Source organism: Arthrobacter sp. Helios (assembly GCF_023167125.1).
Lineage (GTDB): Bacteria > Actinomycetota > Actinomycetes > Actinomycetales > Micrococcaceae > Arthrobacter_B > Arthrobacter_B luteolus.
On sequence record NZ_CP095402.1, the window covers coordinates 3301491 to 3357654 of the forward strand.

The 56164-nt window shown below is 66.5% G+C and carries 54 protein-coding genes (2 of these 54 only partly in view); 32 read left to right on the top strand and 22 right to left on the bottom strand.

Annotated elements, in window-relative coordinates; translation table 11 throughout:
• The 4 genes in view from ArtHe_RS15075 to ArtHe_RS15090 are tightly spaced (at most 55 nt apart) and all read left to right on the top strand, a layout consistent with a single transcriptional unit that may run on beyond the window.
• On the top strand, positions 1–1014 hold the 3' portion of the coding sequence (locus ArtHe_RS15075; RefSeq protein WP_248317678.1) for an acyl-CoA dehydrogenase. It extends 63 nt beyond the left edge of the window; 1014 of the gene's 1077 nt are visible here — the last part of the coding sequence; its start codon lies beyond the left edge, outside the window; the stop codon is at positions 1012–1014.
• Positions 1008–2366, top strand: coding sequence for a bifunctional PIG-L family deacetylase/class I SAM-dependent methyltransferase (locus tag ArtHe_RS15080; RefSeq protein ID WP_248317679.1), 1359 nt, complete (start codon positions 1008–1010; stop codon positions 2364–2366). The genes ArtHe_RS15075 and ArtHe_RS15080 overlap by 7 nt, the downstream gene beginning before the upstream one ends.
• On the top strand, positions 2363–3052 hold the full coding sequence (locus ArtHe_RS15085) for a glycosyltransferase family A protein (protein ID WP_248317680.1): 690 nt from the start codon (positions 2363–2365) through the stop codon (positions 3050–3052). Before ArtHe_RS15080 ends, ArtHe_RS15085 begins: the two co-directional genes overlap by 4 nt.
• Before the next feature lie 55 nt (positions 3053–3107).
• Complete coding sequence (locus tag ArtHe_RS15090) at positions 3108–3347, top strand: DUF2630 family protein (RefSeq protein ID WP_248317681.1); 240 nt, start codon at positions 3108–3110, stop codon at positions 3345–3347.
• A gap of 10 nt (positions 3348–3357) precedes the next feature.
• On the opposite strand, the gene ArtHe_RS15095 is transcribed toward ArtHe_RS15090, so the two are convergent.
• Positions 3358–3612 carry a hypothetical protein gene (locus ArtHe_RS15095; protein WP_248317683.1) on the bottom strand — a complete coding sequence of 85 codons (255 nt, stop codon included), beginning with the start codon at positions 3610–3612 and terminating at the stop codon, positions 3358–3360.
• Positions 3613–3614: 2 nt separating this feature from the next.
• Positions 3615–4487, bottom strand: a complete 873-nt coding sequence (locus ArtHe_RS15100) for a Ku protein (protein WP_066300556.1) — start codon at positions 4485–4487, stop codon at positions 3615–3617.
• A 196-nt stretch (positions 4488–4683) separates the two neighbouring features.
• Between ArtHe_RS15100 and ArtHe_RS15105 the strand changes: the two genes are divergently transcribed.
• From ArtHe_RS15105 to ArtHe_RS15115, 3 genes are read left to right on the top strand one after another with little or no spacing between them, the layout of a single operon-like run.
• A complete protein-coding gene (locus ArtHe_RS15105) occupies positions 4684–6075 on the top strand; it encodes an FAD-binding oxidoreductase (protein ID WP_248317684.1) in 1392 nt (463 codons plus the stop codon).
• 41 nt (positions 6076–6116) lie between these two features.
• Positions 6117–6575, top strand: coding sequence for a redox-sensitive transcriptional activator SoxR (soxR, locus tag ArtHe_RS15110; protein WP_248317686.1), 459 nt, complete (start codon positions 6117–6119; stop codon positions 6573–6575).
• 33 nt (positions 6576–6608) lie between these two features.
• Entirely contained in the window at positions 6609–7121 is a 513-nt protein-coding gene (locus ArtHe_RS15115) for a flavin reductase family protein (RefSeq protein ID WP_248317687.1), read from the top strand.
• Positions 7122–7128: 7 nt separating this feature from the next.
• Here ArtHe_RS15115 and ArtHe_RS15120 read toward each other — a convergent pair whose 3' ends face one another.
• Positions 7129–8007, bottom strand: coding sequence for a LysR family transcriptional regulator ArgP (locus ArtHe_RS15120; RefSeq protein ID WP_248317688.1), 879 nt, complete (start codon positions 8005–8007; stop codon positions 7129–7131).
• Positions 8008–8078: 71 nt separating this feature from the next.
• On the opposite strand from ArtHe_RS15120, the gene ArtHe_RS15125 reads away from it, so the two are divergent.
• The 6 genes from ArtHe_RS15125 (at position 8079) to ArtHe_RS15150 (ending at position 11701) form a co-directional block, all read left to right on the top strand.
• Positions 8079–8699, top strand: a complete 621-nt coding sequence (locus tag ArtHe_RS15125; RefSeq protein WP_248317689.1) for a LysE/ArgO family amino acid transporter — start codon at positions 8079–8081, stop codon at positions 8697–8699.
• 85 nt (positions 8700–8784) lie between these two features.
• Positions 8785–9267, top strand: a complete 483-nt coding sequence (locus tag ArtHe_RS15130; protein ID WP_248317691.1) for a hypothetical protein — start codon at positions 8785–8787, stop codon at positions 9265–9267.
• Positions 9268–9340: 73 nt separating this feature from the next.
• A complete protein-coding gene (locus tag ArtHe_RS15135; RefSeq protein WP_248317692.1) occupies positions 9341–9931 on the top strand; it encodes a sugar O-acetyltransferase in 591 nt (196 codons plus the stop codon).
• 74 nt (positions 9932–10005) lie between these two features.
• Positions 10006–10842, top strand: coding sequence for an alpha/beta hydrolase (locus ArtHe_RS15140; RefSeq protein ID WP_248317693.1), 837 nt, complete (start codon positions 10006–10008; stop codon positions 10840–10842).
• A 154-nt stretch (positions 10843–10996) separates the two neighbouring features.
• Positions 10997–11431 (top strand): hypothetical protein, encoded by a 435-nt coding sequence (locus ArtHe_RS15145; protein ID WP_248317695.1) that lies wholly within the window; start codon positions 10997–10999, stop codon positions 11429–11431.
• Between the two features lie 48 nt (positions 11432–11479).
• Positions 11480–11701: a PLD nuclease N-terminal domain-containing protein gene (locus ArtHe_RS15150; RefSeq protein WP_066300590.1), complete on the top strand. Its 222-nt coding sequence runs from the start codon at positions 11480–11482 to the stop codon at positions 11699–11701.
• Here ArtHe_RS15150 and ArtHe_RS15155 read toward each other — a convergent pair.
• Both ArtHe_RS15155 and ArtHe_RS15160 read right to left on the bottom strand, forming a co-directional pair.
• Positions 11698–12936 (bottom strand): Ig-like domain-containing protein, encoded by a 1239-nt coding sequence (locus ArtHe_RS15155; protein ID WP_248317696.1) that lies wholly within the window; start codon positions 12934–12936, stop codon positions 11698–11700. The two genes, ArtHe_RS15150 and ArtHe_RS15155, sit on opposite strands and share 4 nt — an antisense overlap.
• A gap of 89 nt (positions 12937–13025) precedes the next feature.
• A complete protein-coding gene (locus tag ArtHe_RS15160) occupies positions 13026–14507 on the bottom strand; it encodes an SDR family oxidoreductase (RefSeq protein ID WP_248317697.1) in 1482 nt (493 codons plus the stop codon).
• Positions 14508–14639: 132 nt separating this feature from the next.
• On the opposite strand from ArtHe_RS15160, the gene ArtHe_RS15165 reads away from it, so the two are divergent.
• The 3 genes from ArtHe_RS15165 to ArtHe_RS15175 all read left to right on the top strand — a co-directional run bounded on the left by ArtHe_RS15165 (position 14640) and on the right by ArtHe_RS15175 (position 20328).
• Positions 14640–17258, top strand: a complete 2619-nt coding sequence (locus ArtHe_RS15165; RefSeq protein ID WP_248317698.1) for an ATP-dependent DNA ligase — start codon at positions 14640–14642, stop codon at positions 17256–17258.
• Positions 17259–17310: 52 nt separating this feature from the next.
• Positions 17311–19800, top strand: a complete 2490-nt coding sequence (locus tag ArtHe_RS15170; RefSeq protein WP_248317699.1) for a phosphoketolase family protein — start codon at positions 17311–17313, stop codon at positions 19798–19800.
• A 63-nt stretch (positions 19801–19863) separates the two neighbouring features.
• Positions 19864–20328: an SRPBCC family protein gene (locus tag ArtHe_RS15175; RefSeq protein ID WP_248317700.1), complete on the top strand. Its 465-nt coding sequence runs from the start codon at positions 19864–19866 to the stop codon at positions 20326–20328.
• An 80-nt stretch (positions 20329–20408) separates the two neighbouring features.
• Here ArtHe_RS15175 and ArtHe_RS15180 read toward each other — a convergent pair whose 3' ends face one another.
• Positions 20409–21407, bottom strand: a complete 999-nt coding sequence (locus tag ArtHe_RS15180; protein ID WP_248317701.1) for an SDR family NAD(P)-dependent oxidoreductase — start codon at positions 21405–21407, stop codon at positions 20409–20411.
• Positions 21408–21568: 161 nt separating this feature from the next.
• Between ArtHe_RS15180 and ArtHe_RS15185 the strand changes: the two genes are divergently transcribed.
• Positions 21569–22588: a LacI family DNA-binding transcriptional regulator gene (locus ArtHe_RS15185; protein ID WP_248317702.1), complete on the top strand. Its 1020-nt coding sequence runs from the start codon at positions 21569–21571 to the stop codon at positions 22586–22588.
• Between the two features lie 51 nt (positions 22589–22639).
• On the opposite strand, the gene ArtHe_RS15190 is transcribed toward ArtHe_RS15185, so the two are convergent.
• Positions 22640–23740: a RelA/SpoT domain-containing protein gene (locus ArtHe_RS15190; RefSeq protein WP_248319821.1), complete on the bottom strand. Its 1101-nt coding sequence runs from the start codon at positions 23738–23740 to the stop codon at positions 22640–22642.
• A 222-nt stretch (positions 23741–23962) separates the two neighbouring features.
• Between ArtHe_RS15190 and ArtHe_RS15195 the strand changes: the two genes are divergently transcribed.
• From ArtHe_RS15195 to ArtHe_RS15205, 3 genes are all read left to right on the top strand, one after another.
• Positions 23963–24754, top strand: a complete 792-nt coding sequence (locus ArtHe_RS15195) for an alpha/beta hydrolase (protein ID WP_248317703.1) — start codon at positions 23963–23965, stop codon at positions 24752–24754.
• Between the two features lie 32 nt (positions 24755–24786).
• On the top strand, positions 24787–25701 hold the full coding sequence (locus tag ArtHe_RS15200; protein ID WP_248317704.1) for a carbohydrate kinase: 915 nt from the start codon (positions 24787–24789) through the stop codon (positions 25699–25701).
• A gap of 87 nt (positions 25702–25788) precedes the next feature.
• Positions 25789–26592 (top strand): HAD family hydrolase, encoded by an 804-nt coding sequence (locus tag ArtHe_RS15205; protein WP_248317705.1) that lies wholly within the window; start codon positions 25789–25791, stop codon positions 26590–26592.
• Here the strand turns inward: ArtHe_RS15205 and ArtHe_RS15210 are convergent.
• The 4 genes from ArtHe_RS15210 to ArtHe_RS15225 are packed head-to-tail and all read right to left on the bottom strand — an operon-like array spanning position 26589 to position 31198.
• Positions 26589–27356: a phosphatase PAP2 family protein gene (locus ArtHe_RS15210; RefSeq protein ID WP_248317706.1), complete on the bottom strand. Its 768-nt coding sequence runs from the start codon at positions 27354–27356 to the stop codon at positions 26589–26591. The two genes, ArtHe_RS15205 and ArtHe_RS15210, sit on opposite strands and share 4 nt — an antisense overlap.
• The gene (locus ArtHe_RS15215; protein ID WP_248317707.1) at positions 27353–28162 is read right to left on the bottom strand and encodes an alpha/beta hydrolase-fold protein; all 810 of its coding nucleotides are present in this window, start codon (positions 28160–28162) and stop codon (positions 27353–27355) included. Before ArtHe_RS15215 ends, ArtHe_RS15210 begins: the two co-directional genes overlap by 4 nt.
• Positions 28087–28644, bottom strand: a complete 558-nt coding sequence (locus tag ArtHe_RS15220) for a hypothetical protein (protein WP_248317708.1) — start codon at positions 28642–28644, stop codon at positions 28087–28089. The genes ArtHe_RS15215 and ArtHe_RS15220 overlap by 76 nt, the downstream gene beginning before the upstream one ends.
• 13 nt (positions 28645–28657) lie before the next feature.
• Positions 28658–31198 (bottom strand): phosphatidylglycerol lysyltransferase domain-containing protein, encoded by a 2541-nt coding sequence (locus tag ArtHe_RS15225; protein WP_248317709.1) that lies wholly within the window; start codon positions 31196–31198, stop codon positions 28658–28660.
• Between the two features lie 130 nt (positions 31199–31328).
• On the opposite strand from ArtHe_RS15225, the gene ArtHe_RS15230 reads away from it, so the two are divergent.
• Together ArtHe_RS15230 and ArtHe_RS15235 are read left to right on the top strand one after the other, a co-directional pair.
• Positions 31329–32144, top strand: coding sequence for a glycerophosphodiester phosphodiesterase family protein (locus tag ArtHe_RS15230; protein ID WP_248317710.1), 816 nt, complete (start codon positions 31329–31331; stop codon positions 32142–32144).
• Positions 32145–32213: 69 nt separating this feature from the next.
• Positions 32214–33323: a glycerate kinase gene (locus tag ArtHe_RS15235; protein ID WP_248317711.1), complete on the top strand. Its 1110-nt coding sequence runs from the start codon at positions 32214–32216 to the stop codon at positions 33321–33323.
• Positions 33324–33360: 37 nt separating this feature from the next.
• Here ArtHe_RS15235 and ArtHe_RS15240 read toward each other — a convergent pair whose 3' ends face one another.
• Both ArtHe_RS15240 and ArtHe_RS15245 read right to left on the bottom strand, forming a co-directional pair.
• Complete coding sequence (locus tag ArtHe_RS15240) at positions 33361–34461, bottom strand: hypothetical protein (RefSeq protein WP_248317712.1); 1101 nt, start codon at positions 34459–34461, stop codon at positions 33361–33363.
• 433 nt (positions 34462–34894) lie between these two features.
• Positions 34895–36208, bottom strand: coding sequence for a solute carrier family 23 protein (locus tag ArtHe_RS15245; protein ID WP_066300621.1), 1314 nt, complete (start codon positions 36206–36208; stop codon positions 34895–34897).
• Between the two features lie 145 nt (positions 36209–36353).
• Between ArtHe_RS15245 and ArtHe_RS15250 the strand changes: the two genes are divergently transcribed.
• Together ArtHe_RS15250 and ArtHe_RS15255 are read left to right on the top strand one after the other, a co-directional pair.
• Entirely contained in the window at positions 36354–37256 is a 903-nt protein-coding gene (locus tag ArtHe_RS15250; protein ID WP_248317713.1) for an SDR family NAD(P)-dependent oxidoreductase, read from the top strand.
• Positions 37253–38659 (top strand): aldehyde dehydrogenase family protein, encoded by a 1407-nt coding sequence (locus tag ArtHe_RS15255; RefSeq protein ID WP_248317714.1) that lies wholly within the window; start codon positions 37253–37255, stop codon positions 38657–38659. The genes ArtHe_RS15250 and ArtHe_RS15255 overlap by 4 nt, the downstream gene beginning before the upstream one ends.
• A 76-nt stretch (positions 38660–38735) precedes the next feature.
• Here ArtHe_RS15255 and pgm read toward each other — a convergent pair whose 3' ends face one another.
• From pgm to ArtHe_RS15285, 6 genes are all read right to left on the bottom strand, one after another.
• Complete coding sequence (gene pgm / locus ArtHe_RS15260; protein ID WP_248317715.1) at positions 38736–40367, bottom strand: phosphoglucomutase (alpha-D-glucose-1,6-bisphosphate-dependent); 1632 nt, start codon at positions 40365–40367, stop codon at positions 38736–38738.
• Between the two features lie 108 nt (positions 40368–40475).
• The gene (locus ArtHe_RS15265) at positions 40476–41264 is read right to left on the bottom strand and encodes an ABC transporter ATP-binding protein (RefSeq protein WP_248317716.1); all 789 of its coding nucleotides are present in this window, start codon (positions 41262–41264) and stop codon (positions 40476–40478) included.
• Positions 41265–41277: 13 nt separating this feature from the next.
• Positions 41278–42177, bottom strand: a complete 900-nt coding sequence (locus ArtHe_RS15270; protein WP_066300632.1) for an ABC transporter permease — start codon at positions 42175–42177, stop codon at positions 41278–41280.
• A gap of 43 nt (positions 42178–42220) precedes the next feature.
• Positions 42221–43207, bottom strand: a complete 987-nt coding sequence (locus ArtHe_RS15275; RefSeq protein ID WP_248317717.1) for an ABC transporter substrate-binding protein — start codon at positions 43205–43207, stop codon at positions 42221–42223.
• A gap of 379 nt (positions 43208–43586) precedes the next feature.
• Positions 43587–45065 carry a peptide MFS transporter gene (locus ArtHe_RS15280; RefSeq protein WP_248317718.1) on the bottom strand — a complete coding sequence of 493 codons (1479 nt, stop codon included), beginning with the start codon at positions 45063–45065 and terminating at the stop codon, positions 43587–43589.
• Between the two features lie 156 nt (positions 45066–45221).
• Entirely contained in the window at positions 45222–46640 is a 1419-nt protein-coding gene (locus ArtHe_RS15285; protein WP_248317719.1) for an amidase, read from the bottom strand.
• A gap of 154 nt (positions 46641–46794) precedes the next feature.
• On the opposite strand from ArtHe_RS15285, the gene ArtHe_RS15290 reads away from it, so the two are divergent.
• The 4 genes from ArtHe_RS15290 to ArtHe_RS15305 all read left to right on the top strand — a co-directional run bounded on the left by ArtHe_RS15290 (position 46795) and on the right by ArtHe_RS15305 (position 49481).
• Positions 46795–47121, top strand: coding sequence for a rhodanese-like domain-containing protein (locus tag ArtHe_RS15290; RefSeq protein WP_066300639.1), 327 nt, complete (start codon positions 46795–46797; stop codon positions 47119–47121).
• Positions 47118–48086, top strand: coding sequence for a prephenate dehydratase (gene pheA, locus ArtHe_RS15295; RefSeq protein ID WP_248317720.1), 969 nt, complete (start codon positions 47118–47120; stop codon positions 48084–48086). The genes ArtHe_RS15290 and pheA overlap by 4 nt, the downstream gene beginning before the upstream one ends.
• A gap of 4 nt (positions 48087–48090) precedes the next feature.
• The gene (locus tag ArtHe_RS15300; RefSeq protein ID WP_248317721.1) at positions 48091–49065 is read left to right on the top strand and encodes a DNA topoisomerase IB; all 975 of its coding nucleotides are present in this window, start codon (positions 48091–48093) and stop codon (positions 49063–49065) included.
• Positions 49066–49154: 89 nt separating this feature from the next.
• On the top strand, positions 49155–49481 hold the full coding sequence (locus tag ArtHe_RS15305) for a hypothetical protein (protein ID WP_248317722.1): 327 nt from the start codon (positions 49155–49157) through the stop codon (positions 49479–49481).
• 84 nt (positions 49482–49565) lie between these two features.
• Here ArtHe_RS15305 and ArtHe_RS15310 read toward each other — a convergent pair whose 3' ends face one another.
• On the bottom strand, positions 49566–50651 hold the full coding sequence (locus ArtHe_RS15310) for a diacylglycerol kinase family protein (RefSeq protein ID WP_248317723.1): 1086 nt from the start codon (positions 50649–50651) through the stop codon (positions 49566–49568).
• A gap of 67 nt (positions 50652–50718) precedes the next feature.
• Here ArtHe_RS15310 and serS point away from each other — a divergent pair, with 67 nt between their 5' ends.
• Together serS and ArtHe_RS15320 are read left to right on the top strand one after the other, a co-directional pair.
• Positions 50719–51987 (top strand): serine--tRNA ligase, encoded by a 1269-nt coding sequence (gene serS / locus ArtHe_RS15315; protein ID WP_248317724.1) that lies wholly within the window; start codon positions 50719–50721, stop codon positions 51985–51987.
• 113 nt (positions 51988–52100) lie between these two features.
• Positions 52101–52946, top strand: coding sequence for an HAD family hydrolase (locus tag ArtHe_RS15320; RefSeq protein WP_248317725.1), 846 nt, complete (start codon positions 52101–52103; stop codon positions 52944–52946).
• A 7-nt stretch (positions 52947–52953) separates the two neighbouring features.
• Here ArtHe_RS15320 and ArtHe_RS15325 read toward each other — a convergent pair whose 3' ends face one another.
• Both ArtHe_RS15325 and ArtHe_RS15330 read right to left on the bottom strand, forming a co-directional pair.
• The gene (locus ArtHe_RS15325; protein ID WP_248317726.1) at positions 52954–53589 is read right to left on the bottom strand and encodes a hypothetical protein; all 636 of its coding nucleotides are present in this window, start codon (positions 53587–53589) and stop codon (positions 52954–52956) included.
• 160 nt (positions 53590–53749) lie between these two features.
• Positions 53750–54295: an inorganic diphosphatase gene (locus ArtHe_RS15330; RefSeq protein WP_248317727.1), complete on the bottom strand. Its 546-nt coding sequence runs from the start codon at positions 54293–54295 to the stop codon at positions 53750–53752.
• A gap of 276 nt (positions 54296–54571) precedes the next feature.
• On the opposite strand from ArtHe_RS15330, the gene dacB reads away from it, so the two are divergent.
• A complete protein-coding gene (dacB, locus tag ArtHe_RS15335) occupies positions 54572–55993 on the top strand; it encodes a D-alanyl-D-alanine carboxypeptidase/D-alanyl-D-alanine-endopeptidase (protein WP_248319822.1) in 1422 nt (473 codons plus the stop codon).
• A gap of 61 nt (positions 55994–56054) precedes the next feature.
• Positions 56055–56164, top strand: the start of a protein-coding gene (locus ArtHe_RS15340; protein ID WP_248317728.1) for a zinc-dependent metalloprotease. The gene runs 1036 nt beyond the window's last position; 110 of the gene's 1146 nt are visible here — the first part of the coding sequence; the start codon lies at positions 56055–56057; its stop codon lies beyond the right edge, outside the window.

Sequence of the window (56164 nt, forward strand, 5' to 3'; positions counted from 1 at the left end):
GACCTGGGTGCACTGGCCGTTGACACCAACGGTTCAGCCGTCGCGGCCCTCTCTCTGATCAAGCCCGCCACTGCTTTCGCGCCCCTTCCGGGGCAGGGGGCAACGTGCCGGCTCTGGGAGCTGCTGGCCACCCTCGGCGCGGCGGATCTTACGGCTGCCCGTGTGGTTGAACCGCATCTGGATGCCGCTGCCATTCTGGCTCAGGCCGCAGGGGGAGCGGCAGCGGGGACATATACAGCAGAAGGAATGGATCCCTCCGGTAGTACCTGGGGTGTTTATGCCGCAGAGTCACCGGACACGGTCCTGGTGGCGGAGATGCGCGGCGACGGCACTTGGCATCTGAACGGCACAAAGCCATGGTGCTCCCTGGCAGGTCAGCTGGACTACGCCGTAATCACCGCCCACACCGGGCCGCAGACCCGCCGTGCCTTCGCTGTCGACCTCCGGCTGCCCGGTGTCCGGCAAGGGCGCGGGCTGTGGGTCAGCCGGGGCCTGGCCTCGGTGGAAAGCACCGCGGTCGATTTCAGTAACGTTCCCGCCGTTCCGGTGGGCGGGGACAACTGGTATCTGGAACGCAGCGGATTCGCCTGGGGTGGGATGGGGGTGGCCGCCTGCTGGTACGGCGGCGCCGTGGGAGTTGCCCGCCGGTTGATCAGTGCCAGCCGGGACCGGAATCCGGATCAGATCGCCCACATGCTGATCGGCCAGGCGGATGCGTCCCTGCATGCTGCCCGCCGGGTGCTGGCCGCAGCAGCGGCGGACGTGGATTCCGGCCGGGCGGACGGCGCAGCCGGTGCCATCCTGGCCCATCGTGTCCGCGCCGTGGCAGCCGGGGCTGCTGAACGGGTGCTCGCAGCAGCCGCGCATGGATTGGGCCCGGGTCCGTTGACCGCCGACGAGGAGTACGCCAGGCGGGTTGCTGACCTGCAGGTTTATGTTCGCCAGCACCACGCTGAACGGGACGACGCGGCCCTGGGGAAGGCGCTCCTGGCGGACGGAGGAGAACCATGGTGACTTTCACGCATCAGGATCCGACCCGCACCGAGGAGGCCTGGCTGCCCCTGTTGAGAGGCGTGCCCGGCGTTCATGAGGTCCTGCCGGGGAATCCCCGGCGGCTGGTGGTCCTTGCAGCGCATCCGGACGATGAAACTCTGGGTGCCGGCGGGTTGATCGCGGCCATGGGAGCTGCAGGTGCAGTCGTCGACGTGGTTGTGGCAACGGCCGGGGAAGCCTCGCATCCGCACTCACCGACGCATACGCCCAGGATGCTGTCCACGCTCAGGGAGAAAGAGCTGGATGACGCCGTCGCCCAGCTGGCACCCGGGGCGGCAGTCCGCCTGCTGGGGCTTCCTGACGGCCAACTGAGTGCCCACCGTGAAGAGCTGGCCCAGGCCCTCAAAGCGGTCCTGGAAGAGCACGACGGCGAGACCTGGCTGGTGGCACCGGCACGGGCAGACGGACACACGGACCACGACACAGCGGGTGCCGTTGCCGCCGAGGTGGCCGAGACCGCCCGTATTCCGTTGCTGGAATATCCCATCTGGCTCTGGCACTGGGGCACCGCCCGGGATCTGCCCGAAGGGCTCCGGCTTTTCCCGCTGGATGCCGAAGCATCGGACCGCAAGGCGCGCGCAATGGCCGCGCACCGCAGCCAGGTAAGCCGGCTTTCGGAGGAGCCGGGAGATGAGGCGCTGCTGGCGCCCGAGATCCTGGCGCATTTCCAGCGGCCGTTCGAGAGTTTTATCGTCACGGCACCGCGCCCGCCGCGCAGGGTTTTCGATGACCTCTACTCTGCTTCGCAGGATCCTTGGAACTTCGAGGGCAGCTTCTATGAGCACCGCAAACGCGCACTAACCCTGGCCATGCTGCCGCAGGAACGTTTCCACTCAGTCTTCGAACCAGGATGTTCGATCGGTGTCCTTACCGCCGAGCTGGCCAGACGTGCAGATTCGGTGCTGGCCATGGACATCAGTGACCGTGCCTTGGACCTTGCCCAGGCGCGTCTCGCCGGGACCGGCGGCGTGGAGTTCGTCCAGGGGACCATTCCGGTTGACTGGCCCCGGGACACCTTCGATCTGGTGCTCATTTCGGAAATCGGCTACTTCCTGACTGCCGGCCAGCTGCAGGAAACAGTAAAGCAGGCAGCCGCCTCCCTGACGGAGGACGGTGTGCTGCTGCTGTGCCACTGGCGGCATCCGAATACCGGCTGGCCGCTGACCGGCGATACCGTGCATAACGCGTTCCGCACCGGCAGCGGACTGACGCTGCTCTCCGAGCACGTCGAAGCCGACTTCCGGATTGATGTCCTGGTCCCAGGGCCGGCCTCGTCGGTGCGCTCCCTGGCCCAACGAGAAGGGCTGCTGTGACCCCACGCCGCACCGGCGTCGTCATTCCAGCCCGTAACGAGGAAGAACTCCTGCCGCGTTGCCTGGCCGCAGTGGCGGCGGCCGTCGAAACAGCGGAAGCCGAAGGTCCCGTCCGGGTGAGCGTCGCCGTCGTTCTTGATTCCTGCACCGACGGCTCAGCTGAGGCGGCCGCGCAGGCAGGCGCCGGGCTGGGTCTGGAGCTGCACCTGCTGGAGACCAACGCTGGAATTGTCGGGGCAGCGCGGGCGCTTGGCGTCGACGCGATGCTGCGGGCGGGTGCCGGGTGGATCGCTAATACCGACGCTGACACCGTGGTCCCCGGCAACTGGCTGCTGACGCAGCATCAGCTGGCCGCCGCGGGGCACGGCCTGATCCTGGGCACCGTCGTGCCGGACGCCGCCGATCTGACCGCCGAGCACCTGAGCATGTGGCACTCACGCCATCAGCTCATCGAAGGCCATCCGCACGTGCACGGTGCCAACCTGGGTTTTTCCGCCGCGGCGTATTCCGCGGCCGGCGGTTTTAGGCCCGACGCGGCCCATGAGGACATCCAGCTGGCCGAACGAATGAAAGCAGCGGGTGTGGCCTGGATCGCCACCGACTGGATCCGGGCGGTGACCTCCGGGAGGCGTGACGGCAGAACACCCGAAGGGTTTTCGGGCTTTCTCCGGCAGCTGCTCAACTGATCCACCCAGGGAGCCGGCTCTGGTGCAGGACTACGCTGCTGGCTAGCGTGGGTGGATGGACACTTCAGAAATTCAGCAGCAGATCCAGGAACTGGTGGAGCGCGAACAGGCACTGCGCGACGCCGGTCCCGCAGCAGACCCGGAACAGCACGCCGAGCAGCTCCGCCGGGTTGGTGAACAGCTGGACCAGTGCTGGGACCTGCTCCGGCAGCGCCGTGCCCGCCTGGAGATGGGAGAGAACCCGGACGACGCGGCCGTGAGGCCCGTGAGTGAAGTCGAGGGTTACCGCCAGTAGGGCTGGGCCGTCAGCGGGTCAGTGACCGCACGAGCGCCGCGGCGCCTACTGTCCGGCGGAACGGGCTGCGGCCGCGGAAGGCTTCCCCGGCGGCCCACAACAGCATGGAGCCCTGGCTCGCCCGGTGCAGCAGGCTGCGGTAGCGCGGTGTGAGGGCCATGCCGGAGGCCGCGCCGAAACCGGCCCAGGCCAGCAGCGGCAGGTTGGGCACCTGGAAAACAGTCTGCCTACCGGTACGGTCGCGGAAGAATCTGGTGATGGCCATGCTTAGGCACCTTTCCTGGTTTTCTTGCCGGCGGACTTCGCCGCAGGCTTCTTGCCCCCGCTGTCCTTCTGCTCAGCGGACCCAGCCTTCCTGCCGCGGTTTTTCTCCACGCTGCGGCGCAGGGCCTCCATCAGGTCGAGTACCTTGCCGCCCTCTTCCTCGGGCTCTTCGCCAAAGGTTTCCTGGGTATCCAGGGCCTCACCCTTTTCCAGCTTGGCTTCAATCAGTGTGCGCAGCTGCTCCTGGTACTCGTCGGTGAAGCCGGAGGGATCGAAATCGGAGCTGAACGATTCCACCAGTGCCGAGGACATTTCCAGCTCCTTCGCCGAAATGCGGACGCTTTCTTCCAGGGAGGGGAACGCGGCCTCGCGCACCTCGTCCTCCCAGAGCAGGGTCTGCAGGGTCAGGACGTCGCCGCGGACCCGGAGCGCACCCAGCCGGCTTTTCTGCCGAAGGGAGAACTGGACGATCGCGGTGCGCTCGGATTCCTCCAGAGTCCGGCGGAGCAGCACATAGGACTTGGTGGACTTGGAGTCCGGCTCCAGATAATAGGTCCGGTCGAAGAGAATCGGGTCCACCTGGTCGCTGGGCACGAACTCCACCACCTCGATCTCCCGGCTTTTCTCCACCGGCAGCGATGCGAGGTCTTCGTCGGTCAGGACGACGGTCTGCTCGCCGTCGTCGTAGGCCTTGGCAATGTTCTTGTACTCCACCACTTCACCGCAGATTTCGCAGCGGCGCTGGTACCGGATGCGGCCGCCGTCCTTTTCGTGCACCTGATGGAGGCTGACATCGTGGTCCTCGGTGGCGGAATAGACCTTGACCGGCACGTTGACCAGCCCAAACGCTATGGCACCCTTCCAGATGGCTCTCATGTACCAAGTGAACACCAAGCAGGCTGAGAGTTACCAGACTTTGGCGCGCGCGGGCGCGGGTGCGGACGGCACGGTCTTTCCCGCCCACCCTTGGCGTGCGCGGAGAGCGTGCATACCCTGTGAGCAGATTTCCGGTGCTCAGGCCGGGCGTATCCGCCAGCACCGAAGATGACCACCGCAACCGCCGGGAGCAGCCATGATCCAGGAACCAGACCTTGAAGCACTCCGCGGCAGCGTCCGCGGCATCGTGAGCCTGCCCGGTGACGCCGCCTACGCGGAGGACACTGCGTCCTACAACCTGGCCCAGGTCCACCGGCCAGACGCAGCCCTGGGCGTGCTCGACGCCGGTGACGTTGCCGGCGCGGTGGCATGGGCCGCGCAGCGCGGCATCCCCCTCGCGGTGCAGGCGACCGGGCACAGCGTTGCGGCGCCCATGGACGAAGGCCTGCTGATCAACACCTCACGCCTGCAGGACGTCGCAGTGGACCAGACGGCGGGGACAGTCACAGTGGGAGCGGGAGTCCGGTGGTCCGCTGTCCTGGACCAACTGGTGCCCCTGGGACTCACCGCTGCCCATGGGTCCAGTTCGCGCGTGGGAGTAGTCGGCTACACCCTCGGCGGCGGGCTCCCGCTGATGGGCAGGTCCCTCGGATTCGCTGCGGACCATGTGCGCAGCCTTGAAGTCGTGACACCGGACGGAACAGTGCGCCGCGTCGATCCGGACCAGGAGCCGGAACTGTTCGCCGTGCTGCGCGGTGGAAAGGGCAACTACGGAATAGTCACGGAAATGACCTTTGGGGCAGTCCCGCTGGGGGACTTCTACGGCGGGCAGATGGTGTTCCCGGAAGCAGCCGCCGGAGACGTGCTGGAGGCTTTCCGGCAGTGGGCACCTGGCCTGCCCCACGAGGCATCGGCGTCCCTGGCCTTTATGCACCTTCCGGATGTTCCGTTCGTTCCGGAGGAGCTCCGGGGAAGCGCGCCGGTCCTGCTGCGCTTTGGGTTTTTTGGCGGCCGGGAAGAGGGCGGGGCCCTGATCGGGCCGATGCGTGCGCTTCCGCTGCTCAGGGACACCGTTGGCCCGATGGACTACGGGGCCGTGGATTCCATTCATGACGATCCCGCGGGTCCGATGCCCAGCATGGAACGCGGCATGCTGCTCGCTGACTTCAGTGAGGAGGGTGCAGCGGAACTGCTCCGGCACATCGGTCCCGGCTCGGACACGCCCCTGGTGATGGCCGAACTTCGCCTGCTGGGTGGAGCCCTGGCCGCTGATCCCGCGGTACCGGACGCAGTATCCGGCCGGAGTGCCGGCTTCCACCTCTTCATCCTTGGGGTTCCGGGGCTCCCTGCGGAGGATGCCGTCGAGGCAGCGCTGGTGCGCCTCGCCACGGGTTTTGAACCCTACGCCGCCGGCAGCCTGATCAACTTCCATGGACCCGCAGGTGACGAACAGGACAGGGCCCGCGCGTGGGAACCGGAGGCCTACGAGCGGCTGCGCTCGGCCAAGGCCGCCTGGGATCCGCAGAATCTCTTCCGGTACGGCCATTCCGTCCCGCCCCTTGGTTTAATGGACTCAGCAACCGGCTGAGCTGCAGCCGGCGGTGTCGGCAGGCAGGGCAGTGCAGGTATATGGACGGACAAACCCGGGTTCCCGGTGAACTGACAGTAGGACAGGTCGCTGAACGCAGCGGAGTGGCCGTTTCCGCCCTGCATTTCTATGAGCGGCAGGGCCTGATCCAGAGCCGCCGGACTGCGGGAAACCAGCGCCGTTTCGACCGCTCCGTACTGCGCAGGGTGGCGGTTATCCGTGCTGCCCAGCGGGCCGGTATTCCCTTGTCGCATATTGCCTCCGCCCTCGCGGAACTACCTCACGACGGCGTTCCGGACCAGGCTGACTGGCAGCGCCTCTCCATGGCCTGGCGCCAGGACCTCGACAGCCGGATCCACCAGCTTGAGGCCCTGCGGGACCGGTTGGGCGGCTGTATCGGCTGCGGCTGCCTGTCCCTGGCCGAGTGCAGCTTCGTCAATCCGGACGATGCTTCCGGGCTGCATTCGCACGGTGCGCCCCTGCTGGAACCGGAGATTTGACCTCAACTATTGTTGAGGTTCTACGCTTGAGGTATGACTTCAACGGCAGTTACCAACCCTGTGGTGGATGAATTCAAGGACGCGTTCCGGGGCCACCCCGCCGGCGTCGCGATCATTACCGCCGCAGGGCCCACCGGGCCCGTGGGATTGACGGCGTCCTCAGTCACCTCGGTGTCCGCGGTTCCGCCCATCCTGGCGTTCTCGCTGGCCTCGACCGAAGGCTCGGCTGGTGTTATTGCCGCCGCCGGCACCATCGTGGTGCACCTGCTCGGCGCCGAAAACGCCGGGCTGGCTGCCCTCTTTGCCGCGCGTGGGACGGAGCGGTTTGGGCCGGACCTGGAATGGGAAACACTGCCGGGCGGCGAGCCGCTGCTCAAGGGGGTGCCCCGGGCGCTTGTCTGCCGGGTGCTGTCCCTCACCCAGGCGGGCAGCTCGACGCTGATCGCCGCCGCTGTGCTGGAAATTCACACCGGGCCGGCCGCCGCGCCCCTGGTTTACCACGACCGGACCTACCACCGGCTGAGCGGGGAGTCTGCCCTGCAGTGAATCACTTCTAGGCCAGTTCCCGAGCCGCAGCACTGGTCAGCGCTCCGGCAACCCGGGAGAGGGCCGGCAGATCCACCCGCCACTGCTGCCAGAACAGCGGGACATCCAGGGTTCGCCCGGCCGCGAGCAGCACCAGCGAACCGTCGGCCAGCAGCGGTGCTGCCTGCAGATCCGGTAGAACAGCCCAGCCGAAGCCCAGCCGGGTTGCCTGCAGGAAATCCCAGGATGCCGGAACGAAATGGTGGGGTGGGGCGAGGCCGGGCCCGAAGCAATCCGACAGGAACCTCTGCTGCAGGGAGTCTCTCCGATTGAACACCACCATGGGTGCCGCAGCGGCGGAAACGCGGGTCCATCCTTCAGTCAGCCAGCGCCGGGCGAAGTCCGGGCTGGCCACCGGCTGGTAGCGCATAATGCCCAGCGGCTGCACCGAGCAGCCCTGCACCGCTGTGGAACTGGAGGTTACGGCCCCCATGGCGGTGCCATTGCGCAGGCTCTCGGCTGAGTAGTCCTGGTCCTCCAGGGTGAACTCGAAGCTGATGTCCTGCAGGGGCGCCAGGGCCGGCAGGACCCATGTGGCCATTGAATCCGCGTTGATGACCAGCTGGACACGGGGCCGGCCTGCATATTCGTCCAGTCCCAGCCGCCGCGCGGCGTCGCTTTCCAGGGCCGCCACCTGCCGGGCCAGCCGCAGCAGGACAGCCCCAGGTTCCGTGACTGCGGCTGGCCTGCCGCGGCGGACCAGGACAGCACCCACCTGCTTCTCCAAAGCCTTGATCCGCTGGCTGATCGCCGAGGGGGTGATGTGCAGGGAGGCAGCTGCCGCTTCGAAACCGCCGTGGTCGATCACGGCGGAAAGGGCACGCAGCTGCTCGGAATTCAGATCCACATTAGTAATTCTAAACTTTCGTTAGAAGTTTTAGTTGGATTCATGAGGTTGGCACCGCCTAGCGTCAAGGGGTGAGCACAGTAGATATATCCCCCTTCGTCACCGGCCTCGGCAGCGGCCTGGCCCTCATTATCGCGATCGGGGCGCAGAACGCCTTCGTGCTGCGGCAGGGCATCCGCCGGGAGTACCTGGTCCCGGTCCTCACCGTCTGCATCCTCAGCGACGCGGTGCTGATCCTGCTGGGTACGGCGGGGATTGGGAAACTCACGGAAACCGCCCCGCTGGCCCTGGACGCCATCCGCTGGGCCGGAGCCGCTTTCCTGCTGGCTTATGCGGTGCTGTCCTTCAAACGTGCCCTTCGGCCGGCCGCACTGGAGGCAACCGGCGGGGGCCGGGGCACGCTTGCCGCGGCGGTCCTCACCTGCCTGAGCCTGACCTGGCTTAACCCGCACGTCTACCTGGACACCGTGGTGCTGCTCGGCTCCCTGGCCTCCTCCCATGGCCCGGACGGCCGGTGGGTCTTCGCGGCCGGAGCCGTCGCGGCCAGCACCCTGTGGTTCAGCGCCCTCGGGTTCGGGGCGCGCCTCCTGGCCCCCGTGTTTGCCCGGCCCGCCGCCTGGCGGGTCCTGGACCTGGCTATCGGTGTTTTTATGGTGGTCCTGGCACTCAGCCTGGTTGGCAGCTCCCTGTAACGGGGCTCCGGAAACCGGAGCGGAACGGTGGTAGTCTCCCGGTAATCTGCGGCCGTTGGGGGCGGCATCAAAAGGGGGAGCAGAAATGGGGACATCACAGGCAGCGGTACGGCGTGCGCACTGGCGCCGAAACGAGGTTTTGGCGGGGTGGGCTGCCCTCTCTGCAGCGGGTGCCCTGGCGCTGGGCGGCTGTTCGGCGCCGCCGCCCCCGTTCGGCATTTTCGACGCCGACGCCGGCGAACAGGACATTCTTCCCAGCTGGGTGAGGCTGGAAACCGGCGGCGACGAGGTCCGGTACCTCACCACCAGCGGGACGGAGCGTTACTACGTTTCCCGCAGCAGCACCGACCACTGCCTGGTCATCGTTTTCGAGGACCGGGATGAAAGCTGGTCCGCCGGGTGCAGCGGCGGGCTCGGGCAGGGCCTGGTCCTCGCCCACAGCGTCCCCGGAGCCGGCACAGCAGCGCTGGTGGTGGATGGCTACACCGACCGGAATGACATAACCGAAGAAGGATGGCAGCAGCTGCACGAAAACGTGCTGGTCAAAGGCGGAATGTCCCTCCCCTGACATTTTCCTCAGCCTGCCTGACAGATAGGTTTGAAGGGAGTGATTTCTCTTCAGAAAGTCCGGAAGGAGTGCCATGACCGACTACTTCGAGGGAGATAACCGGTCCATGCGGGAGCGGATGCAGGCAGGAGACCTGTATATCGCCGACGACGCGGAACTGGCCGCAGACAGCCGGCGGGCCATCTCCCTGGCCGACCGCTACACCCGCCTCTGGCCGCAGGAACCGGAGGCAGCCGCAGGACTCCTGAACGAACTGCTCGGAGCACTTGGCACAGGCTCCGAGGTGCGGCCGCCGCTCTACGTCGATTACGGCAAATACATCAGCATCGGCGCACGGACCTTTATTAACTACAACTTCACCGCCCTGGACGTCGCACCCATCACCATTGGCGACGACGTGCAGATCGGACCGAATGTCCAGCTGCTGACCCCCACCCATCCGCTCGAGCCGGGACCCCGGCGGGACAAGCTGGAGGCCGCGAAGCCGATCACCATCGGGAACAACGTCTGGCTCGGCGGCGGAGTGATCGTCCTGCCGGGGGTAACCATCGGAGAGAACACAGTGGTGGGTGCGGGCGCCGTCGTCACGAAGGACCTGCCGGCGAACGCCGTCGCCGTGGGCAATCCGGCCCGCGTCGTCCGGGAACTGGACACCAAACCCTAGGGCAATCATTGCCTACAGTGGGGATACCGGCGGGAAGGACCGTTTCCGCCGCCGTCGAGGACAGGAGTAACACCATGGGCCACATCAGTGTTGGCAGCGAGAACAGCACCTCCATCGACCTTTACTACGAGGACCACGGTGCCGGACAGCCCGTGGTCCTGATCCACGGCTATCCGCTCGACGGGGCGTCCTGGGAAAAGCAGACGGCGGCGCTGCTGGAGGCCGGCTACCGGGTTATCACCTATGACCGGCGCGGCTTCGGGAAGTCCTCCAAGCCGGCCGCCGGCTACGACTACGACACCTTCGCCGCCGACCTGGATACCGTCCTGACCACCTTGGAGCTTCAGGACGTCGTCCTGGCCGGCTTCTCCATGGGCACGGGTGAGGTAGGGCGGTACCTGGGGACCTACGGTTCGGCACGGATCGCCAAAGCCGTCTTCCTGGGTTCGCTGGAACCGTACCTGCTGCAGGCGGATGACAACCCCACGGGCGTTCCGCAGGAGGTGTTTGACGGCCTGCTGGCGGCGGTGACCGCGGACCGGTACGCGTTCTTCACCGAATTCTTCAAGAATTTCTACAACGCCGATGACCTGCTGGGCACCCCGCGGCTGAGTCAGGACGTCATCAATGCCGGCTGGAACCTGGCGGTTTCGGCGAGTCCGGTGGCCGCGGCCGCAGCGCAGCCGACCTGGCTGACCGACTTCCGGCAGGATATTCCGAAGATCGATGTTCCGGCCCTGATCGTGCACGGCACGGCAGATAACATCCTTCCCATCGATGCGACCGGCCGGCAGTTCGCCAAGGCCCTGCCGTCCGCCGAATATGTGGAAATCGAGGGAGCCCCGCACGGCCTGCTGTGGACCCACGCTGCCGAGGTCAACGAAGCCCTGCTGGCTTTCCTGGCCAAGTAGGGCGCCGCTGCTCCGGCCTGGCTGGGAGAGGATCGGTTACAGTTTGCTGCATCAATGGGGGAGGGCAGGGACGGACGACGGCGGGTGGCAGGAAGGTTCTGCCGCCCGCCGCCTCGACCGCCCAGGTCCGCACAAATGAGGGGATGGCCGCGCCATGACCAGCAAACAAAGTGACTTCGATCCACGGTATGACGAGGCCTACCAGCGCGGTGGCGGTGACGGGGTTTTCCGGGACGCCGTCGATGAGGCGCCGCAGGTGGTGGAAATCAGTGATGCACCTCAGCACCAGCCGGGAGCCACACCGCAGGCCGGGGCGGACCTGGAGCTTCGGCAGCACAAATACCGGATGGTGGTCTGGGTGCTGGCGGGTGGCTTATTGTTCCTGGGCTTGTTCGGTTTTTTCGCGGACCTGATCTTCCCGCCCGAACCTTCCTACCTGCAGCCCAACAGCTACGGCTACGTGACTGAACCCTGGAGCCAAAGACTGCGCTATGCGGCCCCAAGCCTGATTAACCTGGGAGTCCTCACCGCCGTTGTGCAGCTGGTCCTCGAACAGGTGCAGGCTTTCAAGCTTCGCACCGGCCGGTGATCAGCCGCCCTGACTTAACCGCCCACCGAACTGCAACAAGGAGAACCCATGAGTAAGAAAAAGTCCTTCCAGGACCTCAGTGCAGAGCAGAAGAAGGGCCTGGGCATACTCTCCGCCGTCCAGTTCCTGCTGGCCGGTGCCGCCCTGGTGGATATCTGGCGCCGGCCCCGCAGCGAGATCCGCGGTTCGCGGGCCGCGTGGAGCGCTGCCTGCGCCGTGAACTTCGTGGGCCCGATCTCCTACTTCGTGTTCGGGCGCCGCCGGGATTAACCCTTGGGCTGGGTGGAATACTCAGTCCAGGGGACATTCCAGTCGCCGTAGCCGTCCCATACCGCTGCGGGGCCAATGCCTGTGTTCAGCACCTGCACCAGGTCACCGGGCTCAAAGGTGTCGTAGAAGTACTTCGCGCCCTCGGGAGACATACCGACGCAGCCGTGGGAGACATTGATGACGCCCAATGCGCCCAATGCGCCCGGCAGTGCCTGGTGGACGAACACGCCGCTGTTGGTCAGCCGGCTGGCCCAGGACGCGTCGAACGGCTCGTAGTAGTCCGGGTCGCCGGGTTTCAGGCCAATACTCTCGGCCCGGAAGGGCAGCGTGGCGTGCTGGCTCATCACCACCTGATAGCCGCTGGGTGAGGGCCACTGTTCGTCGCCGAGGGTTACCGGGAAGGTGCGGGTGAGCTGCCCGTCAATGAAGACCTGCATGGTCTTGGTCACGTTATCGACGACGGCGACCCTGCTGTTATGCACCGAGAAGGTCCGCGTCTCGTTGAAGTTGCCAATCATCGAGTTGCCGAAGTCCACACCGAACAGTGCCATGTCCACGGTGACGGTGGAGTTCGGTTCCCAGAACGTCTCCGGGCGGTAGCGGACCTTATTGTCCGTAATCCAGTAGAACGCTCCGGCCTGACCACTTGAGCTGGTGATGGTGATGGCCTCTTCGACCGCGGTCTTGTTGGTCACCGGTTCGCTGAAGTTGATTTCGATGGGATGCCCGACGCCGACCACTGACTTGTCCAGCGGTCCCATGAAGGCGTTCGCCTCATGCGGCGCGGTCACCGTATGGAACGTCTGCGAAGAGGTGGTGGTTTTGCCGTTTGCGTCAGCCAGGGTGAACTCGAAGGTGTACTCCGTGTCGAACTTCAGGGGTTCGGACGCCGTCCATTCGGTCTTCCCGCCCGCCAGATCGCCGCTGACCTCTGCGCCTCCGCCCAGTGGTGCCAGGCTCACGGAATCGATGGTCCCATGCTCCACCTTGAGCGCAGGAACCGTGATGGGGTTGACCTCCACCGACTGGTCAGCGGGTTCGGCCGTGAACTCGACGGGAACGGCCGGGGCTGCAGATTCGCTGGGAGAGGAGGACGGGCCAGGTGTCTGTGCAGAGGAGCTTCCGCCGTCGAAAGCGCCGCTGGCAACGGCCACACCCACTGCGCCGCCGACCACCAGTACTGCTGCCGCTGCGGCCAGTGCTATCCACCGCTTACGGTTGCTCTTTTCCTGCACTATTGTTCCCCTACGTTCTTGTCTGGCTGAAGTTATCCTACGTTAGCCAGACATCCTGACCGTGCGCCGATACGCAAGCGGCCCGTTCCTTACTCCTGCTCCGCCAGCCGGGCCGCCTGACGGGTGATGTTTTTGGCCATGGACGGGAAGATCAGCCCGTGGAAGGGATAGATCAGCCACCAGTACAACCGGCCCAGCAGCCCGCGCGGAAAGTAGATGGCGCGCTGGCTGTAGACGCTCCCGTCGCCGTCGGGATCCACCCGCAGTTCCAGCCAGGCCTTGCCTGGGACCCGCATCTCCGCGCGCAGGCGCAGCAGGGTTCCGCGTTCGAGCAGTTCCACGCGCCACCAGTCCACAACGTCGCCGGTCAGCAGGGTTGCCGGGTTGCGGCGTCCGCGCGTCAGCCCCGCACCGCCAACCGTTTTATCCAGCACGCCGCGGATGGCCCAGGCCATGGGCAGCGAGTACCAGCCGTTCTTGCCGCCGATGCCCTCGATCACCTGCCACACGTGCGCCGGGTCAACTGCGGAACGCCGCCGCCGCTGGTCCACGTAAACGGTCTGCCCTGCCCAGTCCGGGTCCGAAGGCAGTGGTTCCGAGGCCAGGTCAGCAGCGGAAGAGGCACTGGCCCAGGTGGTCTCCACCTCACCACGGGCCTCCTTCCCCAGGGCGCGGGTGACGGCGTCGCGGTAGCTGGTGAGACCGCCTTCCGGCGCGGGGATGTACTCGTCGATGTCCCATTCCTTGGCCACCGCATCATGCTGCAGTGATTCCACCAGGGGCCGGGACATGGACAGCGGAATCGGTGTCACCAGCGCCACCCACAATCCGGCCAGCTTGGGGGCGGGAAGAGGCAGCGCATAGATCCGGCGCCGGGGAAGACCCGCCACTTCGGCGTAGCCGTTCATGATGTCCGCGTACTCCAGCACCTCCCGGTCTCCGATGTCGAAGGTGCGGTTCATTCCATCGGGGAGATCGACGGCACGGGTCAGATAATGCAGGACGTCCCGGACGGCGATGGGTTCGATCCGGCGGCGCACCCAGCTGGGGGCCGGCATGACCGGGAGGGTCTCGGTCAGGTGCCGGATCATCTCGAAGGAGGCGGAACCGGAACCAATGACGACTCCGGCTTGGAAAACGACTGCCGGTACCGCGCCGTCCAGCAGGATTTTCCCCACGGCGGTCCGTGAGGCCATGTGCGGTGAAAGCTCACCCGTATCCGGATGCAGGCCGCCCAGATAAACGATGCGTTTCACACCGGCCCGTTCAGCCGCCGCCGCAACGTTGTGGGCGATTGCTTCCTCCTGGGCAGCGAACCCCTTGCCCGAGGCCATGGAATGAACCAGGAAGTACACCGTGTCCACGTCCGCGAAGGCCGACTCCACCGATCCGGGGTCGGTCAGGTCCCCCTTCACGATCTCGACGTCGTTATGCCAGGGCACATCGTTGAGTTTCTCCGGGGACCGGACCAGTACCCGTACTTTATGGCCGTCCGCCAGCAGCAGGGGCACCAGCCGCCCGCCAATGTAGCCGGTGGCGCCGGTAACCAGGACCCGCTGCGCATCAGTCATTTTCCCAACATACACACCGTGGCGCGGGGTGCGGGCCTGCTGCCGGTGCAGTCGGGAAAACCACTGCAACATTTTGTAAGCATGCTGATGTCTACTGGCATTTGGGTCCCAATCCCGGTAAGACTAGGGGGCATGGCGAGAACGGGAACGGGCCCGCAGCAGCGGGAAACGGTCAATGTGGACGGGCACCGCCTGCGCCTAACCTCGCTGGACAAGGTGCTCTACCCGGAAACCGGGACCACCAAAGCTGACGTGCTGTCCTACTACGCTGCCATCGCAGACGAACTGATCCCGTATGCCCGGGACCGGCCGGCGACCCGCAAGCGCTGGGTCAACGGCGTCGGGACCCCGGAGAAGCCCGGAGAGGTGTTCTTCCAGAAGAACATCGACGATTCCGCGCCCAGCTGGGTGAAACGGTACTCGATTGAACATAAGGACCACGCCACCGTTTACCCGCTGGTCAACGACCTGGCGACGCTCACCTGGCTGGCGCAGCTGGCCGCTTTGGAAATCCACGTTCCGCAGTGGCAGTTTGGTCCGCGCGGGGTCAGGCAGAATCCGGACCGGCTGGTGCTGGACCTTGATCCCGGGGAAGGGACTTCGCTGGCCGAGTGCGCCGAGGTCGCCCGGCTGGCCCGCGGCATCCTGACAGATATGGGCTTGGATGCCCGGCCGGTCACCAGCGGTTCCAAGGGCATCCATCTCTATGCCGCGCTGGACCGCAGGCAGACCTCCGAAGACGTCAGCGCCGTCGCCCATGAACTGGCGCGGGCGCTGGAAGCCGACCACCCCGATCTGGTGGTCAGCGATATGAAGAAGACACTGCGCAAAGGCAAGGTCCTGGTGGACTGGAGCCAGAACAATGCAAACAAAACCACCATCTGCCCGTACTCGCTGCGCGGACGGTTCCACCCCACGGTTGCCGCGCCCCGCACCTGGGCGGAGCTGGAGGACCCGGAGCTGGGTCAGCTGACCTACGAGCAGGTCCTGGACCGGATCGAGGACGTCGGCGATCCGCTCGGGGGAATGCGCGGCGGGGAAGCGGACGCGGCTGCCCTTCCTGCGGAAGATGGCGGTCCGCAGGACAAGCTGCACAAGTACCGCAGCATGCGGGACGCGGCGAAGACACCCGAGCCCGTGCCGCATGAGCAGGTGGCCGTGGAAGGTTATGGCAACAGCTTTGTTATCCAGGAGCATCACGCCCGGCGCCTGCACTGGGACTTCCGGCTGGAGCGGGACGGTGTGCTGGTTTCCTGGGCAGTGCCTAAGGGTCCGCCCACCACACCGAGCAAGAATCATCTGGCGGTGCAGACCGAGGACCACCCGCTGGACTACGGCGGTTTCGAGGGCACCATCCCCAAGGGCGAATACGGTGCAGGGGAAGTCATAATTTGGGACCACGGAACCTACGAAGCGGAGAAATGGCGTCCGGGCAAGGAAGTGATCGCCATCGTGCATGGCCAGCCCGACGGCGGACTGGCCCGGGACGGTTCGGCGGACCGGCGCTTCGCCTTCATCCACACCGGCGGTGAGGACGGAAAGAACAACTGGCTGCTCCACCTGATGAAGGACCAGCGGCCCGGGCCCGCGGAGGACGCCGGCGAGCCGGAGGACAGCTCCTCCCACGGCGGTAGGACGCCGGAGTCTTCGGACGAAAATCCGGTGCAGACGGTATCCGCCGCAGCGACATCCCGTCCCGGTCCCCTGCCCCTGCCGGACGCTGCTGCGGTGAAGACGGACATCCGGGAGTCCGGAATGCCCGCGGTGAAGCCGATGCTTGCCACGCTGGGTACCCGGGCGGACGTTAACGACGACGCCGAATGGGCGTTCGAAATGAAGTGGGACGGGGTGCGAGCCATCGCCGAAGTCACTCCGGAAGGAACCCGCCTGATCAGCCGGAACGGAAACGACATGACCACCGCCTATCCGGAGCTGCAGGAGCTGGGGGACCGGCTGAACGGAGAGCGGGCGGTGCTCGACGGCGAAATTGTGGCCTTGAACAAGGCCGGCCGGCCCGACTTCGGGCTGCTCCAGCCCCGGATGAACCTGTCCCGCGCCAAGGACGCTGAGGCGGCTGCTGCCAAAACACCGGTGCAGTTTATGGCCTTCGACCTGCTGTGGCTGGATGGGAACTCCCTGGCGGACCTCACCTACGAGCAGCGACGGGAAATCCTGGAACAGGCAGTGGAAACCGCCGATGCACACGGCCATATCCAGGTGCCGCCCGCGCTGGACCTCTCCATGGACGAGGCAGTGGCTGCCAGCAAGGAACTGGGGCTGGAGGGTGTGGTGGCCAAGCGGCGGGCTTCGGATTATTCCTCCGGCCAGCGCTCACGGAGCTGGATCAAACTCAAGAATCAGCTCACCCAGGAAGTGGTGGTGGTCGGCTGGCGTCCCGGGCAGGGCAACCGGGCGAACAAGGTTGGCTCCCTGCTGGTCGCGGTCCCGGAAGGAACCGATCTCAAATACATCGGCCGGGTGGGGTCGGGGCTCAGCGAACGGGACCTGGCCGCCGTCGGCGCCCGGCTGAAAAAGCTTGGGCGCAAAACCCCGCCGCTGGACGATGTGCCCCGTGCCGATGCCTCCGACGCCCGCTGGGTGCGCCCGGTCCTGGTCGGAGAGGTGACCTACGCGGAGCGCACCGGAACCGGCAAGCTCCGCCACCCGGTCTGGCGCGGGCTGCGGCCGGACAAGCGGCCCTCCGACGTAGTGGCTGAAGTGCCGGAAACCGCAGCTGCGAAAGATTCCTAGGCCGAAGTTTCAAGAACCGTCCACACGTCCGCAACGGGAGGAAACGCACACGATGACCGAAACCGGAACACCCCAGACCCGGCTGCCCGGGACCGCAGTGCCGCCGGAACCCGAACTGGACGGCGTTGATGCGTGGTGGCGGGCCGCCAACTACCTTTCCGCAGGGCAGATCTACCTGCGGGACAATCCGCTGCTGCGCCGCCCGCTGGAACCCGCTGACGTTAAGGCCCGGCTGCTGGGCCACTGGGGAACCACGCCTGGCCTGAATTTCATCTACGCCCATCTGAACCGGCTGATCAACGAATCCGGGCAGCAGTTCCTGTTCATCACCGGACCCGGCCATGGCGGACCGGCGAACGTTGCCAATGCCTGGCTGGAGGGCACCTACTCCGAGATCTACAGCCATGTGGGACTGGATGAAGAGGGCATGCGCACACTCTTCAAGCAGTTCTCCTACCCCGGCGGAGTCCCCAGCCATGCCGCTCCGGAAACTCCGGGATCCATCCACGAAGGCGGGGAACTCGGCTACTCGCTGTCCCACGCCTACGGCGCCGTCTTCGACAATCCGGACCTCATCGCCGCCACCGTCATAGGGGACGGCGAGGCGGAAACCGGACCGCTCGCCGCCAGCTGGCACTCGAACAGCTTCCTGGACCCTGCCGCGGATGGCGCCGTGCTGCCGATCCTGCACCTGAACGGCTACAAAATCGCCAATCCCACGGTCCTGGCGCGGATGCCCGAAGCCCAGCTGCTCAAGCTGCTGGAGGGCTACGGTTTCCACCCCCACGTGGTCACCGTGGAGGATCCCGCGGCGGTGATGGCCGCACATGAGGACTTCGCAGCCGCGCTGAGCACCTGCCTTGCCGAGATCCGGGCGATCCAGGAGCCGTACCGGGCCGGCGCCAAAACGGCTTCGCCGGCGGACGGGCAGACTGTTTCACCGCAGGCCGCCGGTACCCAGGAACATGCCCCGCGCTGGCCCATGATCGTTTTCCGCTCGCCCAAGGGCTGGACCGGGCCGCAGACCGTGGACGGCAAACAGGTCGAAGGAACCTGGCGGGCCCACCAGGTCCCGCTCTCCGAAGTCCACGACAATCCCGGGCACCTGGCCCAGCTTGAAGAGTGGCTGCAGTCCTACCGGCCGGAGGAACTGTTCGACGGCGCCGGCCGGCTTCGCGAAGCAATCGCCGCGCTCGCGCCGGCGGGTGATGCGCGGATGAGCGCGACCCCGTATGCCAATGGCGGGCACCTGCTGCGGGACCTGCGGCTGCCGGACTACGCCGACTTTGCGGTGGGGACTGCCCAGCCCGGCAGCGAACGGGTCAGCCCCATGCTCAACCTGGGCCGCTACCTCGCCGAGATCATCCGGCTGAACCCGGAGAACTTCCGCATCTTTGGTCCGGATGAGACGGCGTCGAACCGGCTGCAGGAGGTCTATTCCGTGACGGACAAGGTCTGGCAGCAGCGGATCGAAGCTGTTGACGAACACCTGGCCCGCAGCGGCCGGGTCCTCGAGGTCCTCAGTGAACACCTCTGCGAAGGCTGGCTGGAGGGCTACCTGCTCACCGGCCGGCACGGGGTGTTCAACTGCTACGAGGCCTTCGTCCACATTGTCGACTCCATGTTCAACCAGCACGCCAAATGGCTGAAGGTCAGCCGCGAGCTGCCCTGGCGCCAGCCGATCGCCTCGCTGAACTACCTGCTCTCCAGCCATGTCTGGCAGCAGGACCATAACGGCTTCTCGCACCAGGACCCCGGCTTCATCGACCACGTGGTGAACAAAAAGGCGGACGTGATCCGGGTGTACCTGCCGCCGGACGCCAACACCCTGCTGGCCGTTACCCAGCACATCCTGGGCACCCGGAACCGGGTGAATGTGGTGATCTCCGGTAAGCAGCCGGCCCCGGTCTGGCTGGACCCCGAGGAAGCGAAGCTGCACATCAAACGCGGTATTGGGGTGTGGGACTTCGCTGGCAGCGAGGATGGCGGGCCGGGCGCGAAGCCGGATCCCGACGTCGTGCTGGGCTGTGCAGGCGATGTGCCCACCCTGGAGACCGTGGCCGCCGCAGCACTGCTCAAGGAGCGGCTGCCCGAGCTGCGGATCCGCGTGGTCAACGTGGTGGACCTGATGCGGCTGCAGGACTCCGCCGAGCATCCGCACGGGCTCTCAGACCGCGACTTCGATACTCTGTTCACCAAGGACCGGCCGGTCATTTTCGCCTATCACGGGTATCCCTGGCTGATCCACCGCCTGACCTACCGGCGTGCCAACCACGGCAACCTGCACGTGCGCGGCTACAAGGAAGAGGGCACCACCACCACGCCGTTCGACATGGCCATGCTGAACCAGATCGACCGGTTCCAGCTGGCCATCGACGTGCTGGACCGGGTACCGTCGCTCGGATCCACGCAGGCCGGATTCCGGCAGTGGCTGCAGGATGAGCGGGAGCGCTGCCGCCAGTACACCCGTGACGAGGGCCAGGACCCGCCCTTTATCAGCGGCTGGAACCTCGAAGAGGCGCAGCGGTCAACCACCGATTAGATTTCCCGTGCCGGGCAACCGCCCGAGCCGGGATGGCATGATCCGTCTACACGAAGGAGAAATATGTCCACCGAGCAGTCAACCATTTCCGTTTCCCGCGTCATCGACGCAGCGGCAGGGGACCTTTTCCACCTGCTGTCCAACCCCGAACGGCACCACGAGCTCGACGGCGCCGGCATGGTGGTCTCGGATGAGAAGACCGACCGCATCGCCAAGGTGGGCGATGTCTTCACGATGAACATGAACAACCAGAAAATGGGCGACTACAAGACGGACAACCACGTCACCGGGTTTGACCACAACAAGCTCCTGGCTTGGCAGACTGCCGTTGCCGGCACCGAGCCGGCGGGCTGGGAGTGGGTGTGGGAGCTGACCTCACTGGGCCCGGATTCCACCGAAGTGACCCTCACCTACGACTGGAGCAAGGTCACCGATAAGGAGACCTTGAAGAAGGTGTCCTTCCCGATGGTCAGCAAGGATGAGCTGGAGGAGTCGCTGAACAAGCTGGCGGCTGCTGTCGCCGGCTAAACGAGCAATGTTCGACGGCAGTACGACGGCGGCCGGTTCCCTTCACTGCGAAGGGAACCGGCCGCCGTCGTTATGGGTCTTTAGACCGCGGACCAACCACCGTCGGAAGGCAGGATCGCGCCGTTGATGTTCACGGCATCGTCGCTGAGCAGGAAGGTGATCGACGCCGCGAGTTCCTCGGCGGAAGCGATGCTCGGGATGTTCACCCGGGCCGGGCCGAGGCGGGCTTCACCGTACTCGGAGGTCTTTCCCTGCATCGGAATGCCGGTGGCAACGCCGCCGGGAGCAACAGCATTGATACGTATGCCTTCGTTGGCATACATAAACGCGGTGCTGCGGGTGATGCCCACAACGGCGTGCTTGGAGGCGGTGTAGGCCACACCCGAGGCGGAGCCGCGAAGGCCGGCCTCGGAGGTGACGTTGACGATCGAGCCGCGGCCGGCCTCCAGCATCGACGGCAGCACGGCGCGGGTCAGGCGGACCAGGCCGTCGACATTCACTGCGAACACGCGCTGCCACATGGCATCGGAGACCTCGTGCAGCGGACTGAAATCGTCGTTGATGCCGGCCACGTTGGCCAGGGCGTCGATGGAGCCGCCGGCAGCGGAGATGATCCGGTCAACGGCAGCCAGGTCGGTGAGGTCCGCGGCGACGGGAACAACTGCTTCTCCCAGTTCGCCGGCGAGTTCCTTGATGCGGTCTTCGGCAATATCCACCGCAACCACGCGGCCGCCTTCGCGGACGATGCGGGCGGCGGTGGCCCGCCCGATGCCGGAGCCGGCGCCGGTCACGATGACGGTGCGCCCTTCGAAACGGCCTTCGACGGTGGGCAGGACGGTTTCTTCGAGCTCCGGCATCACTCCACCATTGGCCTGCCGAACCAGTCCATCCACTGCGGCCTGCGGCATCTGTCCCTGGCTGAGGTCAACCAGCTGCTGGAGCTTCAGGCTCCGGGCGGGGCCGAGCGAGGCTTCGTCGCTGCCGCTCTGTGCAAGGAAACCGCGAAGGATGGGGCCGCCCTCCGGATGGGTAAGCCACTCTTCTATGGTGTTCTGTGCTGTCAGGGGTTTGTTTGCCACCGTGAACGTTCCTTTCATGAAGGGCAGCCGTTGGATGCGCGGCCGTCTGATGAACGTTACTTACACGTGTAAGTAACGTGTGTCTAAAGTGTATCGTCAGGAGGGTAAAAGAGCACGGCCGGGCAGGTCCAAGAGAGGCCCAGTGTAGATAAGGGAATCCATTGCACCGCAAGGTCACATCGCACGACGTCGCACGAGCCGCGGGGGTCTCGCGGGCCACCGTCAGCTACGTGCTGAACGGCCGCTCAGCCCAGAGCATTTCGCCAGCCACCCGGCAGCGGGTGCTGAAAGCGGCCGAGGACCTTGGGTATACCCCTTCTGCAGCCGCCCGCACCCTTCGCCGCGGACGCAGCGACCTGGTGCTGATGCTGCTGCCTCCAGAGCCCTTGGGGCGGGCGCTGGCAATGGTGCTCGACGCCGCCAGCGATTGGGTGGAACGGCAGGGGCTGCGCTTGATCGCGCACCGGCTGCCCTCCCGGGGCGGTGCCGTGGACCTGGTGCGTTCAATGGCGCCGGCCGCGCTGATCCTCACCACCCCGCTCGGTGACGCCGAGCTGGAAGCATTGCGGGCCACCGGAATTCCGGTCGCAACGATGCAGGGCCAGCTGGCGGATCCGAATGCCCCCGATCTCGGGATCGGCGGTCTGCAGATCACGCATCTGGCATCCGCCGGGCATCGGCGGATCGGGGTGGCCGTGCCGGCGGATCCCAGTTATGGATGGCGCGTTGAGGTCAGGCTGGCGGCCATCCGGGAGGCGTGCGGCCGGCTCGGCCTTCCGCACCCCACGGTTGAGCCGATGAGCCTGTCCCCGGAGAGCGCGGCGCCAATCATCGAGCGCTGGCGGCGGGGCCCGGATCCGGTGACTGCTGCCTGCGGCTTCGACGACGAATATGCTTTCGCCCTGCTGGCGGGACTGGCGGCGCACGGCCTGTCCGCCCCCGCGGACCTGGCCGTCATCGGAGCCGAGGACATCCCGCTGGCAGGCCTCGCTGTCCCGCCGCTCACCACGGTGCGCGTGGATGCCCGGCGGCTGGGGGAGCGCTTCGCTCAGCTCGCAACAGCCCCCCTGGCGGGCGGCGCGGCCGGCCAGGCAGAGGAAGCGCAGCCTCCGGTCGGAAAAACCGCGGCCGCGGACCAGATGCTGCCTCCAGCGACTCTCGTCAGGCGCGGCTCAGCCTAGGATCCTCCCGGGGCAGCGCCTCAAACCGCCGCAGAATCCCGAAAGTCAGCTCTACCGCGCTCGGTAGAGCTGCATCTGCCGGTACCGCCTGCCCAGCGACTCGCGCCGCGGTTTGACCGGGGCGTCCTCCGGTTCGGCGGTCAGGTCGATGTGCGCCTTGCCGAACCGCCAGAGCAGAAGGTCATCCAGCAGACGGTCCGGTCCCGGGGAGTAGCGGTGGTCCAGCGCTTCGCGGACCTGGGTGATGGCGTCCGCCTGCAGCAGGCCGGCCAGGTCCATAGTGGTCTTCAGCCCGTGGGCGGCCAGCAGCTCGGCCGCCCAGCCCCAATCGTCGCCGGCTTTGCGGTTGACGTGGGGCAGGAGCGTCATCCAGACGTCGCGGATCCGGTTAGGCGTCAGGGGTGCACTGCCTTCCCCCTCCTCGTCCCAGAAACCGGTGACCGTTTCATACCGCTCGTGGAGTTCAGCGAACTCGTTCTCCACCGTTTCCAGCATGGCGGCCGTGGCGATGAACTGCCGGTCAAAGTACGGGCTCCAGGCCCGCGGATCCCCGGCCTTGAACCGGATGTCATGTTCGATTTCCGACCATGCGTGTGCCAGTACGGTGCGGATCTGCACTTCGAAGAGGTAACTGCCGTTGGGCTTCTGTGTGGGTTCCAGCAGCCGGTGGAACTCCCGCACTGTCTCATTCTGGATGGTGCGCAGGATCAGGTGCCGGCTGGAATAGCCGTAGGTCCCGGATTCGATCGAACCGATGTCCTTCTCCCGGTCCCCCCGGCAGTCGAACTCGGCACGCTGCCGCTTGATCAGGTTCGCGGCCTCATCGACCTCGTGCGGCAGGGTCATGATGACCCGGACACCCACCAGGTCCGTCAGATTACGCAGCGGATCAGGGAAGAGCAGGGTCGGAACTTCGGTGGGGTCTTCGGCAGGAAGGGTCCGGGACGCCTTATCCCGGAAGGACTCCACGGTTTTGGTCCGGGAAGCAATGAACAGCGGCTTGACCGGGCTGTCCGTGAAGACGGCCCGCAGGCTGGCTTCCATCTCCGCCGTCACGGATTCCAGTGCCGGGCGGACCCGGGCGTACTCATCCGTACTGGCCTGGACTATCGGCCGCAGCCGGTCATCCAGGGTGTCCCACGCGCTCACGATTATCCTCTCGCCGTTTCTGCCAGCCTAGGCCACGCCGGTGACGGAGCAGGGCTGGCCCCGCCCAGTGCGGATAGGCTCCTCTCCAGATTAGGACGACGGCGGCCCAGGCGGCGCGCCTGCCCGGCACCCGCTGCTGGGCCGGGGCAGGGGCGGGGGCGGGGGCAGGGGTGGGACAGGGCCGGGACAGGCCGCGGGTCAGGTGCCATGGACAGGGGGGACAGCATGCCGGAACGGTTTGACTATGGGGAACACCCCGATCAGTTCGGGGAGCTGACCCTGCCGGCCGGGCAGCCTCTCCGGGGAACCGTGGTGATCATCCACGGCGGGTACTGGCGCTCCGGGTACACCCTGGACCTCGGTCGTCCCGCAGCAGCGGACCTCGCCGCCCGCGGCTGGGCCGCGGTCAACCTCGAGTACCGCAGGGCAGGAAAAGGCGGCGGCTGGCCGGAAACCTTCCAGGACATTGCGGCCGGGATCGAGAAGCTGGCGGACCTGCCGGCCCTCCTGGATGCAAGCGGAGCCGTCCCGGCTCCGGTCATCGCCCTGGGCCACTCCGCCGGCGGCCACCTCGCGGTCTGGGCCGCCGGAACCCGCAGCACAGGAAATCACAGCACAGGAGGCCGCAGCGCGGGCATCCGCGTGCCCCTGGCCGCCGTCGTCAGCCAATCCGGGCTGCTGGACCTGCGCCGGGCCCAGGACCTGGGTTTGAGCTCCGGCGCGGTCAGCAGCTTCCTCGGTGCCGCCCCGGAGGAGGATCCGGAGCGTTACCGGCTGGCCGATCCCAAGCTGCAGGTCCCGGCGGGTGCCCCGGTTTTCGTCCTGCACGGTGACCGGGACACGACGGTGCCGCTGGAACTGTCAGAGTCCTACGCCGCGGCGGCGGTGGCCGCAGGCGGATCCGCGGAACTGCGCCTGGTTCCCGGCGACCACTACGCCATGATCACCCCCGGGACACCGGCGTGGAACGGCGTGCTCCAGGGGCTGGCCGACGCCGCCAAAGCCGCAGCCGGGTAGCGCCGCCCCCGTTCGGTCGGTAGGTTGAGGGCGTGCTCACAGTCATCGGCGAAGCCCTGGTCGACGAAGTCCTCAGCGATACCGCGCCCCGCAGATCCCATCCCGGCGGCAGCCCCATGAATGTTGCCGTGGGTGTGGCGCGGCTGGGACGCCCGGTCCAGTTCGTAGGCAGGTTCGGCCGGGATGCCTATGGGCTGCTGATCGCGGAGCACCTCAAGGCGAACTCCGTCCTGAACGCGTTTCCCGCCGATGACCGGCCGACCAGCGTCGCAACCGCCACCCTTGATCCGGCCGGTGGCGCGCGGTACACCTTCGATCTGGAGTGGACGCTTCCCGGACTGGCCGACGCACTGCCCCGGCTGCTGGAGGGCACCACGCTGCTGCACACCGGATCCATCGCCACTATGCTTTCCCCCGGCTCCGATGAGGTCCTGACCGCCGTCGAGCGGGCGCACCCCCAGGCCACCATCACCTATGACCCGAACTGCCGCCCCACGATCATCACCGACGCGTCCTACGCACGGGACCAGGCGGAGAAGTTCGTCCCCCTGGCCGACGTCGTCAAAGCCTCCGACGAAGACCTTGCCTGGCTCTACCCGGACGAGCCGGTGGAGTCATCGGCGCGGCGGTGGCTGAGGATGGGCCCGGGAATCGTGGTTGTGACCCGCGGATCCCGGGGCCCCTGGGGCGTCGCTGCCGCCGGGGCGTGCGAGGTTCCCGCCGTCACCGTGAGCGTCGCTGACACCGTAGGTGCGGGGGATTCCTTTATGTCGGCACTGCTGGCCGGGCTGATGGACCGGGACTTCGACGGCGCGGCGCGCCGGCCGGAACTGCGGAAGATCGGCGTCGCGGACCTCGAAGCAATCCTTACCTACGCCGCCCGGGCCGCTGCCATCACGGTCTCGCGCCCGGGGGCCGACCCGCCCTACCGTTCCGAACTGCTTTAGCAAATCGGCGGTCCGGCCTGGACACCAGCGCGCCCGAAGCATAACCACGCCGGCCGGGCTAGTCTGGAAGCCGACGGAAGGGCGGGCATGCGGCTGGTGGCAAGTGACCTGGACGGGACCATTGTGGGGCCGGACAACAGGATCAGTGACCGGACGGTCAACGCGTTCCAGAAATGCGTGGACGCCGGAGTCGAAGTCGTTTTCGTCACGGGCCGTCCGCCGCGCTGGCTGAATCCGCTGCGGGAACAGATGGGTCACACCGGCACAGTCATCTGCTCCAACGGAGCCATCCTCTACGACCTGGAAGCGGGCGAAATCACCTGGGCCCGTTCGCTGGAACTGGACGGAATGTTCGAGGCCGCAGGCATCATCCGCAGCCTGTATCCCGCGGTCCGCTTCGCCGCGGAGACGGTGGAGGGGTTCCATCTGGAGCCCGGGTTCCTGGAATCCACGGGCGCTGACCTGTTGGGTGAAGTGACCCCGGCACCGCTGAGAACCTCCCTGGGTACCGATGCGCGCGTGGTGAAGTTCCTTGCCCGGGTTGACGACGTCCACCCTGACGAGTTCCTGGGGGCGGTCCAGCCGGCGGTCGCCCACCTGGTTTCCACCACTCACTCGGCACCGTCGGTTCCGCTGCTGGAAATGTCCGCTTCCGGGCTCGACAAGGTGGTGACCCTCGCCGAATACGCCGGGTCGCTGGGCATCAAGCCCGCCGATGTGGTGGCTTTCGGCGATATGCCCAATGACCTGCGGATGCTGGGCTGGGCGGGGCGCGGTTATGCCATGGCCTCCGGACACCCGCAGGTGCGGGCCGCAGCGTCCGCCATCGCGCCGCCCTTTGCCGAAGACGGTGTGGCACGGGTCCTGGAGGACCTTCTCCGGGAGCTCTAGGTTCTGTCCCCTTTACCCGCCGGCGAGTCCGCTGCGGATCCTGCATCTCCGGCGTTCCGCCGGTGCAGCAGCTGGTGGACGGTGATAATGATGGCCAGCCACGCCAGGCCCAGAGTCCACGCGACCAGCACGTCCGTGAGCCAGTGATGGCCCAGGTAGACCCGGCTCAAACCCACCGCCGCGATAAAGAGCGTGGCGCCGGTAATCACCGCGGTCCTCGCCCGGGGCGAGGGAAGATAGAGGACCAGAAGGTAGGCCAGGGTCCCGATGACCGCCAGGGTGTTTAGGGAATGGCCGCTCGGAAACGACGCAGAGTATTCGTAGGGCGGGACGGCGTCTTCCAGGGATGGCCGGTGCCGGCCCACAATCGACTTTCCCACCACGGTGATCAGCAGGGACCCGGCGGCGGCCGTGGCCACCAGGACCAGGGGTGTCCAGGTGCGTTTCCACCAGCACAGCGCCACCACAGCCGCGCCGGCGATCAACGGCAGCCCCACTGTGCCGCCCAGGTTGGTCAGCCAGGTGACGGCGGTATCCACCGCGGGGCTGCGGGCTGCCATGGCGGCTTCCAGCACCGGCTGGTCCAGGCCGGCCACGCCGTCCTCTTCCGCGACGGCCTCGTAAACGCCTGCGGCGGCAAGGGCCAGGAGCAGGGCCGGTACCAGGCCGGCCACGAGGGTGAGCACCAGTACGGCGTGCCGGCCCAGCACTCCTGTGGCAGCCGCCAGGAGACGCTGGAGCTGGTTGCGGACGGCCTCGATCATTGTCCAAGTATGCCAAGACGCCCGCCCAGCCAGTCGAGGTTGTTGACCAGCCCCGCCTTCCAGACCGCCCAGGAGTGCCCGCCGTCGAGTTCCTGGAACTGGACGTCCATCCCGGCGGCTTTGGCGGCGTCGTACACCTGCTGGCCCTGGGGAGCGTAAACGGAATCGTCCCTGCCCACCACCACAATTCCCGCGCTGTCCGGGAAGCTCTGGACCTTCAGCTTGTCCAGCGCATTTTGTGCCGTGAATGCTGCGCTGTCCCCGCCGAAATAGGTGTCCACCAGTGCGCCACGTCCGCCGGGAACCGTTGGTTCGCTCTCTCCGGCGATGTCCAGGAACGTTGGATAAACCTCCGGGAAGTTCACCGCCAGCTGCACCGAGCAGGTCCCGCCGTAGGAGTAGCCGGCCACCGCCCACTGGCTGGCATCCGTGAGGCCCGATGCCAGGTTCGCTTTGACCCAGGCAGGAAGGTCAACAGCCAGGTAGGTCGCCGATTGGCCCGCCGCGGAGTCCAGACACAGCGGCCAGTTGGCAGCCCCTGCTGCCGAAAGATCCGGAACGACGACGACGGGCGCCAGTCCGTTGTGGGCCGCGGCGAAATCATCCATCACCTGCGCCAGCTGCCCCGCGGTGAACCAGTCGGAGGGAGAACCCGGCTGGCCATGGAGCAGGACCAGGACGGGAAGGTTCTCCGCAGGCGGGGAAGCCAGGTATGCCGGTGGAAGGTAGATCAGCGCAGGGTTCGAGCGATAGCCGGACCCTGACTCCGGAATGTTTGCCGAGTAGACGCTGCCTTCCGCCGGCATCCCGGGTGGTGGCTGCCACGAAGATTCAGTGGCCGGGGGCGGCGCGGGATCGGGGGTGTGCGGGTGGGGAGCGGAGCGCTTGTGCCGGGCCGCTCCAGGAGCGAGGCAATGGTTGGGTACTGGCCGTAGGCCACGTTTACGCCGGTGAACAGGGCCAGGAGGACCAGGAATGCTGCGAGCACCGGCAGGACCCGCGCCGCAAAGCCCTGGGCGGTGAGGAACCGGCGCACCGCGAGGAACTCGGCGAATATGGCCAGAAAGGCATATACGTAGAGGTAACGCGGCAGGGAAGCGTTCCACCACAGGAAAACGAGCTCAGCGAGGACGAACAGCAGGAGGGTGAAAGCAGCTGCGCTCAGCGCAGCCAGCGGAATCACCCTGGAAAAGTGCCGCCCGCGCCCCCAGCAGAGCCAGGCCACCGAGAGCGCACCCAGCAACAGTGCGGCCACCGGAAAAACCCCGGTAGTCAGCGGGATATTCATCGAGGGCAGCCCTTCACCGCGGAGTACCGACGATCCGGCGGGCAAGGCTCAACCCCTGGCCCACGGAGACGCGGGGGAGATAGGCGCGGCTGAGGGCATTTCCAATGGCCGGCAGGGACGCTGCGTCCGGGTAGGCCATGTAAAGCGGGACGTAGTGCGGCTGGAACTTCGCCTTGAACGCCAGCAGTGACCGAAAGCCGTATACCGGTTCCAGGGCAGCGCCGAGCCGGTCCAGCAGCCAGTCCAGCGCGGGAGGGTTCTCCTCGTCCCCTGCACTGTCCCGGGCCCGTGCCAGCGGCACGCCGGAGAGGCTGAGGAACCGATAGCCCTCCTCCTGCAGGGACAGGGCGGCCGAGGCGATCAGGAAATCCATTGCTGCCGGGAACCCGCGGCTGCGCCGCCGCATAAAGTCCAGGGTCCAGCCACGGATTTCTCCGTCCCGGTAAACGGGCAGCCACGACGTGACACCGTGGACGGTCCGGTCTTCGTCGACGGCGACGAGCAGGCGAACGTTGGGATCCTCCATTTCCTCCAATCCGCCCAGGGTGAAGCCCATCTCCGGCATGTGCTTGTCCGCCACCCACTCCTCGGAAATAACGTGCAGCTGGTCAATCACGGACAGCGGAGCCGTGGCATAGGTTGTCCATTCGGCCCGGACCCCGGACTTCTCCGCTCGGTTCAGGGCTGTCCGCAGGTCCTGGAATTTCTTCCCTTTGAAGGCCAGTGACCCGAGCTCCAGGACTGTTTCTTCAGCGACCTGGAGGCTGGCAAATCCCAGCGAGGATGTGATCTCCTCCGTCCCTGCACCCACCGAGTAGAAGCAGGGGGTGGTGCCCTGCTCACTGCAGAACGCAGTAAAGCCATCAATGACCTCCCGGCGTTCAGCTTCCGGACCCACCGGATCGCCTACGGTCAGCGCCACGCCAAAGCCCTCCCGGTAGGCGATGTAGGAGTTTCCCGTGGGGGCGAACCAGTAGGAGTTCCCGGTCCACAACGTCATCCACGACAGTGTGCTCCCGCCTTGACTGGTCAGCAGCGCCCGGGCGCGGTCCACATCCTCAGGGTGTCTCTCCGGCGCCGGAAGGAGGAAGGACCGGATGAGCAGGACGCAGGTGAGCGCCCAGAACACCACGCCAACTCCCTCGTACAGGATGGCTGCCGGAAGGGTCCGGGGAAGCAGGACCGGAGAATGGTTCCGCAGTTCCAGAAGAGGCAGGAATCGTTGGGGCAGATCAGCCAGCAGGGCCCGGGCCGTCGCCTCCGGAGTAAAACCGGTGCGGACCAGATACCCGCCGGCAACGTAGCAAGCGGCGAGCACCGCTGCGGAAACAACAACGATGGCCGTGAGCCGTCGGTAGGTCCCGGGTGGTGCGGAAACGGTAAACAGCTTCCCGGTGGCGGCCAGCAGGATCATGACCGCAACCGGCACCAGCATTGGCAGCAGCAAGGCCAGTGGTTGTTCCACGGCACCAAACTCGTACCGTTCCCCGGCAGGATTTCCCGTCAGATAGCGGTAGATCCGGAAACCCGCCGCCAGCGTCAGGCCAGCCTGCAGGATCAGGGCGGCCAGCCAGGCGAAGCGGCGGCCCCGGCGCAGCCCGTCCGAGAAAACCACCAGCAGGACCTGCGGGAGAGTGGCCAGGAAGAACCCTGCGGGTCCGGCACGCAGCTCGAAGCGCGCAGCACTGCATTCCGTACGGCGCGCGGCATCGGCACACAGGTCAGCGAGATCCTGGGGGCTGGTTGTCTCCACATAGGTGAAGAGGTAACGAAGCACCGACAGCGGACCCACGGCGTGGGAGCTCAAGGCAGCGAGGACAGGGCCCACGGCGGAAGCCAGCACCGCCAGGGCCACCAGCACACGGGCCTCCCGGCGGGTGGAAGCAATTCTGCGCAGCATCCGGGGCCGGCGGCCGAACAGCAGCGGGCCGCAGAATCCGCCCGCCAGGGCGGCGCCCAGTGCCATCACGTCCTGGAAGGAACCCGAATACAGGGCCAGCAGAATCAGCACAGTGAAGAGGAACAGGCGGAGGCGTCGGCGCCAGAGGGTTTCCAGCCCGGCGCTGGCTGCTGCGGCAGCCCCGCACAGGAACGCCACCGGGCCCACAAACGACTCGGCTGTCAGCTCCCGCCCCCAGTCGCCAAAGAAAAACCCTGAGACGGCAGCGAAGCCGGTGGCGAACAGGGCACCTGCCACCTGGGTTCCGGCAGCCGCCGCGAGAAACCGCCGGCTCCCGAGGATTTCCTCCGCGGCCAGCCCCATCACCAGAGCAAGGATCGTCCCGCTGATGTACCCGGACAGGCCGTTCGCCCACAGGGCGGAGAGCAGAAGGGAGGGCCAGTATTCCGGCAGGGACTCGGAGGATACGCTGACCCAGTCCAGCAACGGTTCTTCCGGGCCGGAGGCGATGGTCGAAGTCAGGAGGCCGAGCACCCAGAACAAAACCACGAAACCCAGCGTCACCGGTGCCCGGCGCAGGCTTCCGCGCAGCGCGTCGGCAAACCACCGGATCAGCCGCTGGACCCGGTGCCGGGCGGGGACTCCACTATGCATTCGGCCACCTCCATGGCTGCGGTGCCGCAGGGCTCCGCAGCCCGTACCGGTGCGGCCATTGTAGTGACGGTCCCGGCACAGCGGACCTACCGGCCGTCCCGGCGCGGTGTCTGAGGATAAAGTACACCGTGTGAACCTTGCCCTGCCGTACTCACTGCCGTATTACGTCCCACCAGCGGCCGGGGCCGTGCCCGGTCCGCTTGGCCTGTCCCACCGTGGTTTCTCTCCGGAAGGCCTGGAAAACACCATGGTGGCTTTCGAAGCCGCCGCAGAGTTGGGATTCGGGTACCTGGAGACGGACGTGCGGACCACCAGCGACGGTGTCCTGATGGCCTTCCATGATGAGACGCTGGACCGGGTGACCAACGCCCGGGGGCCACTGTCCGCCAGGAGCCTGCGGGAACTGAGGGAGGTCCGGGTGGGAGGAACTGAATCCGTTCCCACGTTTGAGGAACTGTTGGTCCGCTGGCCCCGGATGCGCCTGAACGTGGACCTCAAGGACACCGCCGGAGCAGAGGCACTCGCCGCGCTGATCGAAAAGCACCAGGCGCATGACCGGGTCCTGGTTACGTCTTTCTCCGACCGCCGCCGGCTGCAGTGCCTGCGCCGGCTGACCCGGCCGGCTGCCAGTTCCGCCGGTTCCGCTGCCATGGCGCTGATGCTGCTGCTGTCCCCCTTTGGGCTGGGCCGGATCGTGGCGCGGGTGGGCAGGTTCCAGTGCGTGCAGGTGCCGCTGCGCTTCCGCGGGCTTCCCGTGGTGACTCCGGGCTTCCTGCGCCGCTGCCATCGGGCGGGAGTCCAGGTGCACGTCTGGACCGTCAATGACCGGGAACTGATGATGGGCCTGCTGGACCTCGGCGTCGACGGGCTGGTCTCAGACCGTGCCGATGAGCTGGCGGCGGTCCTTTCCTCCCGGGGTGTTTGGCCGCAGGGCGCAGGGGACTGACGCCCCCGGCGTCCGCTGTCCTGGCTGTCCTGGCTGTGCCGGCTGGGAGGCGGCTGGCAGGATGGAACCATGCGCGTCCTTATAGCCCCGGATAAGTTCAAAGGCAGCTTGTCCGCCGAAGAAGCGGCAACTGCCATGGCCCAGGGCGTGCTCGCCGTATATCCGGACGCCGAGGTCACCCGGCTGCCTGTCGCCGACGGCGGCGAGGGAACCCTGGAAGCGGCGCTGGCCGCCGGCGCGGTGGAACGAACCAGCAGCGTCCGCGGTCCGATGGGCCGCGAAATCACGGCTGTGTGGGCCTTGGACGGTTCGACGGCGGTCATCGAGACGGCTCGCTCGTCGGGCCTGATGCTGGTTGAGCCCACGGTGCAGACGTCCCTGGCCGCCTCAAGTTACGGCAGCGGCCAGCTCATCCAGGCGGCCCTTGACGCGGGCGCCCGGGAGATCATCCTCGGCATCGGCGGGTCCGCGATGTCAGACGGCGGTGCCGGCGCCCTCCAGGCGCTGGGCCTGAAGATCCTGGCGGCGGACGGCAGCCAGGTTCCGCTCGGAGGCGCCGGCCTAGCCCTAGCGGCCGCCGTTGACGGTTCCGGCCTGGACCCGCGGCTGAAAGATGTCAGTATCCGGATCGCCGCAGACGTCACCAATCCGCTGACCGGAGCCGACGGTGCCGCTCATGTTTTCGGCGGACAGAAGGGCGCGGACAACTCGGCCCGGCTGCTGCTGGATGAGGCGCTGGCCAACTGGGCCCGGCTGCTGAAGGAGGCCACCGGCATCGACGTCGACATTCCCGGTGCCGGCGCGGCCGGGGGATTTCCGGCTGCTTTCCTGGCCTTCACCAACGCCACGCTCGAACCCGGGTTCGGCCTCATCGCGGATCTGGTGGGGCTGGTCCCCGCCCTCGCCGGAGCGGACCTGGTCCTGACCGGCGAGGGGTCGCTGGATGAGCAGTCGCGCTTCGGCAAGGCCCCATTGGAAGTCGCCCGGCTGGCGGCGGGCGCCGGGATTCCTGTGGTGCTCATTGCCGGCCGGATCACCCTGGATCCCAGGGTTCTGGCAGAGTACGGCGTGGAGGCCGCCGTGAGCCTGCTGGACCTGGCGCCGAGCCCCGAAGAAGCGATGGCCCGGGCTGAGTATTACGTCGCCCGGGCTACCCGTGCGGCCCTTGAAGGGGCCTGAAGTCCCCGGACGGAGCCCCGGCTGATTCCAGACCCGGCTAAAGATCCGAACAGCGGATGCGGGTGGTCCACTTATTCGGGGCTTGTGGGATCTCGACGCTGGCCAAATCCGGATCCGTAGCGCATGCCTCCCGGGCTGCCTGAATTCCGGGGGCCCATTCAGGGCCGGAGCCGCGCGCATCATCGATGGGAAAGTAATACACGGACTGCAGAATCAAGAACGCACCTGCCACCCCGCCCCGAAACTGCCGGCTGTCCATAAGAGCGGCCCAGCGGCCCCGGGACCCAGCCTCCGCGGCCTTCCGCGGGATCAGGAGGGGCAGCAGCGCCAACAGGAACATTGAGGGGACAACGCTGTAGCGGCTGATGTAGAAGACCATCCAGTCTTCAGCGGAGACAAAGTCTGAATACCGGAAATAGGGTGCGGGGTTAATCACCACTGCCGCGGTCCAGGTTGCCGCAGACGCAAGGAACCAGATACCGCCGGCCAGGCGTTGCCGGCGGCTGCCAAAGAACCCCACCAGGAGGGCGGCGAAGGCAAATGGGATGGCGCTGACGAGAATCGGCGCTGCACCGAAGGCGTGAATGTGATTGATGATCACCGAACTGGCACCGTAGAAAACTGCGCCGGTTGAGTTCAGGAAGTATCCGTTGAAGACGGACAGGAAGTCCATGTCCACTTCCATTCCCGGCGCCCGGGGATACACCCACATATTGAACACCTGGCACCCTGCACCGATGACAAAGCCCGTCTTGGCCCACCACAGTCCCTTGTTTCCGGGGCGGAGGAATACCAGGGGAAGGAAGAGCACTGACTGGATTTCGCTCAGGCTGATAACGAGGGCGGAGACCCCCAGGACCAGTCCTCCGCCAATCCCGGCGGGGGTCTTCATCAGGACCCACGGAGTGAGCCACAACAGGTACCAGTGCAGGTTGGCAGCGTTGCCCACCGTTTCCAGCCCGCCGGGAGCAACGAGTACGGGAATCGATGCCCAGCACAGCCTGGCGGCCAGGTTGGCCGTGAGCTCAGAGGAGCAGTAGAAAGTGGCCGCTGCGATCAGGCCCAGGACGATGCTGCACGCAATCGAGATGGCTGCTGGATAGACCCCAAGGTCGAAGACCGAAGCGACCAGCGCCACGAGGCAGCGTGGCAGGAAGTGCAGATACCCGGCATAGGGGTTGAGCAGGCCGGGCCCCTGGGTGAGGTACTCCTGGAGAAAAAGTGCCCCGTCTTCGGCCCAGACCGTGCGGGCGGAAACCGGCGGGATCCGGAAGTAGGAGAGTCCGCTCCCGGCGGCCGTTACGGCAGCCAGCAGGAGGAAGGAGGTCAGGCGGGGGCGCTTGCCAGGCCATCCAGTGTGCTGTTTCCCCTCAAGGCTTATGTTCCGCTCCTCTGAACGTCACGCTTCAGTGGTTAGGTACCAGACCCCGATAACCGGGTCCGGCAAAGCGTCCGGGCACGGATGCCGGGCCCATGCTAAGGGGCAGCCCCGGTGAGGGGAAGCGTGAACGGCCGTGCGGGATGAGGGCGGACACCGTGATCCGCCCGGCCCGCACGGCCGTGAGGCGGGACTAGCCGAGGCTGGAGGGTGTGGCGCCCACGTCCTCCTGCGGCTCGTCCGGCATGGTGCCGCGCCACCGGGCAATGGCGCTCATGCCGTGATAAATCACCAGGGTGGCCGCCGTACCGAGCGCGATGCCTTCGAAGGTGAGTCCGGCAATGTTCCAGGTGTAGTTGGCGATGCCCACCACCAGGGCCACACCGGCGACCGAGAGGTTGATCGGGTTGGAGAAGTTCACCCGGTTGTCGACCCAGATGCGCACGCCCAGGATGCCGATCATCCCGTACAGCACCACGCCGGCTCCGCCGAGGACGCCTGCGGGGATGGTGGCGATCAGGGCGCCGAACTTGGGGAAGAGGCTCAGCAGGACCGCGACGATGCCGGCGACCCAGTAGGCCGCGGTGGAGTACACCCGGGAGGCAGCCATCACGCCGATGTTCTCGGCGTAGGTGGTGGTGCCCGAACCGCCGCCGGAGCCGGCAAGCATGGTGGCGACGCCGTCGGCCATCAGGGCCCGGCCGGTGTAGGGATCGAGGTTGCGGCCCGTCATGGCCGCCACGGACTTCACATGGCCGATGTTCTCAGCAACCAGCACCAGCACCACCGGAACAAAAAGCCCAATGACGTTGAAGTGGAAGGTCGGCGCGGTGAACTCCGGCAGCCCGAACCAGCCGGCGTCGTTGATCGCAGCGAAGTCCACTTCCCCCTGGATGATTGCAGCCACGTAGCCGGCGAGCACCCCGACCAGGATCGAGAGACGGCCGATCAGACCTTTGAACAGCACGGTGCACAGCAGGATCGCCACCACGGTAACAGTGGCGGTCAGCGGACCGGCCTCGTAGTTGGTTTTAGTGGTGGGTGCCAGGTTGAGGCCAATCAGTGCGACGATCGCGCCGGTCACGACCGGCGGCATCAGGACCTGGATCCAGCGGGTTCCGGCCAGCTGTGCTGCCAGGCCGATCAGGAAAAGTGTGGCGCCGGCCATGATGATGCCGCCGAGGGCGCCGCCGGGACCGTGCTGGTTCACGGCTGCGCCAATGGGTGCAATAAACGCAAAGGATGAGCCCAGGTAGCTGGGAATCTTCCCAGCCGTGATGATCAGGAACAGGATGGTTCCGATGCCGGAGAACAGCAGAGTCGTGGCCGGGGGGAACCCCGTCAGCAGTGGAACCAGGAACGTTGCGCCGAACATGGCGACCACGTGCTGGGCGCCGATGCCGATGGTCCGGGGCCAGGTGAGCCGCTCGTCGGGAGCTACATAGGCACCAGGCCGAATCGTCTTCCCATCGCCGTGCATTGTCCAGTCTGTGCCGAGCCTGCTCATACGTGTGCCTTCCAAAGGACAAGGGGGAATGATTCGTGGAGAATGTTACCGGTGCGGCATGGTTAGCACGCCTTTGTTGCACGGCACCCAGTATTTTTACCGGCAAGCGATTGGCCGCCCGGCGGCCTGGAACGGACGGAACAGCGTGGGTATATCAGTATCAGGACGGAGCGTCCTCATCACCGGCGGCGCCATGGGAATGGGCCGGCTCTACGCGGAACGGGCCGTGCGCGAGGGCGCGCGGGCCGTGGTCCTCTGGGACCGCGATGCGCAGGCACTGCAGGCAACCGCCGCTGAACTGCGGACGCTGGGCGGCACTGAGATCCGTCCCTATGTGCTTGATGTTTCCTCCGTGGAGGAAATATCCCAGGCCGCCGCGGCCGTGCTGGCAGACGCGGGTGCCCCGGACGTCCTGATCAACAACGCCGGAATCGTCCGCGGAAATTACTTCTGGGACCACTCGGACACGGACATCGACGCCGTGATGACAGTGAATACCCTGGCCCCGATGCACATCACCCGGGCCTTCCTGCCAGCCATGATCGAACGGCGGACCCCGGCCCGCATCCTGAACGTCGCTTCGGCGTCCGGCACCCTTTCAGTTCCGAAAATGAGCGTCTACACGGCGTCCAAATGGGCCATGATCGGGTGGAGCGACTCGCTGCGCCTGGAACTCGCCGAGGCCGGACATGAGCATGTCATGGTGACCACGCTGATTCCCAGCTACATCAAGACCGGTATGTTCGAGGGTGCCCGCGGACCGCTGATGACCCCGCTGATGGAGCCCGGATTCGTGGTCAACAAGGCCTGGGCTGCGCTGATGGAAGGCAAGGCACGCGTGCAGCTGCCCTGGACCGTGCCGCTGAGCAGCGCCCTGCGCGGACTGTTGCCGCAGCCGGCCTGGGACGTTGTGGCAGGGCGCGTGTTCAAGGTTTACCAATCCATGGACCACTTCACCGGGCGGACTGAGGCAGCGGCCGCAGACCCACACTCCGCCGAGCACGCACAAGGAATCATGCAGGAACAGCAGACAGGGGGCCGGGGATGAGCGCCGAAACCCAAACCTGGACCGGAAGGGGCGTCGATGGCATTCCCGCGCAGGTCGCCGCCGTCCGGAAAACATACGATTCCGGCCGGACCCGCCCGCTCGCCTGGCGCCGTGCGCAGCTGAAAGCTCTTCTGGGGCTGCTCTCCGAACGCGAGGCGGAACTTCTAGCAGCCCTGCACACAGACCTGGGAAAGAACCCGCTGGAGGGCTACCTGACCGAGGTCTCCATCACCCGCTCAGAGGCCGAGTACACGCTCAAGCACCTGGAGAACTGGACCCGGATCCGGAAGGTGCCGGTCCCGCTTGGCCTGCAGCCGGCGTCGGCCCGTACCGAACCCCAGCCGCTGGGGGTGGTGCTGATCATCGCGCCGTGGAATTACCCGGTGCAGCTGCTGCTGGCCCCGCTGATCGGCGCCCTGGCGGCCGGCAACGCCGCGGTGCTCAAACCCAGTGAATTGGCTCCGGCAACGTCACGGACGCTGGCCCGGCTGCTGCCCGAGTATCTGGATTCCGAGGCTGTGGTGGTCATCGAGGGCGCCCAGGCGGAATCCGAGGCGCTGCTCAAGGAACGCTTCGATCATATTTTCTACACCGGCGGAGAACGCGTCGGCAAGGTGGTGATGCGGGCGGCCGCGGAGCACCTGACCCCGGTGACGCTGGAGCTGGGCGGCAAGTCTCCCGCCGTCGTGCTGGACGGCAACCTGGCCGCGATCGCGCGGCGGATCGCCTACGGGAAGCTGATGAACGCGGGGCAGACCTGTGTGGCACCGGACTACGTCCTCGCCACGCCGGACACCGCCCCGAAGCTCGTGAAGCAGTTTGGTAAAACCATCCGTGAGTTCGTCGGCAAGGACCCGTCCCGGAGCCCGGACTTCGGCCGGATCATCAATGAACACCACTTCGACCGGCTCACCGGCTACCTGCAGGACGGGACAGTGGCGTCCGGGGGCCGGTATGAGAGGGACAGCCTCTATCTGGAACCCACCGTGCTGACCGGGGTACCGCTGGACGCCCCGGTGATGCAGGAGGAGATTTTCGGTCCGATCCTGCCCGTGGTGACCGTGCCGGACCTGGACGCGGCAATGGACATCATCAACTCCCGGCCTGCTCCGCTGGCCGCCTACCTGTTCACCTCCTCAGCCGCACAGCAGCGGCGGTTCGAGGAAGGGATCCGGGCCGGCAGCGTGAACCACAACGCGGCAATCGTGCAGCTGGCCGTCCCCGAACTTCCGTTTGGCGGTGCGGGCGCCAGCGGAATGGGTGCCTATCACGGCAAGGCCTCGTTCGACACGTTCAGCCAGCTGCGGCCGGTATTTTCCAAGGGCACAATGCTGGACACCCTGCGCGTTGCCTACCCGCCGTACAACGGGTTCAAGTCCCGGATCCTGCGGCGCCTGCTCTAGCGGTACCCGCCCGGAAAATGCCTGCGGCTCCCGAACAGACGTCCGGGAGCCGCAGGCAGGCGGGGGGGGGCGCAGGCTAGGAAATGACGCCGTCCACGATCGCCTTCGCCTCGTCCTGGACCTGGCGCAGATGCTCCACGCCCTTAAAGGACTCGACGTAGATTTTGTACACGTCTTCGGTGCCGGACGGCCGGGCCGCAAACCAGGCGTTCTCCGTGGTGACCTTAAGGCCGCCCACTGCCGCGCCGTTGCCCGGTGCTTCGGTCAGCCGGGCAGTGATTTCCTCACCGGCCAGGGTGGTGGCAGTGACGTCCGACGGCGCCAGCTTGGACAATGCTGCCTTCTGTTCGCGCGTGGCCGGGGCGTCAACCCGCGCGTAGACCGGGTCGCCAAAGCGGCTGGTGAGTTCGCGGTAGTGCTGGGACGGCGTTTTCGAGGTCACGGCAGTGATTTCCGAGGCGAGCAGGGCCAGCAGGATGCCGTCCTTGTCCGTGGTCCAGGCGGTCCCGTCCAGGCGCAGGAAGGAGGCGCCGGCGGATTCCTCTCCGCCGAAGGCAACTTCACCGGACAGCAGGCCGGGAACGAACCATTTGAAGCCCACCGGAACCTCCATCAGCCGGCGGTCCAGGCTGGCGGTCACCCGGTCGATCATCGAGGAGGAGACCAGGGTTTTGCCAACCATGGCATCGCCGCGCCAGCCGGAACGGTTCGCGTACAGGTATTCCACGGCTGCGGCGAGGTAGTGGTTCGGGTTCATCAGGCCCGCGTCAGGGGTGACGATCCCGTGCCGGTCGGCGTCGGCGTCGTTGCCGGTGGCAATGTCATACTGTCCGGCCTGTGCAATCAGGGATGCCATCGCGTCGGGGGAGGAGCAGTCCATGCGGATCTTTTCATCCCAGTCCAGAGTCATAAAACCGAACTGCGGGTCCACGTTGGGATTCACCACCGTGAGGTTCAGGCCGTACTGCTCACCGATGGCACCCCAGTAGTCCACCGACGCCCCGCCCATGGGATCGGCGCCGATGTGCAGGCCGGCGGCGGCGATGGCATCCATGTTCAGCACTGATCCGAGGTCGCCGACGTAGTTCTGGAGGAAGTCGTAGGAGCCCACGGAGTCGGCCAGCCGGGCCTGCCCCAGCGGGATGCGCTTGACTCCCCGCAATCCGTTCTCCAGGAGTTCATTGGCCCGGTTCGCGATCCAGGACGTGGTGTCGGAATCCGCGGGTCCGCCGGAGGGCGGGTTGTACTTGAAGCCGCCGTCGGCCGGCGGGTTGTGGGACGGGGTGATCACGATCCCGTCCGCCTGGTCCGTCCGGGTGGCGTTGTGCTTCAGGATGGCGTGGCTCAGGGCCGGGGTGGGCGTAAAGCCGGTCCGCGCGTCGATCAGCACGTTAACGCCGTTGCCGGCCAGCACTTCGAGGGCGGTGTTCTGCGCCGGCTCGGAGAGGGCATGGGTGTCCTTGCCCATAAACAGCGGCCCGGTGATGCCCTGCCCCGTGCGGTACTCCACAATCGCCTGCGTGATGGCGGCGATATGGGGTTCGTTGAAGGCGGCCTTCAGCGAACTGCCGCGGTGGCCTGAGGTGCCAAAGGCGACACGCTGTCCGGGATCCGAGAGGTCCGGTGCGACGTCGAAATAAGCATCCAGGAGTGCCGTCAGGTTAACGAGGTCAGAAGGCTGGGCAGGGGTACCGGCTCGGTTAGACATAGACCCAAGCATGCCAAAGATTCCTGCTTCTCCGCAGCGAAACGGCAGAAAGTGCCCCCTTCAACGCTTGGCAAAGGGGGCACTTCCGGTATCTGCCGGCCGGCCGGGCTACTGGAGCATGGTCCTGTCGTCCAGGCTGCCCTTGATCTTCTCGAACTCGTGCAGCAGGTCCGGGACTGTCATTTCCGCCTTCTGGGCACTGTCCAGGTCCAGGATGATCCTGCCCTCATGCATCATGACCAGGCGGGTGCCCAGGTCCAGGGCCTGCTGCATGTTGTGCGTAACCATCAGCGTGGTGAGCCGGTGCCGCTGCACGATTTCCCCGGTCAGCCGGGAGACCAGCGCCGCGCGCTGCGGATCGAGTGCCGCGGTGTGCTCGTCCAGCAGGAGGATCTTGGGTTCGCTGAAGGTGGCCATCAGCAGGGACAGCGCCTGCCGCTGCCCGCCGGAGAGCAGGCCGACCTTGGACTTCAGCCGCCCCTCGAGCCCCAGTTCCAGGGATTTCAGCTCCTCACGGAAAAGCTCGCGCTTTTTGGCGGAGACACCCCAGCCCAGGCCGCGGGTTTTGCCGCGCTCATAGGCGATGGACATGTTCTGTTCGATGCTCAGCTGCGGCGCGGAACCGGCCATCGGGTCCTGGAACACCCGGCCGATGTATCGGGCCCGCTGGTGGTCCTGCAGCCGGGTGACGTCCCTGCCGTCAATAACGACTGATCCGGTGTCCGGCCGCAGCTTGCCGGAGACCATGTTCAGCAGCGTGGACTTGCCGGCACCGTTGCTGCCGATGACCGTGAGGAATTCCCCGGCCGCCAACTCCAGGTCGATGTTCGCCAGGGCGGTCCGTTCGTTGACGGTTCCGGCGAAGAAGGTCTTCTGTACGTTCTGGATTTTCAGCATGTTCGGTTCCCGGCTAGCTCGACGTCGTAACGGTGGACTTCCGCAGGCTGCGGAACGTGGGCAATCGGCGGAACAGCTTCCACTGCGGCAGCACCAGCGCCACAACAACCAGGACCGCGGAGATGAGCTTCATGTCCGACGGATTGAAACCCACCTGCAGGGCCAGGGCAATAACCAGCCGGTAGACGATGGAGCCCAGGATCACGGCCAGTGTGGAGATCACGATGATGCGGCTGCCGAAGACGGCCTGGCCGATGATCACCGAGGCCAGGCCCACCAGGATCAGGCCGATGCCCATGCCGATGTCCGCAAAACCCTGGTACTGGGCGATCAGGGCGCCGCACAGGGCTACGAAACCGTTGGAGATCGCCAGGCCCAGGATCTTCATCCGGTCAGTGCTGACACCGAAGCTGCGGATCATTTCCTGGTTGTCGCCGGTGGCCTGCATTGCCAGGCCCAGGTCGGTGTGCAGGAACCAGTCCAGGAAAAGTTTGACGCCGATGGCCAGCAGGGCGAAGATCGCGATCGCGACGACGCCGCCCAGGTAGCCGTTCTCGCGGAGCGGGGAGATGAGGGTGTCCTCCCGGAGCAGAGGCAGGTTGGCCTTGCCCATAATTCTCAGGTTGATCGAGTACAGCGCGATCATGGTGAGGATGCCGGCCAGCAGGCCGTTGATTTTGCCCTTGGTATGCAGCAGCCCGGTGACGCAGCCGGCCAGCAGTCCGGCACCGAACGCCGCGGCGGTGGCGGCCAGGGGCGGAGCCCCGTTGATAATCATGACGGCCGCCACGGCCGCGCCGGTGGTGAAGCTGCCATCCACCGTGAGGTCCGGAAAGTCCAGGATGCGGAAGGTGAGATAGACACCCAGGGCCATCACCGCATAGATAAGCCCCAGTTCAACAGCAGTGATCATGGAAGATCCGTTCCTTCAAGCAGATAGTGATGGCAGCGGGAGGTTATTCGATGACCTTGTCGGCCTTCTCCAGCAGGGCAGCAGGGATTTCGACTCCCATGTTGGCCGCAGCGGACTTGTTGACGATGAGCTGGATTTCAGTCAGCGTCTCCACCGGCATCCCTGCCGGGTCAGCGCCGTCCTCGAGGATCTTCAGCGCCATCAGCCCGGTCTGGTAGCCCAGGGACTCGTAGTCGAGGCCGTAGGTAGCCAGGCCGCCGTTTTCCACCGAGTCGCCTTCGCCAACCACAACGGGGATCTGCTTGGTTTCCGCAATCTGGATGACCGACTGCAGGGCTGAGACGACGTTGTTGTCAGTGGGAACGTAAAGGGCATCCACGTCCAGGGACTCGGTGGCCTGCTGCACCTCGGCGGAGTTGCTGACGGTGGCCAGCTTGACCTCCAGGCCGAGCTCCTTGGCCGCTTCCTGGGCAAGTTCAACCTGCACGTCGGAGTTGACCTCGCCCGAGCTGTAGACGATGCCGACGCTCTTGGCGTCCGGAGCCAGTTCCTTGATCAGGCCAATCTGCTCCTTGACCGGGTTCAGGTCCGAGGTGCCGGTGATGTTGGCGCCCGGGCTGTCCCAGGAATCGACCAGGCCCGCAACTTCCGGCTCGGTGACCGCGGTGAACAGCACCGGAACGTCGGTAATCGCCTGGGCAGCCGCCTGCGCTGCGGGGGTGGCAATGGCCAGGACCAGGTCCTTGCCATCCGAGGCGAAGGAGGACGCGATGGTGGTGGCCGTGGCCTGGTCCCCGGCAGCATTCTGGATATCCAGTTCCAGGTTCTCGCCTTCGGTGTACCCGTTCTCCTCAAAAGCCCGGATGAAGCCCTTTCGGGCCTGGTCCAGGGACGGGTGCTCCACCAGCTGGCTGATGCCGATCCGGACCATGTCGGAGCTTCCGGCGGCTGTGTCGCCGCCACAGCCGGTGGCTGCAAGTGAGACACCCAGCAGCAGGGCCCCCAGTGCCCCTGTCTTCGAACGTTTCATCATTGCCCTTTCAGTGCGCTGCCCAGCGGCGGACGGCGCCGGGGCAGGGTGACGTGGTACCGGGCGGGGCCCCGGGTCCTCGGGGCCGACGTCGTTATCGGTCCCTCGGTGCACGGGTGCCTTTGCGCACCGGCTGGTCCCACGATACTAACTGTGAGGGTGGTCACATTGTCTAATTCGGCGCGCACTGTGAAGACAGTTGACTGGTTGTTTGTGGCCATCAAGGACAAAAATCATTGCTCAAGGAGCCATGGCCGTCAGATTGTCTAGGTTGGATTGAGCCCGCTTTGCCGCTGAACGCAGAAGTGCCCGCCCTGCAGGAACAGGGCGGGCACTTCTATGCCGGCTGGCCCCGGTGGGGCCGGCTGCGGGGTGGGGGCTACCGCACCCCGCCCATGAGCTTCTTGATCGAGGGGGCGCAGAGGGCCAGGATGATGCCCAGCACGACGGCGGTGATCCCCAGGAAGGAGAAGTAGGCCACTTCGGTCTCCGCCGTGTAGAACTGCGCGAGCCAGCCCGAAAGCGTGCTGCCCAGGGACACCGAGAGGTAGAACAGTGCCACCATCTGGGTCGGGAATGCCGACGGAGCGAGCTTGGTTGCCGCGGAGAGTCCGATCGGGGAGAGCGAGAGCTCAGCGAACGTGAACAGCAGCAGGATGCCGGCGAGGGCCAGCAGCGGTGTGCTGTTCGGGCCGCCACCGGAGAACGGGATGAAGGCCAGGAAGGCCAGGCCCATCACGCTGAGGCCGATGGCGAACTTCAGCGGGGTGCCCGGCTGGCGGGAACCGAGCTTGGTCCACATGCTGGCGAAGACGGCCGCGAAGATGATAATGAAGATCGGGTTGATCGACTGCACGAAGCTCGGCGGCATCTGCCAGCCGAACAGGTCCAGGTTCAGGGACGAGTCCGCGTACAGTGCCACCACGGTGAACTGCTGCTGGAACAGGGCCCAGAAGGCCGTGCTTGCCACGAAGAGCGGCATGAAGGAGAACACCCGGCGGCGTTCCAGCGTGTTAACCCGCTTGCTGGTGAGGATCACGGCGAAGTAGGCGATCGATGCGATCAGGGCCAGGGCCGCCATGAAGCTGACCAGGTTTTCGCTGGTCACCACACCGAAGGCGATGGCCAGAGCCACGACGACCAGCGCTGCTGCGGTGATTGCGCCCATGCGGGCGTACTGGCTCTTGGGCAGCGGGTTGGCAACGAGGTGCGCCGACTCGGGCAGGTGCTTGCGGGTCGCGGCGTACTGGGCGAGGCCGATGGCCATGCCGATTGCTGCCAGGCCGAAGCCGAAGTGGAAGCCCATGCTGTTCCAGACCAGGCCGGTCAGGATGGGGCCCATCAGGCCGCCGATGTTGATGCCCATGTAGAAGATGGAGAAGCCGGCGTCGCGGCGTTCGTCCTTCTCCTCGTAGAGCGTTCCAACCAGGGCGGTGGCATTGGCCTTCAGGCCGCCGGAGCCAAGGGCGATCAGGACCAGACCGATGGCCAGTCCGACGTATCCCGGAACCAGGGCGAGGGAAATATGGCCAAGCATGATGATGATGGCCGAGTAGAAAAGGGTCCGTTCCGAACCGAGGACGCGGTCAGCCAGCCATGCACCGAGGATGGTGGAGAGGTAGACGCCGCCGCCGTAGGCCCCGACGAGTCCCGCCGCGACCCCTTCGTTCATGCCTAGTCCGCCGTCAGTGACGGAGTAGTACATGTAGTACAGCAGGATGCCCTGCATACCGTAGAAGGAGAACCGCTCCCAGAGCTCAACGCTAAACAGGTTGGCGAGCATCCGGGGGTGGCCGAAGAAGGCCTTGCGCGTGGGTGCTGCAGACGCGGGTTGTGTGGAGGGAGGACTTGAAGTCATGTCTCCATCGTCGCAAAGCCTAACGAGGTCCGTTTAAGCATGTTGCTCAAAAACCGGTTGCTTCTAGGGGTTAGAAGCAAGGTTCTGTGTGCAGAATCACCGCAAAATGCACACTTTTGTCCACATTTTGGACAAAATGGCGCTCCATGAAGGTGTTCACCTGTTATTGGACTCCAGCTGGGCGGCGACGGCCAGCAGCTCCGCCTCAGCGCCGGGCCGGCCGATCAGCTGAATGCCCATCCACAGCCCGTCCGCCGTGCGGTAGGTGGGAACCGTGATGGCAGGCAGGCCGCAGACGTTGACCATCGAGGTGAACGGCGAATAGCGGCACTGCCGCGCGTAGTCCTCATCGGCGTCACCCGTCCAGTACCAGCCGATGGGCCGTGGGGTCATTCCGAGCACCGGAGTGAGCATCATGTCCCACGCGGCATACTGCCGGATGGTGTCTTCCTCGAAACCGCGCAGGATTTCCACGGCTGCGGCCAAATCCGCCGCAGAGCGCTGGAGGGCACGGCGGCGCATGGTCGCCGTCAGTGGAACCAGCTGGTCTTCCTGATCGGCCGGAAGGGGAATGTTGGCGAGCGGGGCGGTCCAGACGAGGCTGAAGGCGTCCGGATACCGTTCGTCATACTGCACGTCGGCATCTTCGACGTTGTGACCCGCACCGGTCAGTGCGAGCACCCCGGCCTCCAGCCCGAGGACGGCCTCCGGATCCAGTTGGATGTCGAGACGGGATTCAAAGGGGGAGCGGGTGCTCAGGCCAATCCGGAACCGTCCCTCAGCCCGCAGGGCGGCCTCCAGGAAGCTGCCGCCCGGAGCGGGGGCAGAGGTGGCATGGAAATTCGGTTCGGCCACCATGGCGTCCAGCATGAGGGCCGCGTCTGCCGCGGTCCGGGCCAGGGGGCCAGCCACGACGAACTGGCCCAGGTCGCGTTGTCCGCCGCCCGCCGGAATCCGGCCGCGGTTGGGTTTCAGGCCGACCAGCCCCGTTGCCGCCGCCGGGATACGAACGGATCCTCCGCCATCGGTGCCGGGCGCAAACGGGATCATTCCAGCAGCCACTGCAGCGGCGGAGCCGCCGGAGGATCCACCCGGGCTGAGGGACGGGTCCAGCGGGTTGCGCGCCGGCGGTGCGATGAGGTTCTCGCTGTAACTGCTGAGGCCGAACTCTGGAACCTGCGTTTTTCCGAGGCTGATCGCCCCTGCGGCTCGAAGGACGGAGGCCAGCGGCCCGTCCTCGGCAGCGGGCGCTGGGGGTACGGCCGCGCTGCCCATGGTGGTCGGCACGCCGGCGACATCGGTGAGGTCCTTGTGGGCCAGTGGCATGCCGTGAAGCAGTGCCGGGGCCCGACCCTGCGCCAGGGCGTCATCGGCCCGGGATGCCTCGGCCCGGGCGAGGTCCGCGGTAACCGCGATAAACGCTCCGAGCGATGGGTTCAGGGCCTCGATCCTGCCCAGATAGTACTCAGTAACTTCCCGCGCGGAGACTTGGCGCGCGGCCAGGGCGTTTCTCAACTGCAGGGCGGTCAGTGCGCCCAGTTCTGCATCGGAAGGCGCATCTGCAGGGCCTTGCACGGGTGGGCCAATGGGCATTGCTACCTCCGGGGCGGGGGCCGTCTGGTTCTCTGGCGGTGCATCCCACTATAGGCTGGATGACAGGCAGAATCGCCCGCGTGTCCGCGGGTTTACCGCCTAGTCAGCCCAGGCAAAGAACTATTGCGAGGAAGCTATGAGCGAGATGGAAAACGTGTCAGTGGAAGCCATTCCCGTAGGCGCCAAGATACTCGATGTCCGCGAGGACTATGAGTGGGAGGCCGGACACATTCCCGACGCCTTGCACATTCCCCTGGATCAGCTTCCGGACCGCTTGGATGACCTTGACCCGGACGGGGACCTCGCCGTCATCTGCCGCACCGGCGGCCGCAGTGCCCGGGCCACGCAGTGGCTGGAAGCGCACGGCTATTCGGCTGTAAACGTCACCGGGGGCATGGGTGCCTGGCTGGAAGCCGGCAAGCCGATGGTCTCCGATGCCGGAACGGAACCCACAGTCGTATGAGTGCTCCCGGCAAGGCTGCGGCCCGGGACTCCCGCCTGCCCGGCACTATGGTCTACACCTTCCTCGGGCCCGAGGGGACGTTTACCGAGGCCGCCCTGCTGCAGGTCCCCGGCGCCGAGGACGCTGTCCGGATTCCCTCGACCTCGGTCACGGCGGCACTGGAAATGGTGCGGTCCGGACACGCGAACGCTGCCGTGGTGCCCATTGAGAACTCGGTGGAGGGCGGCGTCAGTGCCACCCTGGATGCCATCTCCGTTGGCCAGCCGTTGAGGATCCTGCGGGAAATCCTGGTCCCGATCACCTTTGTCCTGGCCGTGCGGCCGGGCATGGAACTTGCCGACATCCAGCGGGTTTCAACCCACAGCCATGCCTGGGCGCAGTGCCGCAACTGGGCTGCGCAGAATATTCCACAGGCAGAATATCTTCCGTCCTCCTCGACTGCGGCAGCCGCCGTCGGGCTGCTGGAAGAGGATTCCGGGTTCGACGCCGCAATCTGCGCGCCCCTGGTGGCCGCGAGGCTCGGGCTGAACGTTATTGCCCGCGGCATCGGGGACTACGCCGAGGCCGTCACCCGCTTCATCCTGGTCAGCCTGCCGGGCCTGCTGCCCGAGCCCACCGGGGCAGACAAAACCACCGTGGTGATCCCGCTGCCTGAGGACCGCCCCGGCGCCCTGATGGAAATCCTGGAGCACTTCATGGCCCGGGGCGTGAACCTCAGCCGCATTGAATCCCGCCCTACCGGCGCATTCCTGGGGGACTACTTTTTCAGCATTGACGCCGACGGGCACGTCTTGGATGCCCGGGTGGCAGACGCCCTCAAGGGGCTGCACCGGATCTCCCCGGAACTTCGGTTCCTGGGCTCCTATGCCCGGGCCGATTACCGCCGGCCGGAGGTGCTGCCGCACACTTCGGACCAGGCGTTCGAGGCAGCTGATCAGTGGCTTGAATCCCTGATTAACGGCTGAGCGTATGCCGCGCCTGCGCCGCAGCAACTGCGAACATCCCGGCTACACCCGGCGCCGCTGGGGCAAAGGGTTCAGCTACCGCGGCCTGGCAGGGGAGGTGCTGCGCGATCCCGCGGAACTGCGGCGCATCCGGGGCCTGGCCATCCCGCCGGCCTGGGCGGATGTCTGGATCAGCCCCTACCCCAACGGCCACATCCAGGCCACCGGGCAGGATGCTGCTGGCCGGCGCCAATACATTTACCACCCGCATTGGCGTGAACTGAAGGACCGGGAGAAGTTCGACCGGGCACTGGCGCTGGCCGAGGCCCTCCCGGGGGGCCGGCGGATCATCACCACGCACCTGCGCTCCGAGGGGAACGGGCCGGAGCGGGCGTTCGCGGCTGCCCTGCGCATCATCGATTCGGGTGCCCTGCGGGTCGGCGGATCCCGCTACGCAGAAATGAACGGCTCCTACGGAACAACAACACTGCTCACGGACCATGTCCGGCTGGACGGCACGCGCCTGCTCCTGCACTTTCCCGGCAAAAGCGGGCAGGAGTGGCATGTGGAGCTGGAGGACGAAGACCTGGTGGCGGCTGTCCGGCCCATGCTCGCGCGTCCCGAAGCGGATACCGCCCTGGCCTACCTGGGCGCCGATGACCGGTGGCACAGCATTGATGCAGCCCAGCTGAACGGTTTCCTGCGGGAGGTTTCCGCAGGAGATTTCACGGCCAAGGATTTCCGGACCTGGCAGGCGACGGTTTCTGCCGCCATGGGACTGGCGCGCACGGGCAGCCGGGCGGCCACCAAGCGGGAACGGCAGCAGGCTGTGGCTGCGACCATCCGGGAGGTCGCTGAACGGCTGGGCAATACCCCGGCCGTTGCCCGGAAGTCCTACGTCGACCCCCGCGTGGTGGACCGGTTCCTCGCGGGGGAGGTCATCCCGGCTGCGGGCTACTCTGCCTCCGAGACGGCTGTGCGCCAGATGCTCGGCGGATAGCACCCACTTGCGTGCCTCCCTATGGTAAGTATGCTTATAGACCCGATGCCGGGAGGCGTGCGGGCAAGCCAGCCAACGAAAGGCGGACCATGAGCGAGTACCCGAACGAAGAAGAGCAGCTCAAGAACCCCAAGCCCAGCGGCCAGTCCACGGGCGATGATAATTGGCGCGGAGACGCGGCGGACCAGGGCAATGACATCCGCTTCGCCGAAGAGCAGGAACTCATCCGTGAACAGGCCTCCCCGGAATCCGTGCGGCGGGATGACGATGAGGGCGAATATACCGACGCCGAAGGATCCAAAGAGCCGCCCGCAGGCCGGGGCCACAAGGAGAACCGCGGCCACGGCCAGGACGGGACTGCCGGATCTAAGGAAACCGAGGGTGCTTACACGGATTCCGAGGGCACCCAGGACTGAGGTCCCTCCGGCCGCGGCCGGCCCGGAACTGTGCTGGCAGAGCTGAGCTGGTCCGGGACTGAACCAGCCACCGGACCCGCTGCCCTAGGCCGCGGGTCCGGCAGCGGGTCTGCCGGACTGTCCGGCATCCAAGGCCCGGACCCGCAGCGACTGCGGGTCAACCGTCACGGTGACGCTGGTTGCCGCACCGCTGAGGTCGCCGTCGAGCTGGGTGATGGTCGGCTCCTCCGTGCTCACGGTTACCGTGCGGGCCCGCTGGTACTCAATCACCGGAAGTTCCCGCCGGTTCCGGGTGACAACCTTGCCTAGAACAGCCGCCCAGCCGAACACCGTGCGCGGACTAAGCACCACGATGTCCAGCATGCCGTCGTCCACTGCGGCGAAGGGGATGAAATCGATTCCCGCGGGCAGCTGGCCGGTATTCGCGAAGACGACGCTGCTGACCTTCCGGACCTGCGGAACACCGCCGTCTGCCTGGACCCGCATCCGGCGGCGGGGCCCGGGCAGCAGCCTCACGCCGGCTTCGCTGTAGGCCAGCCAGCCCACCCGCTTCTTCAGCTCGTCCCGGGTCGCCGCGATGACCTCCGCGTCCAGCCCGATCCCGCCCATCACCAGGAAATTACTAGTGGAATGGTTGCCGGTGCGCGAGTTCTCCAGCGCAATGCGGCCCATATCGATCCGGCGCTCGGCGCCGTGCAGTGCTGTTTGGATGCTGCCGTGCAGATCGTTCACCGGCAGCCCGAGGTTCCGGGCCAGCAGGTTGCCGGTGCCCAGCGGGAGCAGTCCCATGGCCGCCGGTGAGTGGGCGACAGCGCGGGCGACCTCACGGACGGTGCCGTCCCCGCCCGCAGCCAGGACGACGTCGGCTCCCGCTGCCAGGGCCTGCTGGGCCTGGCGGAAGCCGGGGGATTCCACGGTGGTCTCCAGGATCAGCGGCGGCTCCCAGCCGGCGAGCTCGCAGGCCTCGGCGAGGGCTGTCCGGGCGGGGCCGGCCTGCGCCTTGACCGGGTTGATGACTATGGCGACCCGTTGGTTGGGTGCCGCAAGCGGACGGGTGATGCGTTCCGCGGCGAGCTGCCGCCGGTGCCGGCGGGAGCTGACCTGCCAGGTGGCCAGGGACGCGAGGACGGCGGTAGCGAGGAGCAGGATCACGGTTAATTCGGCAGGCATGGTGCCCTCCAGACTAGCCGTAGCAGGACATGCCATTCCGGCAAATGGTATTCGGTACCCTTGAGACGTGATCGATGTTAATGAACTGCGCGAAAATCCCGAGAAGTTCCGAGCCTCCCAGCGCGCCCGGCTGGCCGATCCGGAGCTGGTGGACGCAATCATTTCGGCTGATGCCCGCCGGCGTGAGTCCCGTACCCGCTACGAAACGCTGCGCGCGGAACAGAATGCCTTCGGCAAGCGCGTAGCCCAGGCCAAGGGCGAGGAGAAGCAGACGCTCCTGGCTGAGGTCAAGGAACTCGCTGCTGCCGTCAAGGCTGCCGGAGCCGAGGCTGACGCGGTCCAGGCCGAGCAGGAAGCACTGGTCCGGCGCGTGGCCAACGTCGTTGAAGACGGCGTTCCCGCCGGCGGTGAAGACGACTACGAGGTCCTTAAGACGGTTGGCAAGCCCCGCGATTTCGAAGCCGAGGGGTTCACCCCGCGCGATCACCTGGAACTTGGTGAACTGCTCGGCGCGATCGACATGGAACGCGGCGCGAAGGTCTCCGGTTCGCGCTTCTACTTCCTGCGGGGCGTCGGTGCCCGCCTGGAACTGGGGCTCTTGCAGATGGCCATGGACCAGGCCATCAAGGCCGGATTCGTACCCATGATCACTCCGACGCTGGTCCGCCCGGAAACCATGCAGGGCACCGGGTTCGACGTCGCCCACGACGCCGAAATCTACCGTCTCGCCGAAGACGACCTGTACCTGGTGGGCACTTCGGAGGTTCCGCTGGCCGGATACCACGCTGACGAGATCATCGACCTGGCTGCCGGTCCCGTCCGTTACGCCGGCTGGTCCTCCTGCTACCGCCGCGAAGCCGGCTCCCACGGCAAGGACACCCGCGGCATTATCCGCGTGCACCAGTTCAACAAGGTGGAGATGTTCACCTACACGCGGGTGGAGGATGCCGCAGCCGAGCACCAGCGGCTGCTCGCCTGGGAAGAGGACATGCTGGCCAAGGTGGAGCTGCCCTACCGGGTGATTGAGACCGCTGCCGGAGACCTCGGTATGTCCGCTGCGCGCAAGTTCGACTGCGAAGCCTGGGTTCCCACCCAGGGCGCCTACCGCGAACTCACTTCCACGTCGAACTGCACCACGTTCCAGGCCCGCCGCCTGAACATCCGTGAACGCCAGGACGGCAAGACACGCGCGGTCGCCACGCTCAACGGCACCCTGGCCACCACCCGCTGGATTGTCGCGATCCTGGAGCACCACCAGAACCCGGACGGCTCGGTCAACGTTCCCAAGGCGCTGCAGCCCTACATGGGCGGCCTGGAAGTCCTGCCGGTCCTCTAGCCTCCTGCCGGCGCGGTTCTGCGCCGGCAGGGACGGCAGGTGTTAACCAGCTGTTCGCACCGAGTGTGAACCTCGTCCTACCGGTATTCACGACGGTCTGTTTATATAAATCGATGACTACTCTCACTTCAGCCGGCATCGAAGACCGGCTCCGTTCAGATACCGCCCACCTCATTGCCCTCGACGTCGACGGGACCCTCGTGGACCACGACGGGCACATGTCCCCGAACGTGCGTTCCGCTGCCCGGGACGCCATCGACGCCGGACACCACCTGGTCATTTCAACCGGCCGTTCCTTCGGTGCGGCCCTGCCGATCCTGAAGAACATCGGCCTGACCGAGGGATTCACCGTCTGCTCCAACGGCGGCGTCACCCTCCGCGTGGACAGCGCACTGCCGGAGGGATACGAAATCGTGGACCGCGTGGTCTTCGACCCCCGGCCGGCCCTGGACGCCCTCCGCATCCAGCTGCCCACCGCGAAATTCGCCCTCGAAGACCATGAAGGCCGCTTCCTCTCCACCGAACGCTTCCAGGACGCCAGTTTCGGTGCCGAAGCGCAGGCCGTGGACTTCGAATACCTGCGGGAGAGCAAGGCCGTCCGCGTGGTGGTCTTCAGCACCGACAGCACAGCCGAGGAATTCGGCGAAGCCGTTGAGGCAATCGGCCTGCACGGCGTCACCTACTCAGTCGGCTGGACCGCGTGGCTGGACATCGCAGCGGCCGGCGTCACCAAGGCCTCCGCGCTGGAGCAGGTCCGGCGCCGGCTGAATATTGATCCCCGGCACACGGTGGCCGTGGGTGATGGCCGCAACGACATTGAGATGCTCTCCTGGGCTGCCCGCGGGGTTGCCATGGGCCAGTCGCCGCAGGAAGTCATCGCCGCGGCTTCAGAGGTCACCGGTACGGTCTACGAAGACGGTGCTGCCGCGGTGCTCCAGAGCCTCGTAGCCGCCCGCTAGCGGGACCTTACCGGCCGTAGGACAGTGCAGCCGGCGGCAGCGCCGCCGGCCCTGCCACCAGGTCCAGCAGCCGGGCCGCAGCGGGCCGGGTGGCCCACTCCTCCGCCCAGTACGAACGGACCACGGCCTTGCTGACCGCCTGGGTGGTGATCCCGAGCGCTTCCGCGACGTACTTCTGCTGACCGCGGGCGCCCGGCGTCATCAGGTCCAGAACCTTCCACTCGGCAGCCGTCCGGCCCGCCACGATCTGACCCAGCAGCCGCAGGACGGCCTCGGCCTCCGCGGCGACCTGCGTGTCCGGACCTTCCACCGCAAGCGGGATCCGGTCACCGGTGCGCTGCGCGCGCTCAACCGCCCTGCGGGCGTAAACCAAGCCAAACCCTTCTGCCTCCAGCACATCGGCGGGCAGGGGCCGGCGCACCTCTCCGACACCGAGGCCCACATGCCACCGGCGTGCGCGGATAGCCGTCAGCGCGGCGTCGACGGCCGCCGCAGGGTCAGCCAGAATGCCCTGGGCCTCGTCTCCCACTGAGCGCTGGAACGCCACGGCCGCAGGGATGTGCCGCAGGGAGCGCAGCAGCTCCGGAACTTGGTCTCCCGCCTCCCGGGTATCCCGCTGGTTGATGGTCAGCACAAAATGCATGGCATCAGCATGCCAGAGAAGGGCACCAAACAACCGAAAACGGTTGATCGGGCGCGGCGCGGCAAATTCAGCGGGCCCGTCGGTGCGGAACCGGCCTTGAACGGCGAAGCGGCCGCCCACCGGATCGGTGGACGGCCGCTTGCCGTGAAGGCTGAAAACGCTAGTTGTTCTCGGGGTTGGCGTCGACGTCGCGGCCCTGCGGCTCGTCCTCTTCGCTCTTTTCGCCCAGCGCTTCGAAGCGTGCCAGCGAGGCCTCAACCTCGGCCTCGGCAGCCTCGCGGCCGGCCCAGTCAGCGGCTTCTACCCACTTGCCCGGTTCCAGGTCCTTGTACTTGGTGAAGAAATGCTTGATCTCATCGAGCAGGAAATCCGAAACATCGGACAGGTCCTTGATGTGGTCAAAGCGCGGGTCTGCCGGAACGCACAGCACCTTGGCGTCGCCGCCGCCGTCGTCGACCATGTTGAAGACGCCGATCGGGCGGGACTCCACCAGGACACCCGGGATCAGGTCGAAGTCCTGCAGCATCACGAGCGCGTCCAGCGGATCCCCGTCTTCGCCCAGCGTGTTCTCGAAGTAGCCGTAGTGGGTCGGGTACTGCATCGAGGTGAACAGCACGCGGTCCAGGCGCAGACGGTGCGTCTCATGGTCAATTTCGTACTTGACGCGGGATCCCTTGGGGATCTCGATCGTTACGTCGAGTTTCATAACGGCTCCTTGAAAGCGGCCCTGCGGCCACGCAAACGGACAGACGGTTTCAGCGCATTTCAGGCGCTGACGGACAATGGGCGCAGCCGGAATTCCCCGTCCATTTGGGAATGTCCGTTTGGCTCACCGCGCCGGTCTAGTGTTAAAGATATATGTCCTGAGGCGTTACCGGGTTCCACCCCGGTCCCTGCCGCCTCGCAAACCGCCGCCGATGAGGCGGAACCCCTGAGGCATCAGGGACGTAAACGAGACGGAAATTGGTGGCCCGTGGCTAGGATGTTCTCCGGCATTGCCCTTGCGCTGGCCTTTGCCGTCCTGCTGGTTCCCCTGGCCGTCTACGCCGGCCCGCCCGTGCTGAAGGCCCTCAGCGGTACGGGTGTTGAACGTCAGGCAGCCGTGCCCACCTACCAAAGGGCACCGGCGGAACTGACCCAGACGCCGTTCGTTACTACCCTGGACCCCGCGGCGCCCGTGCCGGATACAGCCGTTCTGGGTGAGCTGCTCGACGGCGAACTCGGGCTGGCAGGCAGCGGCACCGTCTCCGCCGTCGTCACCGATGTGCGCACCGGCGCCGTCCTGTACGAACGGAATGCAGCGGCTGCCGGGATGCCTGCCTCCACCCTGAAGATCCTGACGGCGGCGGCCGTCGCCTCCACACTGGAACCGGACTCCCGGTTTGAAACCACCGTGCACGCCAGGCCGGCGGACAGCGGGACGCAGCTGGTGCTGCGCGGCGGCGGAGACGTCCTGCTGGCCTCCGGAGCTTCCGACGACGACGCAGTGGTGGGCCGGGCAGGCCTGGCCACGCTCGCTGAAGAGACCATCAAGTCCCTGGGCAGCTCCGCCGGGACGGTGCAGGTCCTGCTCGATGACACGCTGTTCTCCGGCCCGTCACTTTCCGGGGCCTGGAATACCGCTGACGTGGAAGCCGGCGAAATCGCACCCCTCTACCCGCTTGCCGTCAATTCAGCGTGGACCGATGAGTCCCGCCGGTCAGGTGAACGCGAGGACGACGCCGCGCTGGCGGCCGCCGAGGCGTTCCGCGCCGCGCTGGCAGCCGCGGGCGCCGAAACCGGCATCACCGTGGCTGAGGGAGTCGAACGCGGCGCCGTTCCCGCCGGCGCCCGGCAGCTGGCCGCCGTGGAATCCGCGACAGTGGCGGAGCAGATCGAGCAGATGCTGCTGATTTCGGACAACTACCTCGCCGAGGCGCTGGCCCGTTCCGCAGCGCTGGCATCCGGACGCGACGCATCCTTCACCGGAGCCGTGGACACCGTGACGGCGCAGGCGGCGGCCCTCGGCATCGACACAGCGGGCATGTCACTGGCGGATGTGTCCGGGCTCGCAGCGGAGAACGAGGTCAGTGCCAGGCAGCTGGCTGACGCCGTCCGGCTGGTGCTCACCGCGAATGACGAGGGCCTGCGCGCCGTCGCCCGCGGGATGCCCGTGGCCGGGCTCAGCGGGACGCTGCAGGGCCGGTACGACGACGGGGACGACGACGCCGCCGGGGCCGGTCTGGTCCGCGCCAAGACCGGAACCCTCTTCGAGGTCACCGCACTCAGCGGTTACGTGACAGATGCGGACGGGCGGCTCCTGGCCTTCGCGCTGGTGGCCCGGGGACTGGACGGCAACACGGCAGAGGCCCGCAGCGCCGTCGACTCCGCGGCAGCCGTGCTGGCCGGCTGCGGCTGCCGGTAAGCCCGCACCCGATTGGTGTTGGCGGGAGCGCATTGGGCTGCGGCTGTGATCGAATGGAGCAATGGAGAGCAACCAGCAGCAACTCAGCCATGAAACCGCCGCCCGACTGGTGAACTGGGACTTCGCCGCTGCGACGGCTGCCACCCTCGTGGCGCCGGGGCCCAAGATGTC

Excerpts from the sequence above, each read along its gene's own strand:
- ArtHe_RS15275 (WP_248317717.1), bottom strand. The coding sequence starts at position 43,207 with ATGAAACGTTCGAAGACAGGGGCACTGGGGGCCCTGCTGCTGGGTGTC.
- ArtHe_RS15210 (WP_248317706.1), bottom strand. The coding sequence starts at position 27,356 with ATGATCGAGGCCGTCCGCAACCAGCTCCAGCGTCTCCTGGCGGCTGCC.
- ArtHe_RS15195 (WP_248317703.1), top strand. The coding sequence starts at position 23,963 with ATGCCGGAACGGTTTGACTATGGGGAACACCCCGATCAGTTCGGGGAG.
- ArtHe_RS15310 (WP_248317723.1), bottom strand. The coding sequence starts at position 50,651 with ATGCCTGCCGAATTAACCGTGATCCTGCTCCTCGCTACCGCCGTCCTC.
- ArtHe_RS15090 (WP_248317681.1), top strand. The coding sequence starts at position 3,108 with ATGGACACTTCAGAAATTCAGCAGCAGATCCAGGAACTGGTGGAGCGC.
- pgm (WP_248317715.1), bottom strand. The coding sequence starts at position 40,367 with ATGTCTAACCGAGCCGGTACCCCTGCCCAGCCTTCTGACCTCGTTAAC.
- ArtHe_RS15130 (WP_248317691.1), top strand. The coding sequence starts at position 8,785 with ATGGGGACATCACAGGCAGCGGTACGGCGTGCGCACTGGCGCCGAAAC.
- ArtHe_RS15150 (WP_066300590.1), top strand. The coding sequence starts at position 11,480 with ATGAGTAAGAAAAAGTCCTTCCAGGACCTCAGTGCAGAGCAGAAGAAG.
- ArtHe_RS15100 (WP_066300556.1), bottom strand. The coding sequence starts at position 4,487 with ATGAGAGCCATCTGGAAGGGTGCCATAGCGTTTGGGCTGGTCAACGTG.
- ArtHe_RS15205 (WP_248317705.1), top strand. The coding sequence starts at position 25,789 with ATGCGGCTGGTGGCAAGTGACCTGGACGGGACCATTGTGGGGCCGGAC.
- ArtHe_RS15080 (WP_248317679.1), top strand. The coding sequence starts at position 1,008 with ATGGTGACTTTCACGCATCAGGATCCGACCCGCACCGAGGAGGCCTGG.
- ArtHe_RS15225 (WP_248317709.1), bottom strand. The coding sequence starts at position 31,198 with ATGCATAGTGGAGTCCCCGCCCGGCACCGGGTCCAGCGGCTGATCCGG.
- ArtHe_RS15145 (WP_248317695.1), top strand. The coding sequence starts at position 10,997 with ATGACCAGCAAACAAAGTGACTTCGATCCACGGTATGACGAGGCCTAC.
- ArtHe_RS15300 (WP_248317721.1), top strand. The coding sequence starts at position 48,091 with ATGCCGCGCCTGCGCCGCAGCAACTGCGAACATCCCGGCTACACCCGG.
- ArtHe_RS15265 (WP_248317716.1), bottom strand. The coding sequence starts at position 41,264 with ATGCTGAAAATCCAGAACGTACAGAAGACCTTCTTCGCCGGAACCGTC.
- ArtHe_RS15290 (WP_066300639.1), top strand. The coding sequence starts at position 46,795 with ATGAGCGAGATGGAAAACGTGTCAGTGGAAGCCATTCCCGTAGGCGCC.
- ArtHe_RS15095 (WP_248317683.1), bottom strand. The coding sequence starts at position 3,612 with ATGGCCATCACCAGATTCTTCCGCGACCGTACCGGTAGGCAGACTGTT.
- ArtHe_RS15280 (WP_248317718.1), bottom strand. The coding sequence starts at position 45,065 with ATGACTTCAAGTCCTCCCTCCACACAACCCGCGTCTGCAGCACCCACG.
- ArtHe_RS15245 (WP_066300621.1), bottom strand. The coding sequence starts at position 36,208 with ATGAGCAGGCTCGGCACAGACTGGACAATGCACGGCGATGGGAAGACG.
- ArtHe_RS15235 (WP_248317711.1), top strand. The coding sequence starts at position 32,214 with ATGCGCGTCCTTATAGCCCCGGATAAGTTCAAAGGCAGCTTGTCCGCC.
- ArtHe_RS15135 (WP_248317692.1), top strand. The coding sequence starts at position 9,341 with ATGACCGACTACTTCGAGGGAGATAACCGGTCCATGCGGGAGCGGATG.
- ArtHe_RS15170 (WP_248317699.1), top strand. The coding sequence starts at position 17,311 with ATGACCGAAACCGGAACACCCCAGACCCGGCTGCCCGGGACCGCAGTG.
- pheA (WP_248317720.1), top strand. The coding sequence starts at position 47,118 with ATGAGTGCTCCCGGCAAGGCTGCGGCCCGGGACTCCCGCCTGCCCGGC.
- ArtHe_RS15320 (WP_248317725.1), top strand. The coding sequence starts at position 52,101 with ATGACTACTCTCACTTCAGCCGGCATCGAAGACCGGCTCCGTTCAGAT.
- ArtHe_RS15255 (WP_248317714.1), top strand. The coding sequence starts at position 37,253 with ATGAGCGCCGAAACCCAAACCTGGACCGGAAGGGGCGTCGATGGCATT.
- ArtHe_RS15115 (WP_248317687.1), top strand. The coding sequence starts at position 6,609 with ATGACTTCAACGGCAGTTACCAACCCTGTGGTGGATGAATTCAAGGAC.
- ArtHe_RS15325 (WP_248317726.1), bottom strand. The coding sequence starts at position 53,589 with ATGCATTTTGTGCTGACCATCAACCAGCGGGATACCCGGGAGGCGGGA.
- ArtHe_RS15160 (WP_248317697.1), bottom strand. The coding sequence starts at position 14,507 with ATGACTGATGCGCAGCGGGTCCTGGTTACCGGCGCCACCGGCTACATT.
- ArtHe_RS15305 (WP_248317722.1), top strand. The coding sequence starts at position 49,155 with ATGAGCGAGTACCCGAACGAAGAAGAGCAGCTCAAGAACCCCAAGCCC.
- ArtHe_RS15220 (WP_248317708.1), bottom strand. The coding sequence starts at position 28,644 with ATGAATATCCCGCTGACTACCGGGGTTTTTCCGGTGGCCGCACTGTTG.
- soxR (WP_248317686.1), top strand. The coding sequence starts at position 6,117 with ATGGACGGACAAACCCGGGTTCCCGGTGAACTGACAGTAGGACAGGTC.
- ArtHe_RS15215 (WP_248317707.1), bottom strand. The coding sequence starts at position 28,162 with ATGCCGGCGGAAGGCAGCGTCTACTCGGCAAACATTCCGGAGTCAGGG.
- ArtHe_RS15165 (WP_248317698.1), top strand. The coding sequence starts at position 14,640 with ATGGCGAGAACGGGAACGGGCCCGCAGCAGCGGGAAACGGTCAATGTG.
- ArtHe_RS15270 (WP_066300632.1), bottom strand. The coding sequence starts at position 42,177 with ATGATCACTGCTGTTGAACTGGGGCTTATCTATGCGGTGATGGCCCTG.
- ArtHe_RS15105 (WP_248317684.1), top strand. The coding sequence starts at position 4,684 with ATGATCCAGGAACCAGACCTTGAAGCACTCCGCGGCAGCGTCCGCGGC.
- ArtHe_RS15175 (WP_248317700.1), top strand. The coding sequence starts at position 19,864 with ATGTCCACCGAGCAGTCAACCATTTCCGTTTCCCGCGTCATCGACGCA.
- dacB (WP_248319822.1), top strand. The coding sequence starts at position 54,572 with ATGTTCTCCGGCATTGCCCTTGCGCTGGCCTTTGCCGTCCTGCTGGTT.
- ArtHe_RS15330 (WP_248317727.1), bottom strand. The coding sequence starts at position 54,295 with ATGAAACTCGACGTAACGATCGAGATCCCCAAGGGATCCCGCGTCAAG.
- ArtHe_RS15140 (WP_248317693.1), top strand. The coding sequence starts at position 10,006 with ATGGGCCACATCAGTGTTGGCAGCGAGAACAGCACCTCCATCGACCTT.